Source organism: Streptomyces sp. NPDC101776 (genome assembly GCF_044766845.1).
Taxonomy (GTDB): domain Bacteria; phylum Actinomycetota; class Actinomycetes; order Streptomycetales; family Streptomycetaceae; genus Streptomyces.
Map to the genome: position 1 here is coordinate 1 of NZ_JBIWMV010000007.1, position 57,156 is coordinate 57,156.

Sequence of the window (57,156 nt, forward strand, 5' to 3'; positions counted from 1 at the left end):
TGCTGTCGCGAGGGTGTCCAGGTCTGTCTTCACACACTGACATTGGACGCCCTCGTCCTATGTCCGCAGGCCATCCCTTGGACTCATTCATCTAGCCGTACTGGCTCACCTGTGTCAGGCCCGCAGGTAGGCGAGGACGGCCAGCACCCTGCGGTGGGTCTGCTCCGTCGGGGGCAGGTCCAGCTTGGTGAGGATGTTGCCGATGTGCTTGCCGATCGCCGCTTCGGACACCACCAGCTCCTTGGCGATCGCGCCGTTGGACCTGCCCTCGGCGATCAGTGCCAGCACCTCGCGCTCGCGCGGGGTGAGCCGCTCCAGCGGATCGCGGCGCCGACGCAGCAACTGCCGTACCACCTCGGGGTCGACGACCGTCCCGCCGTCCGCCACCTTGTGCAGCGCCTCCACGAACTCCTCGACCTGGCCGACCCGGTCCTTGAGCAGATAGCCGACGCCCGATCCGTCGCCGGAGTCCAGGAGTTCGGCGGCGTACGTCCGTTGCACGTACTGACTGAGGACCAGGACCGGCAGCGCGGGGTGCTTCTCGCGCAGCCGCACGGCCGCGTGCAGGCCCTCGTCCTGGAAACCGGGCGGCATGCGGACGTCCGTCACCACGATGTCGGGGGCGTGCTCCTCGACCGCGGCGACCAGAGCCGGCGCGTCCCCGACGGCCGCCACCACCTCGTGGCCGCAGCGGGTGAGCAGGCCGACGAGCCCGTCGCGCAGCAGCACGCTGTCTTCGGCCAGCACTACGCGGAGCGATCGGCCACCTCGGTCAACTGGCAAGGAAACTCCACACGCAACAGAGTCGGTCCACCCGGCGGACTGGTCAGGGCGAGTCTGCCATCCAGCACCGACACCCGGTCCGCGAGACCGGTGAGGCCACTGCCCACCGAGGGGTCCGCGCCGCCGCGGCCGTCGTCGCGCACCTCCAGGAACAGGCGTCCGTCGCGATGACCGCCGCTCACCCGCGCGCCGTCGGCCCCGCTGTGCCGGGCGACGTTGGCCAGCGCCTCGCAGACCACGAAGTACGCCGCGGACTCGACCGCCCGCGTGGGCCGCCCCGGCAGTTCGAGGTCGACGTCGACGGGGACCACGCAGCGGTCGGCGGCGTCGCTGACGGCGGCCTGAAGACCGTAGTCCGTAAGGACTTTGGGGTGGATGCCGTGGATGAGCTCGCGCAGCTCCGCGAGTGCCTGGCCCGCCTCCTCGTGGGCCTTGGCGAGTTGGTCGGAGAGCGGGCCGGGCGGGGCGTCGAGGCGGGCCAGTCCGAGGGTCAACGTCAGTGCCACCAGGCGCTGTTGGGCGCCGTCGTGCAGATCGCGTTCGATACGACGCCGCTCGGCCTCGAAGGCGTCCACCAACCGGACACGGGAGCGGGCCAGTTCGACAACCTCGGCGCCCAACTCGCCCTCGCGGGAGGCGATCAGCAGCCGGGTCAGCGCGGCGCGGGCGCCCGCCGTGACGCCGAGCACGTAAGCGCACAGGCCCATCAGGAGGAGACCCAGCACGGCGACGCCGAAGGCGGTCGGCCAGGTGGTCACCGTCCACTGCTTGAGCACCTTCGCCTCGTGGCCGTCGCCGACCGTGGCCATCAGCAGCGGGGCGGCGACCATGGACAGGGGGACGAACAAGGCGACCGTGACGGCCAGGGCGTCGACCGGCCACAGCAGCCCGGCGAACAGCAGCGCGTACCCGAGTTCCCGCCAGGTCGTCTGTTCCCGCAGCCGGGTGGTCAGCCAGGCCCACGGTCCCGGCGCGGTCGGTACCTGGTGCCGGCCTGACACCGGGTCGCGGTCGATCAGACGCACCCTGTACCGCTCCACCCGGGCCATCGGGATCCCGCTGAGGGCGACCAGGACGAGCAGAGGCAGCCCCACCAGGACGAGGGCGAGCGCACCGCAGACCGCGGTCACCGTCACGATCCCCACCAGGGCGGCGACGCCGGTCACCGCGCCGGTGAGCAGATACGCGGCCGAGCGCCAGGGCCAGGCCGACAGCAGGAAGCCCGGCCGGGACATGGCCTGCCACACATTCCGAGGGTGCATGTGCATGACCGTAGGCGGGTCCACGGGTCCGGTGCCATCGGCCCAGTGGGCGTATCGGGGGTATGCCTGGCCCTACCCCAAGTCTCGGTCGGGGCCTACTGCGTTGCGCGGGGCTTCGGCGGTTTCGTTGTGGCACCGACGAGCCGAGGAGAAGTTACAGGTGGGGGAACACATGAGCAACGACGCGATCCGATTGCGCTCGGTGACCCGGCGCTACGGCTCCGGCGGCACATCCGTCACCGCCCTTGACCGGGTGTCGCTCGCCTTCCCCAGGGGGACGTTCACCGCCGTGATGGGCCCCTCCGGGTCCGGCAAGTCGACCCTGTTGCAGTGCGCCGCGGGCCTGGACCGGCCCACGTCGGGCTCCGTCATGGTGGGCGACACGGAGCTGACCACACTGAGCGAGACCGGGCTGACCCTGCTGCGCCGCGAACGCATCGGCTTCGTGTTCCAGGCGTTCAACCTGCTGCCCTCGCTGACCGCCGAGCAGAACGTGGCCCTGCCGCTCCGGCTGGCCGGCCGCCGCCCGAAGAAGGCCCAGGTGCGCGAGGTCCTCGAACAGGTCGGACTCGGCTACCGCGCGCGGCACCGCCCGACGGAGCTGTCCGGCGGCCAACAGCAGCGGGTCGCCCTGGCCCGCGCCCTGATCACCCGCCCCGACGTGCTGTTCGGCGACGAGCCGACCGGCGCGCTCGACACGAAGACCGGCCGCGAGGTACTGACCCTGCTGCGCGGCATGGTCGACCAGGACGGCCGGACGATCGTCATGGTCACCCACGACCCGGTCGCCGCCGCCCACGCCGACCGCGTCGTCCTCCTCGTCGACGGCCGTCTCGACGGCGAGCTGCTCGGAGCCTCTGCCGAGGACATCGCGGCGCGCATGACCAAGCTGGAGGCGGCCCCGTGCTGACCACCACCCTGCACACCCTGCGCGCCCGCTGGGTCACCTTCGTCGGCAGCTTCGTCGCGCTCTCCCTGGGCGTGGCGCTCATCGCCGTGATGGGGCTGGCCCTGGCGTCCTCGGCGGACGCACCCGACCGCGCGCCGGAGCGATTCGCCGCCGCGCCGGTCGTCGTCAAGGGCCAGGACACCCTTGAGGTGTCCACCTCGAACGGCGACCGCACCCGGAAGCTCCCGCAGCCGCGTGCCGTGCCCGACGAGGTGATCGCGAAACTGCGCGACCTCGCGACCGTCGTCGAGGACCGGTCGTTCGCCGTGCGGGCCGAGGGCGGCCCCGCCGGGCTTGTGGGCCACCCCTGGTCCACCGCGGCCTTCGCGCCGTACGAACTCGCAGCGGGACGCGCCCCCGAGGCCGCGGACGAGGTCGTCGTCAGCGGTGACTGGGGCGGTCCGGGCACCCGGGTGCGGACCGACACCGGCACGGTGCGCGTCGTCGGCACCGTGACCGGACTGGGCTTCGAGAACGCCGTGTTCTACACCGACGCCCGCGCCGCCCAACTGTCGCCGCACAGCGTCCAGTTGGTGGTCGGCGCCGACGCGGCGGCCGTACGGGAGGCGGTGCGCGGCAGTGCGGGCGTACAGGTCCTCACCGGGAGCGCGCGCCGGTATGCCGACGCCGACCCCGACCGGGACAGCGAGGCCCTCACCGCGATGAACGCCATGTTCGGCACGGCCGGCGGGGTCACCGGGTTCGTGTCGGTGTTCGTGGTGGCCTCGACCTTCGCGTTCACGGTGGCGCAGCGGCGCCGTGAGTTCGGGCTGCTGCGCACCGCCGGGGCGACCCCGGGGCAGATCCGCCGCATGGTCCTCTGCGAGGCGCTCGTGGTCGGTGTGCTCGCCTCGGCCACCGGCTGTGTGTTCGGTTCCTACGGGGCTCCGAAGCTCGCCGAGTGGGCGGTCGACGAGGGTCTCGCGCCCCGCTGGTTCACCATCGGCGGCTACACCTGGCCCTACCAACTGGCTTTCTGGACAGGCCTGTTCGTGGCCCTGTGCGGGGTGCTGGCCGCGTCCTGGCGGGCGGGGCGCACCGGTCCCACCGAGGCGCTGCGCGAGGCGTCCGTGGACACCCGGCCGATGACACGGGGCCGTCGGCTGTTCGGCGTGGCTCTGCTGATCACCGCCGGAGTGACGCTGGCCCTGGCCCTCGTGACGAACCCGGGCGAACTGCTCCAGCGCAAGACCTACGTGAGCCGGCCCATGCTGCTGATCACCTCGGTCGCGCTGCTCGCGCCGGTGCTGGCGCGGCCGCTGGTCCGGCTGGTCGGCTGGCTACCGGCCCAACTACCGGGCGCCGGTGGGATCTTGGTCCGGGAGAACTCCGCCGCCGGGGTGCGCCGTACCGCCGCCGTCACTGCGCCCGTGCTGGTCACGGTCGCGCTGGCGGGCTCGCTGCTCGGCGCCACCGCGACCCTCGACCAGGCGAAGACCACCGAGTTGCGTGAGCGGACCGTCGCCGACTTCGTGGTCACTCCGGCGGGCGACGCCGGCTTCGACGAGCCGACGCTGAAGCGGCTTCGGGCCGTGAACGGCGCCGAGGTCTCGGCGAGTTCGTCGAGCGCCGTGTACGTCCTGGAGGACGGCGTGGCGCTCATCAGGTCCGACGCCAGGGCCGTCGAGCCGGAACCGTTCGCGGCAACGGCCCGACTCCCGCTCGCCGCAGGGAGGTTGAGCGATCTGGACGACGACTCGATCATCGTCAACGAGGAGTGGCAGCGGCACACCGTGGGCGAGCGGGTCGACGTGTGGCTCGGCGACGGCACGAGGAAGTCCCTGAAGATCGCCGCGGTCATGACGATCGGCGCCGGCGACAACGGCGTCTACGTCACCCCGCGCAACGCCCCTGCCGCCCCCGTCGACCGGGTCGACGTACGCCTCGCGGGCGGTGCCGACGCGGGCACCGTGGCCGCCGGTCTGCGCCGGGCGGTGCGGGCGTCGGGCGGGGACGTCCTCACCAGGGACGCATGGTTGCGTGCGATGCGCCCCGAGACGAACCGGACGACCCGGGCGGGCTTCTTCCTGGTGCTCGGGATCGCCCTCCTCTACACCGGCATCTCCCTGGCCAACACGATGGTCATGGCGACCTCCGACCGGGCCCGCGAACTGGCTGTGCTGCGGCTGGCCGGCGCCACCAGGTGGCAGGTGCTGCGGCTGGTGGGGGCCGAGGCGCTGATGGTGGTCATGGTCGGCGGGTTGCTGGGAGCGCTGGTCGCAGGGCTCAACCTGGCAGGCATGTGGGGCGCGTTGGGCCTGCTCTCGGTGTGGACGTCGATCGAGATCCCGTGGGCGACCCTCGCGGCGGTGGGCGCCTGCGCGGTGCTCGCGGTTGTCTCGGCGGTCGCTTCGGCGGGCCTCTCCCTGCGCCGCAGGGCGGTGGAGTGGGCGGGCGCACCGGAGTGACCGTTCGGGGTCCACGGGTGAGGGCGTCGGCCGGTGCTAGCCGAACAGCCGGTCCAGGAAGGCGTTCCCGAACACCCCGTGCGGGTCCAGCCGGTCGAAGGTCCCCGCCGCCTGCCCCCACACCGACTCCCCGAACGAGCCCGGGATCGCGGTGCCGAGCACCTCCTCGTCGCTCCACGCGGCCTGCTCGGTGTAGGCCCAGCCCTTCGACCACTCGACCCGGGTCAGGGCGTCCGCGCCGTCGTACGAGCGCAGCAGGAACTGCTCCAACTCCCGCAGGAACTCCTCCGCGTACGGCGTGCCGGGCAGCGTCAGGACGTCCAGCCAGACCGCCGTGTCCCACCCGGGGTGCTCGCCGCCGGGCCGTAGCGCGGACAGCAACGGGGCGCGGGCTCCGGTGAGTTCGGTGTCGGCGGGGTGGTCGAGGCCGGTCACCCGGATCTCGACGGTGCCGTTGACGGGGAACCGGCCGAGCGCGGCGTACGCGGCGAGCCGTTCCCGGTAGAACTCGGTGAACTCGTGCACCACGCGCTGCACTTGGGCCCGTGAGGTGAGCACCGCATAGCCGTTGGCGGCCTCCCGCAGTGTCGTCGGCTTGATGTAGAGCAGCGTGTTCTTGGACGGTCCCCAGATGTCCGCCGACAGAGTCGTCGTCAACCCCAGCGCGGCGACGTCGAGTTGGGCGTTGCCGAGCACCGGCGCCAGATACCACGCGGCATCGGACAGGATCCGCCCGGCGAGATCCGCGACCAGGGTCGGCACGTTGTCGGAGAACGGATAGTTGTACGGAGACGAGACGCGCCGCGAGGTCAACGGCTTGGTCGGGGCGACACTCCACACCTTCAGCCAGGGGAACTCGGTGAACGCGAACCAGATCGCCTCGGCCCGCCCCGACGCGTCCAGGAAGCTCGCGAAGGTCCGCCCGCCCGACCCGGGCGCCGCGAACAGCTCGGTGGCCGTGATGTCCGTACGGCTGACGCAGCGCAGATTCGCGTTCGCACCGACCCGCAGTACGACCTCGGTGACCAGCGCACGCCCCAGATGGGTGAGCAGCGCCGCGCAGTCCGCCTGGTCGCGGGTGTAGGTCCGCAGGACGTACGCGCCGGTGTCCGCGTCCCACACCACCGCCGTCAGCGACAGCACGAGATTGCTGAGCGACCCGAACGTGTGCCCGGCCGTCCGCGTCTCGCCGTGTGCCGGTACGGCCGTGCCGTGCGCGTCGATGGCCAGAGCGCCGCCGAGCGTCAGATCGCCGGGCGCGGGCGAGGCGGTGAGACCGAGACCGTGGCCCTCCAGGAAGGTGAGCAGCGCCTCCAGGGTGACACCCGTACCGGCCCGTACGGCCGAGCCCGAGTCCAGGGCCAGGCCGGTGAGGTGCGGGCCGGTGTCGACCAGCAGCACCGGCGCGTCGGCCGCCGTACCCGGCTCGATCGTCAGCGGCGACCAGCCGTGCGAGGAGCCACGGGCGCGGACCCGCCACCCTTGCTGCCAGGCCCAGTTGACGACGGACACCACCTGGCCGGCGTCGGTCGGCGCGCACGCCCACAGCCCGTCGGCGGTGATCTCGCCGGCCCAGTTCCGGTACGCCGAGCGGTACAGGTCGACCTCGGCCGGGAAGTCGGGCAGCTCGGCCGCGGCGAGGGCCGGATCGGCCGTCAGGAGCACGGGTACGGCGGCCAGGGCCGCCGCGGAGAGAAGGAAGCCCCGACGGGTCCAGGGAGCGGAACTGCCGTTCCCCGGCTGGAGGTTGTTCGCCACATGATCGGTCACGCGCACACGCTAGGGGCCCGTTGACACGAGTAGGCATCCTGTCGAATGGGTTCACTCGTGTGAGTGAAGGTTCACAGGTCACGGCCCGGAGGAGCCCGTTCCGCGCAGGTCGGTGGCGGATGGCAGACTGACGGCATGGACGAACGTGTAATCGGCAGGTCGCGGCAGCAGGCATCCGTCGTCGGTCTCGGCACCTGGCAGCTCGGCGCCGACTGGGGAGACGTCGACGACAAGGAAGCCCTCGCCGTACTGGAGGCGGCGGCGGAGTCGGGGGTGACCTTCTTCGACACGGCCGACGTGTACGGCGACGGACGCAGCGAGCAGACCATCGCCACGTTCCTGAGCGGCCGGCCCGATCTGCATGTCCTGGTCGCGACGAAGATGGGCCGCCGCGTCGACCAGATCCCGGAGAACTACGTCCTCGACAACTTCCGCGCGTGGAACGACCGTTCGCGCCGCAACCTCGGCGTCGACCGCGTCGACCTCGTGCAGCTGCACTGCCCGCCGACGGCGGTCTACTCCTCGGACGAGGTGTTCGACGCCCTCGACACCCTGGTCGCCGAGGAGCGCATCGCCCGCTACGGCGTCAGCGTCGAGACCTGCGAGGAAGCCCTCACGGCGATCGCCCGGCCGAACGTGACCAGCGTGCAGATCATCCTGAACGCGTTCCGTATGAAGCCCCTGCTCCAGGTGCTCCCGGCCGCGCAGGAGGCGGGCGTCGGCATCATCGCGCGCGTGCCCCTCGCCTCCGGCCTGCTGTCCGGCAAGTACACCAAGGACACGGTCTTCCCGGAGAACGACCACCGCACGTACAACCGGCACGGCGAGGCCTTCGACCAGGGCGAGACCTTCTCCGGCGTGGACTACACGACCGGCGTCGAGGCCGCCGCCGAGTTCTCCGCGCTGGCGCCCGAGGGGTACACCCCGGCTCAGCTCGCCCTGCGCTGGATCATCGACCAGCCCGGTGTCACCACGGTCATCCCCGGCGCCCGCTCACCCGAACAGGCCCGCGCCAACGCCGCCGCCGCGAAGCTGCCCGCCCTGTCCGAGGACACGCTCACCGCGATCCGCGACCTCTACGACCGCCGGATCAAGGACCAGGTGGAGGGCCGCTGGTAGGCACCGGCCCCGTGTGACGGGTCCTCTTGAGGGGCCCTTGTTTGAAGGGCGTGCGGTCCGGTTACACGGACCGCATGACCCAGGAAGACCGGCGGACGGGACGCGACGAGTCCGAGGACGAGCGCGCGGACCGCATGTGGGGCGAACTCATCCAGGAGGTCCGGGTCGCGCAGACCGGAGTGCAGATCCTGTTCGGGTTCCTGCTCACCGTCGTCTTCACCCCGAAGTACGAGCAGTTGGAGCACGCGAACCAGGTGCTCTACCTCGTGACCGTCGTCCTCGGCGCCACCGCCACCGGAGCGCTGATCGGCCCGGTGTCCCTGCACCGTCTGGTCTCCGGCCGGAGCGTGAAACCCCAGGCGGTGCGCTGGGCGTCCCGGCTGACCTTCGTCGGCCTCGTCCTGCTGCTCGCCACCATGACCGCCGCGCTGCTGCTGGTGCTCCGGGTCGCGACCCACGACGCGTACGTGCCCTGGCTGGTCGCGGGCGTGGTCACCTGGTACCTGCTGTGCTGGTTCGTACTGCCGCTGTGGGCGCGGCGGCGCGATACGACCCGATGACCCCGAGCCGCGCCATCTGCCGGTCGTGGACCCGGCTGAGCACCAGCACCGAGACCGTGGCCCCGATCAGCGCGCAGAACATGTCCCACTGCGTGTCCCACACATCCCCCTGCGTGGCCAGGAAGGCGTCCGCGCCGTGCCCGCCGATCACGGCCGCCGCCCACTCGAACAGCTCGAAGAGCGCGCTGAAGGCGAGGCACGCGCACACCGTGAGCGGCGCCAGCCAGCGGCTGCCGCGCAGGGGTGAGGTGCGGGTGAGCAACTCCCTTACCAGGACGGCCGGTACGAAGCCCTGCATGAGGTGGCCGAGACGGTCGTAGGGATTACGGCTGAGGCCGAAGGTGTCCCGGACCCAGTCGCCCGCCGGTACCTGTGCGTACGTGTAGTGGCCGCCGACGGCGAGGACCAGCGCGTGCGCGGCGAGCAGACAGCACAGCAGGCCGGTCATGGGGAAGCGCCGCCAGGTCAGGACGATCACCGGCAGTCCGACGAAGACCCACACGGTCTCCAGGAACCACGTCGTGCGGTCGTGCGGACGCCAGGCGGAGAGGGTCATGCCGACGACCACCAGCGCGACCATGGCGGCGGGCAGACGGCCTCGCGGTGCGGAAGGAACGACGGACACGATGGGGCTCCCTTGTCGTGGGGAGCCCCATCGTGTCCGAAGGCCGAAGTCGCTACATGAGTACGGCTACTCAGCCGGCGTGGTGGTCCTGCGCAGCGCGGTGAGGCAGCTGTCGATGGCCTGCTGGAGCTCCTCCAGACGCTGGACCATGTCGTCCTCGTAGAAGTCCTGGGCGTCGTCGAAGGTCAGCTCCTCGAAGGCCTTCGTGGCCTTCTGGAGGCTGCTGTAGAACTTCGTCCGCTTCTCCTGGACACGCAGTTCGGGGTCGGCCTCCACCGCCTCGACGACCAGGTTCTTCATCGTGTCGTAGGCCTCGGTGGCCCAGCCGCCGGTGTCCTCGCCGTCCTCCAGCTCGTCGAGCAGCGACAGGTGCCGCTCGGCCTCCTGGCGCAGGTCGACGGGCGCGTCGACGGTCTGTCCCGCGGGGGTCTTGATCTGGCCCGACTCGGCGATCTGGCGGACGTATCCGATCCGGTCCGCCGAGCGGCTCTCCGTCGCCACCGCCTTCTTCAGGTCGTCGGTGCGCACGACGTCCCGGGCCAGCTCCGACTGGAGTTCCGGGTCCTCGCGGACGCGGTCCAGCAGAGCCTGCCGGGCCGCACGCGCGGTCGACGGGTCGGCGAGGATCGCGGCGCGCAGCGCGGTCGGGTTCTCCGCGACCTCCAGCGCCTTGGTGGGCCGGATGCCCTCGGCCTCGGCGGCCTCGGAGATCGCGGTGCCGCGCTCGGAGGTCGCGCTGGAACGGGAGACGTAGTAGTTCAACCACACGTCGGCGTCCGGGAGTTCGACCTCCTGGCCGGGGGACAGCTCCTCGAAGTGCGGGACGAGACCGTCGTCCGCGGCCCGGTCCCAGGCCTTGTAGTAGCGCATGACACGCTCGGGGGAGCAGTCGGCGAGCTCGGCGAACTCCTTCGCGGACACCTTCGGCGTCTCGTCCGCGCTCTGCCCGCCGGGCCGTACGCTGCGCGCCACCTTGAGGCCGAATGCCCAGCCGCCGGTGCGGGCGTAGGCTCCGAACTCGTGCGCGTCCCGGGCGACGAGGCCGGCGTCGTCGAGAGCGGTGAAGGACGTCTCGGCCTGGTCGATCACTACGGTCAAGGCGGACTCTCCTGGCTGGTGATGAGGCACGGTACGAACAGGCAGCCTATATCCACCCATTGCCGCTGGTTTGACCGCCCGCCTCTCGCGTCGCCGTCAGTTCAGTTCGACTCTCGCCGGAAGGTCTTGAAGAAGGTCTGCAGGGCCTGGCGGTTGGCCGCGTCGTTCCATTCGTCGGCGGGCGTCGTCCACCGTAGCGAGAAACTGCGCCCGCCGCCGATCAGGAAACCCCGCCCGAGCGTACGCACCTGGTCGTCGCCGGTTCCGGAGAGCCATTCCAGGTCGGCCGCCTTGTCGCCCTGGAACGTCGTGGCCCTGATGTCGCCGATCTGCTGGAACCCCTCGGTCTGCTTCAGCCCCGGAAGAACGTCGTCCCGCCATACGGCGACGGGGTCCGGGCCCGCCTTGGTGCTGTACGTCACGGCCAGTGTGCGCGGGTCGCCCGAGGCGCCGAAGGTGATCCGGTAGGCGTCGGTCGCCTGCTGGGTCTCCAGCACCTTCCAGCCCTTGGGGAGCGCGACGGAGAAACCCTGCGAGGCCTTGAACACGCGGAAGCCGGCCGGCAGCGCCGAGGCGGTGGGGGAGGGGGACGCGGTGACCGAGGGCGAGGCGGAGGCGGCGGGCGAGGTCGGGGCCGTCGGCGAAGGCGTGGCGGACGGGCTGTAGGCATGCCCGTCGACGTTCTCGCCGGGGGTGGTGGCCGAGGCGGCGGCCGAAGCGGTCGGGGGCTGCGAGGGGGCGGTCGCGGCCGAGGACTCGGTGCCGGGCAACTGGTGGGTGGCGGCGAGGACGGCGACCGTGACGGTGCCGACGGCGAGCGCGGTCCCGGCGGCCATGCCCCGCCCGCTCCAGGTGGTGCCCGCCCCGCGCACGGCGTCGTAGGCCCGTCGCAGCCGTGGCAGCGGGACCGGATTCCGGTCGGCGTACGGGTCGTCGTTGAGGATGCGGGTGAGCAACTCGCGGACCACCGGGCGGGTCAGCCGTTCCCGGGAGTCCTTGCGCAGCAGCCCCTGTACTACCTGTGCCAGCGGCCCGGCGCGCGAAGGGCCGCGCATCGGGAGCCGGTCCACGCCCTTCATCGTCGCCTCGGGGCGGCCCCGGTCGCGGAACGGCGGGTGTCCCTCGACGAGCGTGTAGAGGATCGCGCCCAGCGCCCACAGGTCGGCGGCGGGACCGATGCGCTCGTCCCGTGCCTGTTCGGGGGAGGCGTACGAGGGTGCGGTGATCCGCGGGACGAGGGTGGCGCCCGCGAGGCCGAAGCCGGTGAGGACGACCCCGCCCCGGTCCCGCACGAACACCTGGCCGGGGCTGAGTTCGCCGTGGGTGATGCCCTCGCTGTGCGCCGCCTCCAGGATGTCGAGCAGTTCGAGTCCGATGCGGGCGGCCCGTACGTAGTGGAACGTGCCCTGCTGGGCGAGGAGTTGGCCCAGCGGTGTGCCGTCGATCCAGTCGGTGACCGTCCACAGCGTGCCGGACTCCTCGACGGCGTCGACGACCGGGGCGACCCGGGTGGGGCACTGCAGCACCATGACGTCGGTGGTGCGCCGGATGCCGTCGGTGATCCGGCCGGAGCTCTCCCCGTCCGGGACGGCGGGGAGGGTCACCTCCGTGAGGAGGCAGGGGCGTTCGGCGATCGTGTCCTCGCCGTACCAGGAGACCCGGTGGGTCTCGCGATGGGCGACCTCCATGGGCCGGTATCTGCCGGCGACCGACTCGTGTACGGAGACGTGCGTGTCGACCATGGCCATCCCTCGCTGAACCCCGGGCTTCTCACCTTTCCCAGAAGTACGGTGGGTGTGATGGGCTGCGTTCAATGGAAGCCCAATTCCCCGGTGTTTCTTGCCTTTTATTCAACGGGGGCGAGCGGGTGTGCGAGAAAAACGAGTCGCGGGGGAGGCTCCCAGGTCGCCGCGCGTGTCCCGGGTCGGCCGAATTCGCCCGGGAGGCTTCCGAGAAGGAATACGACTGCCCCGAGCTGGAGGTAACCATCGGTAACGTCGACTTTCCCGCCGCCGTAGCTCTGACCAGGCACTGGTGCGGGGCCGGAACCGATCCGTGTGAGCGTCAACTCCCCGCGTCTACCTGGCAGTTCCCGGGAGTTCTTTCGGGAGTCCGCGGGGGGACTGCCCTGCCTTGGAGCAGCCCCACCCTTCGCGGAGTCCGTCGTACGTCAGTCCCGGCCCGCCTTGGGGGTGCCGCGTTCCGCGACCGGGTCGAGGAGGGTGTCGATGGCCCGCATGAGGTCGGCGTCCAGTTTGACCCCGGCGGCCTTGACGTTCTCGGTGACCTGTTCGGGGCGCGAGGCGCCGATGATGGCGGCGGAGACGTTGGAGTTCTGCAGCACCCAGGCCACGGCGAGTTGGGCGAGGGAGAGTCCGGCCTGCTCGGCGAGGGGCTTGAGCTGCTGGACCCGCTCCAGGACGTCGTCCCGCAGGAACCGGCCCACCATGTCCGCGCCGCCCTTCTCGTCGGTGGCGCGGCTCCCGGCCGGCAACGGGGCGCCCGGCGCGTACTTGCCGGTCAGCACACCCTGGGCGATGGGTGACCAGACGATCTGCCCGAGCCCGAGTTCCTCGCAGGTCGGCACGATCTCGTCCTCGATCACCCGCCACAGCATCGAGTACTGCGGCTGGCTGGACACCAGCGGGAAGCGCAACTCCCGGGCGAGCGCGTGCGCGTCGCGGATCTGGTCGGCGGTCCACTCGGAGATGCCGATGTAGTGCGCCTTGCCGGAGTGGACCACGTCGGCGAACGCCTCCATGGTCTCCTCCAGCGGCACCGTGGGGTCGTAGCGGTGTGCCTGGTAGAGGTCGACGTACTCGGTCCCCAGCCTGCGCAGCGAGTTGTCGATGGACTCCCTGATGTGCTTGCGGCCCAGGCCGCGGTCGTTGGGTCCGGGGCCGGTCGGGAAGTAGACCTTGGTGAAGATCTCCAGACCCTCCCGCCGCTCGTCCTTCAACGCCCGGCCGAGCACGGATTCGGCCCGGGTCTGCGCGTAGACGTCGGCGGTGTCGAACGTGGTGATCCCCGCGTCGAGGGCGGTCCGTACGCAGGCGAGCGCCGCGTCCTCCTCGACCTGGGAGCCGTGGGTGAGCCAGTTGCCGTACGCGATCTCACTGATCGTCAGACCGCTGCGGCCGAGTTTGCGGAATTCCATGGGGCGACTCTACGCAAGGCGCTGGGGCGGCAGTCGGATCAGTGGCGAGGGGGTGTGCGCAGGTGCGGGGTGGGGCGGGCGGTCGACGTGTGGGGGCGGTGTAGTGGGTGGTTGCGCCTCCTGCGGCAACCTGATGGGAGCGCGGCACTCAACTCCCGGACGGCTTCGTGCCATTGGCCTGTGGCCGTATCTGTCGGAGGTGACGCGGGAAGCACCGGTCATGATCGTGCTACGGGCTGTTCAGGTGTTGTTGTCGGGCGGCGGACGCGCCGTGCCGGGGGAAGTGGGTGCGGTTGTGGGGATGTTGGGGCGTGGGGACGATCTCGATGAGCGTGAGGGTCGTGCGGCGCAAGGGCTCCCCGGGAGAGGTGCTCGGGTGGCTCGGTCGGCGGATCGGGGCCGAGGTCGCGTGGCTCGGGTGCGGGGGTGTGGTCGACGCGGCGACGGCCGGATTCTCCGGAGAGCTGTTAGGCACGCTGGGCGGGGAGTTGGACCGGGTGGTCGGCGGGCGGCTGGCCGCTGCCGCGACGCGGGTGGGCGGTGTGGAGGTACGCCTTGAGGCATTCGGCGGGCGCGAGCCGCGATCTGTGCTGGTGACGGTCAGCGCGTCCGCGCTGTCGCGGGAGGCGGCGGCGCTGGCCTCGCAGGCAGGCGGTCTCATCGAGTTGCTGGGACGGGCGCTGGCGGCCGACGACAGTGCGCGCGGGTACGAGGAGAAGGCGCGGCAACTGCGCTTCGCCGTACTGACGGTGCTCATGACCGGGGACGTCATGCCGGCCAGGCGGGTCAGCACCGGTGAGGTCCCGGGGCTGCTGAGCGCCGAGCGTGTGCGGGTCCAAGTGCTGCACTGCCCGCCGGCCGACCGCGATCGGCCGGCCCGGACCTATCGGGATCCCTCGGGTTACCACGGCAAGGGCCTGATGGTGCACTGCCCCGCCTTCAAGGAGCACTTGATCTGCCCGATCGCCGAGGACACGGACGGGGACGGGGACGCCGATGCGGACGTGGACGCCGGTGACGGTTCCCTGCGGGGAGAGGTGCTGCGCCGCCTGGTGCGGGAAAATCCCGGGTACGCGTTGGGTATCAGCAGGTCCCATCCGCTCGCGGCCACGGGCGCGGCCTACGGCGAGGCCCTGCACGCCCTGGTCGTCGCCCGCAACTCCCCGGAGCGGCTGGCCGCCTACCCCGGCGAGCCCGCGCTGATGCAGTTGCTGCCCCGCGGTGAAGCCGTCGCCTGGGCCCGCGCCTTCGTGGAACCGCTGAGCGTCCTCCCCCGGCACACCGTGGACGTCGTACGCCTGGCAGTGACCTTTCCCCGGACCGCCGTGGCCCGGCTGCTGCAGATCAGCCGCAACACCGTCGCGGCCTACTGCCGCCGGGCGGAGGAGGCACTCGGACTGGACTTCGATGACGTCCGCGCCCGTGCCGCGCTGGATCTGGCGCTGTCGCTCGCCACCCTCCCGCCCGATCCGGCCGTGCACGTCCCGCGGATCGTGCCGTCTCTTGGGGAGTTGCTCCGTTCCGCACCCGCCACCACCTGGGCGGAGTCCTTCCTCCACCCACTCGGTGATGCCCGGCACCACAGGCTGTTGGCCACCGTGGGCGCCTGGATCGACGCCGACATCGATGCCCAGCGGACGGCCGAGCGTCTGGGCATGAGCCGGAACACCGTCCGTGTCCACCTGCGTACCGCCGAACGCCTGCTCAACCGCGATCTGCTGACGGCCGGTTCGGGCATCCACGACCTCGTCCACGCCCTGCGCGTGACGGGTGAGCACCACGCGCCTTGGGCAGCGTGCACACCCGGCGGTCGAACCTGAACACCGTGCACCGTAGCCCCAGTTGGACATCGCCTCCTAGCGTGATCATGGCAGGACGAGCCGGCCGTCGTCGAAGAGCCCGTGTCCAGTGCACCCGAAATCGGCTGGACCAGAGCCGCGTTCCGACGCATATTTGCCCGACGGCGACGGCGACGGCGACGGACGGGTCGGCACGCGACAGCGCATTGATCGGATTGCCGTCCATCCGCTGCACGGCCCCCGACGAAGGAGGATGCGTTGAGGAACAATCCCGAAGAGATGCAGCCGGGATCGGACAGCGATGGCACGGAACCCGCGAATATCGATTCATGGGGCGACGAGGAGGATTTAAACCTCGGGGAGGACTACGTGGACGAACGCAGACCCGCTCCGAATGTGCCGGAATCGGCCGGAGGCTCCCCGGGCGGTGAATCCTTAGATACCGCGCGGGACGTCCAGGACATCGAGGTCTACCTCGACAATTTATTCGGCACCGACGCCTCGTGCGCCTACTCGGACGATTTCGACGAATAGCGGGGAACTCCCGCCCCGCACTGTACGTCCCTCCCGGGTGTGACCTACCCTCCTGACCGCACCGCTCAGTTCTCCACGACCGCGCCGCCCTGGCCGTACTGCGGACACGGTGCCGATCCGGCCGGCTCCCCGATCGGCTGTCGAGGCCGGCGTGTAGCGCCCCACGGCGAATGCCTGGCTCACCTCGGCGACAGCCATGGCGCCGACTACCTGGCGAGCCTGGGGCCCGGCAGCGATCTCGATCACCGTGGCACCTCTCTCACCGAAGACCTCCTGAACCGGCTCCTCGATGCCGTCCGGGATCCCGCCACCCAGCGGCCGTACCTGGGCGCGGCTCGGTTCGATACAGCATCGTTCCTCGGCGACGCCGAATTCGGTGGAACTCACTTCAGGGACGAAGCCGGGTTCGAGCAGGCCGTGTTCCTTGGCGTCGCCCGCTTTGCGGCTACGGAATTCGGCGGCGACGCCCAGTTCGAGCGGGCACGGTTCCGCGGTGCACAGTTCCGCGAAGCACGGTTTGACGGCCGAGCGTGGTTCGGTGAGGCCCGGTTTTCCGAGGAGGCGCGTTTCGACCGGGCGCGGTTTGCCGGTTACGCCAGGTTCGGTCTGGCCCGTTTCCTGAACAATGCCGCGTTCGGCGGTGCCCAGTTCCTGGAGAACATCGGATTTCAGGGAACAAGGTTCGGTGGCCATGCCTGGTTCCACGGAGCCAGGTTCGAGCGGGAATCACGGCTCGGCCCCCTGGCGTGTGCGGGCTCCCTGGACCTGTCGGCGGTCGTCTTCGCGGCGCCCGCCGTCATCGAGGCAGCCGCGGAGAAGGTGTGGTGCATACGGACGCGTTGGGAGGCGACGGCGGTCCTGCGCCTGCGGTACGCCACCGTCGACCTCGGCGAAACCGTTCTGGCGCATCCCTTGAGCATCACTGCCCAGCCCGCTCCCTTCACGGACCGCACCGGCACCGACTGGAGCCAAGGCGCCCTGGATGAAGGCGACTTGGGCGGCCGTGACGCACGGGTGCACATGGCATCGCTGCGCGGGGTGGACGCCGCCCACCTGACGCTGCACGACGTCGACCTCACCCACTGCCTGCTCTCCGGCGCCGTACACCTCGACCAGTTGCGCCTTGAGGGCGAGTGCACCCTGGGGCTGCCGCCTGCGGGGGTGCTCCGGCACGGGCGGATACCGATGCGCTGGACGGCACGACAGACCCTGGCAGAGGAGCATCACTGGCGCGCCGCGCAGGGCTACGACGGGTGGACGGCGGCGTCCGCCGGAGCACCCGTACCGGGGCCGTCGGCGCTGGCTCCGTTGTACCGGCATCTCCGCAAATCCTTCGAGGACGGCAAGAACGAGCCGGATTCCGCTGATTTCTACTACGGCGAGATGGAGATGCGTCGTCACGACCTGAAGCGGCCCCGCGCCGAGTGTGCGCTGCTCGCTCTCTACTGGGCAGTGTCGGGGTACGGGTTGCGCGCTTCCCGGGCCCTGGCCTGGCTGCTGGGTGCCATGGCCGTCACCGTGCTCGTGATGATGTTGTGGGGTCTGCCGAGGGCGGATGCGTAGCCCAGGTCCACCAACAGCTCGACCAGTTCAGGGATTTCGGGGGTCGACAGTACGACCGATCCGGTCGACCCCGGCGGGCCGCTCACCCGGCGCATGACGTCCGAGCGGTTCGAGAAATCAGCCCGGGTGGTGATCAACTCGGTGGTGTTCCGCTCGTCGACCCAATCGTTGACCACCGCCGGGACCTACACCGAGATGCTCTCCCGTCTCGTTGAACCCGCCCTGCTCGGCCTCGGTGCCCTCGCGATCCGCGGGCGCGTCAGACGCTGAGCGCCCGCTTCAAGGCCCACCGGTACTCGCGCATCAGAGCGTGAGGACGAGCTTCCCCCGGAGGTGGCCGTCGTCGAGCAACCGGTGTGCGTCGGCGACGCGTTCGAACGGGAACGTCTCCTGCACATGGACCCGGAGCCTGCCCTGTTCGACGAGGTCGACGAGACCTCGTAGGGCGACGGGATCGGGGTCGACCGCGATGCCGCTGAAGCGCATGCCGGCCGCTTCGTACCTGGCGATGAGTTCCGCGTCCGCCTCGGCCACCGCCGTCACCAAGTGGCCGCCCGGACGCAGCACTTGGAGGGAACGCTCGACGGTGTCGCCGCCGATCGTGTCGAGCACGACGTCGATGTCACGGACCGACTCGGCGAAGTCGACCGCCGTGTAGTCGATCACCTCGTCCGCGCCGAACCCCTCGACGAACGCCCGCTTGCTCCCGCTCGCGGTCGCGATCACATGCGCGCCGAGCGCTTTCGCGATCTGGACCGCGACATGGCCGACCCCGCCACCGCCGCCGTGGACCAGGACGCGATCGCCCTCGCTCACACCGCCGAGGTCGACGAGGCCCTGCCACGCCGTCAGCCCGACGACCGGCAGCGCCGCCGCCTCGACATGCGAGAGCGACGCCGGCTTGCGGGCCAGGTGCAACGCCGGCGCCGCCACGAACTCGGCGTACGCGCTCGCCGCCCGCGGGAACAGCGGCATCCCGAACACCTCGTCGCCGGGCCTGAACCGCCATGTCCCCGGCGCCTGTTCGACCACACCGCTGATGTCCCAGCCGAGAACGAACGGCGGCCGACCGATCAGCGGGAACTCACCGGCGCGCAGCCGCGCCTCCAGCGGGTTCAGCCCGATCGCCTCGACACGGACGAGAACCTCGGTCGGGAGGGGCCGGGGCACGGGCGCCTCGACGACGGTGAGCACCTCGGGCCCGCCGGGCGTCTGCTGGGTGATGACTCGCATGACCGGCATGTCCGGAGTGACTGGCATGGCTCTCCTGGCTTGGGAAAGTGGGACAGGGGGAGAGCACCCAGGCTAGGCATCCCATAGGAACCGCCAGGTACCTTAGGCGCCATGAGCGGTTTCGGTCCCGGTGATCCCTTTCTCGCCGACTGCCCGGCGCGTCTCGCGGTCGAGCTCATCGCCGACAAGTGGACGGCGGTCGTGCTCTACGGCCTCAGCAGGGGCCCGGTGCGCCATGGCGAGCTGATCGGACTGATCGGCGGCATCTCCCGCAAGATGCTCACCCAGACGCTCCGACGGCTTGAGGCGCACGGACTCGTCCGCCGCCACGCCTACGCCGAGGTGCCGCCCCGCGTCGAGTACGAACTCACCCCGCTCGGGGCGACGTTGATCGACCCGATCCACACACTGACCGAGTGGGCGAGGGCGAACGGAGACGCCGTGCTCGACGCGCTCGACGCCGATCCCGAGCCGATCGCCCAAAGCGACTCAGGCTCCCGCTAGTTGGACAGCGCCGCAGGGCTGTCGACGTTCCGCGGACCGAGCGAATTCCCCGACCGGCCACTGGATCCGCCGCCAGTTCCACTACGCCCGCCGGGGCCCCCGCCATACTCACCGAGAGCCGAGGAAGGACTCGGGGGTTCGTCAACAAGCACATGAGCGAAGTGTGTTGACGAGGTGTCAGCTCAAGCCGAAACCCTCCGACCAGGCCGCGATGTCGCCCACCGTCGCGTTGCCCCCGCAGACCACCAGACCGAGCCGCGCGACGCCGCCGACCCGCTCCAGCACCTGCCGGGCGGCGGGCAGCAGGCAGCCCGCGGCGGGCTCGGTCCACACCTTGGCGTGCTCGGCGAGGTCGAGACAGCCTCGGACGGCCTCCCGGTCGGGGACGGTCAGCACCTCGGTGACGAGGGCCGACACATGGTCGTACGTCAGCTGCGACACGGTCGGCGCGCTGAGCGTGGTCACGATCGACGACGGTACGACCGGCACCGGGCCGCCCGCCGCGAGCGCCGCGGACATCGCCTCGGCGCCCTCGGTCTCCACACCCCAGACCCGGATTCCGGGCCGGCGGGCGTGCAGGGCGGCGGCGATCCCGGCGATCAGGCCACCGCCGCCGATGCTGACCAGGACGTCGGTGAGGTCACCGGCGTCCTCCGCGAACTCAAGGCCCACGGTGCCCTGTCCGGCGATCACCACCGGGTCGTCGAACGGGTGGACCAGGGTCAGCCCCTCGTCCCGCAACCGGCCCACCAGCCCGAACGCGCTCGGCATGTCGTCGGTCAGCCGCAGCGACGCGCCCGCCGCCTCCACCAGCGCGACGGACCGCGCCGGCGCCGAACGAGGCATCACCACCGTCGCCTTCACGTCGAGCGCCGCCGCCATCACCGCGAGCGCGATCCCGTGATTGCCGCCGCTGACCGCGACCACCCCGGCCGCCGACTCGGCCTCGCCGAGCGACAGCAGCTTCGCCGTCGCCCCGCGCGCCTTGAAGGAACCCGTGCGCTGCAACAGCTCCAGCTTCGTGGTGACCGGGACACCGAGCAGCTCGGAGAGCCCGAAGCTGTCCACGGTCGGGGTGCGTACGACGTGTCCGGCGATCCGCTCGGCGGCGGCTTCGATGTCCGAGATGCCGATCAAGGCAGTCATCCTTCCGGCACGGGGACAGGTGACCCGTGCCGAATCGACCCTGACCCGGAAGGGACGCGCAGGTCAACACGATTCGGAGATCGCGGCGCACCGGGAACTCCGGGACGGGGCGTCGCGCTGCCCCGACCCCCGGGGACCTCAGTGCTGCTGCGCCTTCTGCGGCGTCTCCTCGCTGGGCCGTACGACGACGAACCCCTCGCCCTGGAGCATGAGTTGGACGGCCTCGCCGGAGCCGCCGCGCAGCATCGAGCCGATGGACTGCGAACGGTGCAGCGAGGTCTGGAGGTGGGCCGACCAGCCGACCACCGCGTCCGTGTCGACGAACACCGGGTACTGCGGCGAGACGGGTATGACCAGCGGGTTGCCCTCGCAGACCAGGCCCAGTTTGCCCTGCCCGGTGAAGACGCTGTTGAAGAGACCGCCGCCCGCGATGCCGGAACCCTTCACCGTCTTGATCGCGTACGACAGCGAGGCGTCGAAACACAGGACGTTGCGGCCGTTGACGGTGAACTCGTCGCCGGGGTCGATCTCGACCACGAAACAGTTCTGCGCCTCGTGCGCGAACCACGCCTCGCCCTGGCCGCGCACCACCATCAGCGGCAGCCCCTCACCGGTGACCGCGCGCTTGAGCATGCCGCCCACGCCCTGGCCCTTGCGCTCGAACTGGAGGTTGCCGCGGTAGGCGATCATCGCCCCCTGGCGGGCGAACATCTCGCCGTTGACCGCGTACCGGATGCACTTGGCATTCTCGACGGTCATGCCCGGCGCGGTGGCCGGCTGCACCATGTGCTCACTGGAAAACAGATCACCCTTCATGCGGGCATCCTGACCCGGAAGATCTCATTCCGCCAAGATCGTGGACGGGTCGACCGTGCCGGGCGGTCAGGCACCGAAGAGTTGGGTCCAGTACGTCCCCATCTGGCCGCCGCCCGCGAATCCGATGCCTATGTGGGTGAAGTCCGGCTTGAGGATGTTCGCGCGGTGGCCGGGGCTGTTCATCCAGCCCTCCACGACCTGGGCGGGCGAGCGCTGACCGCAGGCGATGTTTTCGCCGATCGTGCGCCTGCGCGAGCCCGCGGCGGCGGCCCGGTCCCAGGGCTGGGAGCCGTCGGGCGAGGTGTGCGAGTAGAAGGCGCGGGCGACCATGTCGGTGCTGTGCGCCTGCGCGGCGGCGGCGAGCAAAGGGTCTACGGCCAGTGCGCGCAGCCCGGCCCTGGCACGCTCCGCGTTGGTCGACTCGACCACTTCCTCCGCCGTGCGGGCCAGGTTGCCGGCGGTCAGGGGCCTTGCCCACAGTGCCGTCCAGTAGATGTCACCGGAGCGGGGGTCGACGGCCTGGGCGAGCCCCGCGTGCGTGAAGGCTCGCTCCAGCAGCGTCCGGCGGGGCTGTTCGGTGCGCAGGCAGTACTCGACGAATCCGGCGGGGGAGCGGGGACCGGAGACCAGGTGTTCTCCGATGGTGAGGTAGCTGTATCCGGCCTGGACGACGCGCTGGTACACGGAGACGCCGTCGCGGCTCTCGGCGCCGAGCTGTCCGGCGGCGGCCATGCCGGCGACGTGGGCCTGCGCGGCGGAGGTGAGCCGGGGATCGAGGGAGACGGGTGGGCGACCGGCGTCGGTGCGGGCCGAGTTGGCGAGGGCCAGGAAGCCGGTGGGGTCGGGTGCGGATCGGGGGCCCGGCGCTCGTGCCGCCGTGGCGGGATTCCCAACTCCTGTGACAGCGCCCGGGGTTCGCGGCGTCATGGTGGAGCCTGCCGCGCCGGGGGAGCGAGGCGTACCCGGCTTGGCCGCGCCCGCTCCTCGCGCGGGAGCCGAGGCGGTGCCGGGTGTCGAGTCCTCGGCGAGGTCCACGCCGAAGTCCCGGGCCACGCCCGCGAGTCCGTCGGCGTACCCCTGCCCCAGTGCGCGCAGTTTCCAGCCGGTGCCGCGTCGGTAGAGCTCGGCGAGGAGCAGGACGGTCTCGCGCTGAGGGCGTGGTGGGGTGAAGCGGGTGAGGGGTCGGCCGCCGGGGTCGGTCACCTGGAGGGTGGGTGCGGGGAGGCGGCCCAGGGGAGTGCCGGGGGCCGCGGGGCTGACGGCGATCGTGACCCGCGCGGCGCCGGCGCGCAGACGGCCCGGGTCGACGGTCAGGGTGTCTCCCCGCAGACGGGCTCCGGGTGCCGTCGGCTGGTTGTAGAACACGAAGTCCGCGTCGCCGCCGACCTTGCCGCTCTCGTCCGTGATCAGCGCCGACACGTCGAAGGGACCGGCCACCCGCAGGGTGAGGGTGCCGCCCGGCAGGGGCAGATTGCCGCCCTGCGTCAGCTCGTTCATGGCACCGCCCTCGCTGTGCGCGCCCGATGGGCCCCGGTATCGCTTGGTGCTGCCCTGGTGGGCAGTTCGTTGTCCACTCAACGTCCCACCGGGGCACGCGGGTTCCCGCGCGGCGAGCGACCGGGGCGGGCCGGTTCCGGCGCGGCGTCCTGCCGGGGCGAGCGGGTTCTGGCACGGCGTCCCGTCCGGGCAGTGGGTTCCCGCACGGCGTTCCGCCGGAGCGAGCCGATTCGGCATGGTGTCCCGCCGGGTCAGGCCGGTTGCGGCACGGCGTCCCGTCGGGTCAGGCCGGTTCCCGCACGGCGTTTCGCCGGAGCGAGCCGGTTCGGCTCGGTGTCCCGTCGGGTCAGGCCGGTTGCGGCACGGTGTTCCGCCCGGGCAGGACGGTTCCCGCACGACGAACCGCCCGAGCAAGCCGGTTCGGCACGGCGTCCCACCGGGAGTAAGTCGGTCCCGATACGACGCGACGCGGGGCCGGAGAGCGATGCCCGCCGACCCCGCGCCCCGCGTGCAACGCCCTCAGTCCCGGGCGACCCCCGGCGCGATGTCCTCGTAGGCCACGCGCCGTTCGGTGACGTACGAACCCCGCCCGGTGAGCGGCGATCCAGGGATCGCCCTGGTGCGCTTGCCGCAGAACGCCGCCTCCAGAGTGCCCGCCATCGTGTTCAGCACCGTGCCGTTGTTGGAGGTGTTGGCCAGTGCGGTGAGGCTGCGGCGGCCGTCCTTCGAGGTGAAGGAGTAGGTGTAGAAACCCTGGACCGCGCCCGTGTGGCCGTACACGGAGACCCCGCAGGACAGATCCCGGCGCCGCAGTCCGAGGCCGTACCGGGTCGTGCTGTTGACCGGGGTCCACCGCTCCATCTGCGCGAGCTGAGCGGCGGAGGTGAGCCTGCCGCCGAGCAGTGCGGAGAAGAAGGTGTTCAGGTCGCGGGTGGTGGAGATGACCGCGCCGGCGCTCTGCGCCCAGGAGACCGTCTGCTCGGTGGCGTCGACCAGCGGCGCGCCCGCGCGGTCCGGGGTGAGGTAGCCGTGGGCGTAGCGGCCCGGGATCTTCGTGGACGGATGGACGTAGAAGGTGTCGCGCAGCTTGAGCGGCTTGATGATGCGGTCGCGGTACGCGGTCGCCACGGAGTGCCCCGTCACCTTCTCGATGAGCATCCCGGCGACCACGAAGTTGGTGTTCGAGTACGAGTAGGCGGCGCCCGGCGCGTTGGTGCGCGCGTGCCGGAGCGACAGCCCCACCAACTGCCGGTAGGTGAAGACCTTGTCGCGTACGGCCTCGAAACCGGAGACCGAACTGGCGAACATGGAGTTCGTGTAGTCGTACAGACCGCTGCGGTGACTCAGCACGTGGCGCACGGTGATCCGCCTGTCGGGCAGGAGCCCGGGCAGGTAGCGGTCGACCGAGGCGTCCAGGTCGAGCTTGTGGGCGTCGGCCAGTTGGAGCAGGACGACGGCGGAGAAGGACTTGGTGACGCTGCCGATGCGGAAGCGGTCGGCGTTGCCGATGGCCCGGCGGGTCGTGCGGTCGTCGATGCCCGCGGCGGCCGTGCGGACGGTTCCACGGTCGTCGATGCGGGCGATCGCGCCGGGTGCGCCCTGCGCCGTCAGCGCGCGCAGCACGGCACGGAGGCCCGCCAGGTCGGGGGCCGGAAGCGCGGCCCTACCGCTGGTTCTCGTGGTGTCCGGTTCGTGAGTCGCGGCATGTGCCGGTACCGCCGTGAGCGCCAGCAGTGCCGCCGCCGACGCCGTGGCCCTGCGCACCGTTCGTGTGACCATCCGGTTCTCTCCCGTTTTTTCTCTGTATGCGAGATCGATCACAGTCGCGCGAGGCAACCTTCTCGCGAGCCGTCACATCTCCACAGGTGTCGCACAGTTGGTCACTCGTTGATCACTGAGCGGTGTGGATTCGCAAAGTATTGCCATAAAGCGATCGAAAATCGTTTATTTCGGCTTTACATGCACATGGCGTATCCGTCAGGGTTTCGGCTCGGGGCCCGACCAGCCCCCGGGTGCGGTGCGTTCAACCGCGCCCTGTCTCAAGGCGGTTGGTGATCCCGACCGTCTCGTACGGAGGAGCCCTCATCCATGCGTGGACCCCACATACGCAGCCTGGCGGTCGCCGTCGCGGTGACGACGGCCGCCACGGGGCTGGCCGGAACGGCCTTCGCGGGACCGGCCACGGGGACGGATCACGCGGCGGCGTCGACCGATACCGGCACCAGCGCCGCGTCCGTCGTAGCGGCCGCGCGTGCCGCCGCGTTCGCGCACGCTACGGCGACCGGTGTCACACGGGGCGATGAACTCCGGGCCCAGGACGTGCTGATCGACCCCGAGGGCGCACGGCATGTGCGGTTCATCCGCACGCACCAGGGCATGCCGGTCCTCGGCGGCGACCTCGTCATCCATCTGTCCCACCGGCTGGCCTACACCGGCGTCACCCGCGCGGCCGACCACAGCGTCGCGCCCGCCACCACGCAGGCCGAGCTGACGGCCGATCAGGCCGAGGCGAAGGCTGCCGCCGTCGGCAAGGGCGACGCGGGCACCGCCGAACTCGTGGTGGACGCCCGGAGCGGGGCAGCCGCCCTCGCCTACCAGGTGCCCGTCAGCGACAGCGCCACCGCCGAGGCCGCCGGCACCCGCACGGTCGTCATCGACGCCGTCACCGGCAAGGTCCGCAGCAACACCCCCGACAGCGACGAGTTCCTCTCGCCCAAGCTCCTCGACACCCTGCGCGAGCGCGGCGAGACCCTGGACCCCGCCACCGGCACCGTCGCCGCACAGCCGAAGTCCCTCACGGCGGCGGCAGCCGCCGCGCGCGCGGTCCACTACCCGGTCACCGCCTCCGGCACCGGCACGTCGCTCTTCGTCGGCAAGGTGCCGCTGACCACCACCCGCACGGCACGCACCAGTTACCTCCTCAAGGACCCGACCCGCTGGGGCACCGAGACCCGCGACGCCAAGGGGCAGGAGCTGGAGAACTTCGCGCAGGGCAAGAAGTTCACCACCACCACGAACAAGTGGGGCAACGGCGCCGTCTCGCACCGCGACAGCGCCGCCGTCGACGCCCAGTACGGCATCACCAAGACGCTGGACTTCTACAAGAAGACCTTCGGCCGCAAGGGCATAGAGAACAACGGCAAGGCCGCCCGCGGCATGGTCCACTTCGGCAGGAAGGTCGCCAACGCGTTCTGGGACTCGACCTGCGACTGCATGCTCTACGGCGACGGCGACGGGGACATGTTCAAGAAGCCGCTCGTCGTCCTCGACGTGACGGGGCACGAGCTGACCCACGGTGTCGTGGACGCCACCGCGAAACTGGAGCCCACCCGCGTCGACGCGGACGGCAACCAGTACGGCGAGGCGGGCTCACTGAACGAGTCCCTCGCGGACATCTTCGGCTCCAACGTCGAGTTCAGCGCCAACAACGCCAAGAACCCGCCGAACTACCTCATCGGCGAGAAGCTCGGCCTCGCCCAGAAGTTCCTGCGCCGCCTCGACCACCCCTCCCTCGACAAGCTCGAAGGCACCATCGACTACTGGTCGCCGCAGACGTACGACGCCGAGGTGCACGCCGGCTCCGGTGTCTCCTCGCACGCGTACTACCTCCTCGCGGAGGGCAGCGGGCGCAAGACGATCGGCGGCTTCGCCTACGACTCGCCCACCTACGACGGGTCGACCGTCACCGGCATCGGCCGCGCCAAGGCCACGGCGATCTTCTACCGCGCGCTCACCCGCTACATGGTGTCCACCACCGACTTCCACGACGCGCGCCTCGCGACGCTGAAGGCCGCGGCGGACCTCTACGGCGCGAACAGCACGGCGTATCAGACCGTCGACCAGGCCTGGGCCGCCGTGAACGTCACGGTCGCCAACACCCCTGCCGCCAGGCACTGACCACCGTCCGGGTGCCCTGCCACGAGCGGGGCACCCGGACGCCCGGTCTCCTCAGCTCCACTGCTCTTCGACCTCCTCAGACCCGCTGCTTCTCGACCTCCTCGGACACCGTGAACACGGACTCGCAGGAAGGGCAACTGGCCTTCCCGAACACATACGTCAAGGCCTTCGCGACCTCCGCCTGCCCGCACTCGACCGCCTCGCCGTGCAGTCGAGCACCGATGCCGTCGAGTGCGTCGGGCGTGGCCGGTATCAACTCCGTCCGCCCCTCCGTGTCCGGCTCCTCGCCCGTGCCGGTCACGTAGTCACCGGCCGAGGTGAAGACGCCGTACGAACCGAACGCGACGTACAGGCCCTCCTCGCACTCGGGGCACTCCACGTCGTACTCCTCGCTGTTCACCCCTTCCAGCGCCTCGGCCCATATCCCGCCGTCCTCGAAGGCGAGCGCGGCCATCTGGAGGTAGACGAAGGTGTGCGCGTCCTGCGCCGGGTCGGCGCGCAACACCCGTGCCACATCGAGCAGTTCGGCTATCTCGCGCGCGTACCGCGCCCGGCACTCCTCGTCCGGGTCCGTGGTGATCAGCCCGGCCATGGTGACCGCCTGGATCGGCCCGCCCGGCGCCCGGCCCAGCGCGATGTCGGTGAGCACGGGCAGCGCCGCCCAGCTCGCGTCGTACACCGAGCCCTGGTGGCACAGCGACCCCCACAGCTCCTGCCACACGGCCTCGTCCTCGGTGCCGCCGAGGCGCGCGAACAGCCCCGGGACGTTCTCCGCGCTGCCGTAGGCGTGGGTCAGTCCGGACCAATCGATCGTCGTCATACGGCGATTGTGCCGCCCGGCACTGACAACGCCCCGTCGGCCTCCGGCGCCCCCTCCGCCCCGGCCGTCGACAACTCGTCTTCGACGAATCCTGTTTCTTTTATTGACGGCGGAAAAGAAGGGATCTAGGTTCCGGCCATGCGCTCGATCCCCCGTACCGAGTCGTTCCCGGCCCACACGCCGGCCGTCTCGCAGGTCTTCACGACCGTCCTGTCCCACGGCCCGCTCACCCGTCTTGAGGTGGCCCGCCGGGCGGGGCTGTCGGCGGCCGCCGTGACCAAGGCGGTCCGGCCGCTGATGGAGGCCGGGTACCTGGCGGAGGGCGCCGACCAGGACGCGCCCCCGGCACTCGGACGGCCCGCGAACCTCGTCCGGGTCGACGGCGGACGGGCGTTGTTCATCGGGGTCAAGGTGACCGGCGACGAGATCATCGGCGTCCTCGCCGACCTGTGCTGCCGTATCCGGGTCGCCCGGCACGTCCCGCTGACCGACCACGACCCCAGGGCGGTGCTGGCGTCCATCGCGGACCTGGCCCAGGAACTCCGCACCGAGGCCGACGACTTGGGCATCCAGGTGCTCGGCCTCGGACTCGCGGTCTCCGGTGACGTGGACCGCGGCGAAGGGGTCGTCCGCTACTCGCCGTTCCTGGAATGGCGTGACGTACCCCTGGCCGAACTGGCCGCCATGACAACGGGGTTGCCGGTCACCGTCGACAACGACGTACGGGCGCTGACCGTCGCCGAGCAGTGGTTCGGCGCCGGCGCGGGTCTCACGGACTTCGCCGTGGTGACCGTCGGCGCGGGCATCGGCTGCGGACTCGTCGTGCACGGCCGGGTCGTCGCGGGTGCCCACGGGGTGGCCGGGGAGATTGGGCACGTGGTCGTCGACCCCGCCGGACCGCTGTGCCACTGCGGCAACCGCGGCTGCGTCGAGGCGATCGCCGGGGACGCCGCGATCGTCGCCCGCGTCCGCGAGGTCACCGGTGTCCAAGTCGCCGACACCGCCGAGGCGTTGGCCCTCGCCCACCGGGGCGACGCCGGAGCGCGCGAGGTGTACGCGCGGGCCGGCGAGGCCATCGGCCGGGGCATCGCGACCGTGGCCAACCTGCTCGGCCCCGAACGCGTGATCATCTCCGGCGAGGGCCTGGCCGCCTACGACCTGTTCGCCGAGCAGATCCGTGACTCCTTCACCGCCGCCGCCTTCGGCTCCGCCGCCCGGTGCGACGTACAGACCCGCCCCCTGCCCTTCGACGAATGGGCGCGCGGCGCCGCCGCCACCGCGATCCAGTCCTTCATCCGAGCCGCCGACTAGCCCGCACGACCACCCGCCCGCACGACCACACTCCCGACCGCCCCACTCCTACCCCGCACGAGGAGCCCGACGATGTACTCCCTCACGCCTGTCCGCGCCCTGAGAGCCATGGTGGTCCTGGCCCTCACCGCCGGCTTCGCCACCTCCTTCCCCGCCGCACAGGCGGCCACCCCCACGGCGGACCCGGCCCCGGCCGTCGCCGCCAAGCCCTTCATGGGCTGGTCGAGTTGGAGCATGCAGTCGTCCAAGTACCCCGGCCTCAACCCGGACGGCGACTACAGCTACCTCACCGAGGCGAACGTCACCAAGCAGACCGACGCGCTCGCGAGCAAGCTGAAGAAGTACGGCTACGACTACCTGAACATCGACGCCGGTTGGTGGATGGACAAGACCTGGAAGTCCGGATACGACCAGTACGGACGCCAGAAGGCCGACCCGGTCCGCTTCCCCAGCGGTATGAAGGCCGTCGCGGACCGCATCCACTCCAAGGGCCTCAAGGCCGGCATCTACCTGCCGGCCGGCCTGGAGAAGGGGGCCTACGGCGACGGCAAGACGCCCATCTGGAACGCCGAAGGCTGCACCACCGCCGACATCGTCTACAGCGACCTGCGCACCACCAACGGCTGGGACAGCGCGTACAAGATCGACTTCTCGCGGCCCTGCGCCCAGAAGTACATAGACTCCCAGGCCCAGTTGATCGCCGGCTGGGGTTACGACTTCCTCAAGCTGGACGGCGTCGGTCCCGGCTCCGGAAAGAGCGGCGACCAATACGACAACGTTGCCGACGTGGCCGCCTGGAACAAGGCCATCACCGCCACCGGTCGCCCCATCCACCTGGAAGTCTCCTGGTCCCTGGACTACGGACACGCGGCCGACTGGAAGAAGTACTCCAACGGCTGGCGCATCGACACCGACGTCGAGTGCTACTGCAACACCCTTGTCACCTGGGGGAATTCGGTCGACGACCGGTGGGACGACACCCCCGCCTGGACCGGCCAGGCAGGCCCCGGCGGCTGGAACGACCTCGACTCCCTCGACGTCGGCAACGGCGCGATGGACGGCCTGACCAAGGCGGAGCGCCAGAGTTACGCGACCCTCTGGGCCGTGGCCAAGTCCCCGCTCTTCACCGGTGACGACCTCACCCGCCTCGACGACTACGGCCTCTCGCTGCTCACCAACCGCGAGGTCATCGGCGTGGACCAGAGCGACGCGCCGCCCGCCCGCCCGGTCACCCCGTCCGACCCCCAGCAGGTGTGGGCCGCGAAGAACCCCAACGGCACTTACACGGTCGCCCTGTTCAACCTCGCGGACTCGCCCGCCGCCGTCTCCGCGAACTGGACGACCCTCGGCTTCACCGGCAAGGCCGCCGTCCGTGACCTCTGGAACCACGAGGACCTCGGCACCTACACCAACAAGGTGACCCAGGCCCTGCCCGCCCACGGCTCGCGCCTGTTCACCGTCACCCCGCGCGGCAGCGCCGTCACCCTGACCGGCTACGAGGCCGAGGCCGCCGCCAACACCCTCTCCGGCAACGCCAACATCGCCGACTGTTCTGCCTGCTCCGGCGCGCACAAGGTCGGCAACCTCTATGTCGGCGGCAAGCTCACCGTCAACAACGTCGTCGCCGCCAAGGCCGGCACCTACCAGGTGAAGATCGCCTACGTCAGCGGTGACTCCCGCTCGGTGAGCATCTCCTCGAACGGCAACGGCGCCACCAGCCACAAGTTCCCGTCCACCGGCGACTGGGGGACCGTCGGGACGGTCAGCGTGCCGGTGTTCCTGAAGGCGGGCGCCAACACGATCACCTTCGACAGCGGTTCGGGCTACGCGCCGGACATCGACCGGATCGACGTACCCAACTCCTCCTCCTGAGCCGACCTTTTCGGAGACCGCCATGTCCAGTGCACTGCCAGACCTGCCCAGACGCAACCTGCTCGCCCTCGCCGCGGCCACCGGCGCCCTCGCCGGCCTGCCCGCCTTCACCGCCTCCGCCGCACCGGAGCGGCCGGCCACCACCTCGTACGGCAGCGGTACTTCGCTCAACACCCTGTGGTGGCAGGCCCCGGCCGGCGACACCTCGATGATCGAACAGGGCCTCCCCATCGGCAACGGCCGGCTCGGCGCCCTCGCGAGCAACGACTCCGGCCACGAGGTCCTCCTCGTCACCGACGCCACCCTGTGGACCGGTGGCCTCAACGACACGCTCGACTCGGACGGCCAATTCCCCTACGGCCGCGCCGACTTCGGCTCCCTCACGCTGCTCGCCAAGCTCACCGTGGACATCCCCGACCACGACCTGGGCGCGGTCTCCGGCTACCGCCGCACCCTTGACCTCGAACAGGGCGTGGTCAGCACCTCGTACGTCCGCTCCGGAGTGACCTACAAGCGGCAGCTCTTCGCCAGCCGCCCGGACGACGTGATCGTCCTGCACTTCACCCAGAGCGGCGGCGGACGCTACGCCGGCACCGTCGACCTGGCGGGCACCCACGGCGAACCGGCCGGTGACGCCCGCTCGTTCGGCGCCACCCTCGGCAACGGCCTGCGCTACGGCGCCGCCGTCACCGCGTACGGCAGCGGCGGCAGCGTCACGGTGAACGGCACGCGCATCGCCTTCTCCAACTGCAAGGACGTCACCGTCGTACTCAGCGGGGGCACCAACTACGCGCCCAACGCGGCGGCCAAGTACCGCGACCCGTCCCTCGATCCGCAGAAGCTGGCCCGCACCAAGGTGAGCGCCGCCGCCAAGCACTCCGCGGACACCCTGCTGCGCACCCATGTCGCCGACCACAGCGCCCTGTTCGGGCAGTTGGACATCTCGCTCGGCACCTCGTCCGCCGACCAGCGGGCCCTCGACACCTGGGAGCGCATCCAGGCCCGCGCCCAGGACGGCGAGCCCGACCCCGAACTCGAGGCCTCCTACCTCCAGTTCGGCCGGTATCTGATGATCGCCGGCTCCCGGGGAAGTCTGCCGATGGGCCTCCAGGGGAACTGGCTCGACGGCAACGACCCCGACTGGATGGGGGACTACCACACCGACATCAACATCCAGATGAACTACTGGATGGCCGACCGCGCCGGACTCTCCCAGTGCTTCGACGCGTTCACCGACTACTGCGTCGCCCAGCTCCCGGACTGGACCGACCTCACCCGCAGACTCTTCGACGACTCCCGCAACCGCTACCGCAACTCCAGCGGGAAGAACGCCGGTTGGACCGTCGCCATCTCCACCAACCCGTACGGCGGCGGGGGTTGGTGGTGGCACCCGGCGGGCAGCGCCTGGCTGAGTAACACCCTCTGGGAGCACTACGAGTTCACGGGCTCGCGCGCCCACCTCGCGAAGATCTACCCGCTCCTCAAGGGCGCCGTCGAGTTCTGGGAGGCGCGGCTGCTCACCACGACCCTGCCCGGCAGCTCGAAGGAGGTGCTCATCGCCGACAGCGACTGGTCGCCCGAACAGGGCCCGCTCGACGCGAAGGGCATCACCTACGCGCAGGAACTGGTGTGGGCGCTGTTCGGCAACTACTGCGTCGCGGCAGCCGAGTTGAAGAAGGACACCGGCTACGCGGGCACCATCGCCGGACTCCGCAAGAAGCTGTACCTCCCGGTGGTCAGCCCCAAGACGGGCTGGCTGGAGGAGTGGATGTCCCCGGAGAACCTGGGCGAGGTCACCCACCGGCACCTCTCCCCGCTCATCGGACTCTTCCCCGGTGACCGCATCCGCCCCGACGGCTCCACCCCCAAGGACATCGTCGACGGCGCCACCGCCCTGCTCACCGCCCGCGGCATGGACAGCTTCGGCTGGGCCAACGCCTGGCGCAGCCTGTGTTGGTCCCGGCTCAAGAACGCCGAGAAGGCCTACCAGTTGGTGGTCACCAACCTCCGCCCGTCCATCGACGGCAGCAACGGCACCGCCTCGAACCTCTTCGACATCTACGAGGTCGAGAAGGGCCGCGGCATCTTCCAGATCGAGGCCAACTTCGGCACCCCCGCCGCGATCATCGAGATGGTGCTCTACTCCCGCCCGGGACACATCGAACTCCTCCCCGCCCTCCCCGACGCCTGGGCCGCCTCCGGCTCCGTCACCGGTGTCGGCGCACGCGGTGGCTTCGTCGTGGACCTCAAGTGGCGGAACGGGAAGCCGACCGAGGTGAAGATCCGCAGCGTCAACGGCCGGACCACGACGGTTGCCTTCGGCTCCAGCACCCGGACGGTGCGCCTGACACCGGGCGCGTCCGTCACGCTGCGGGACTTCGCCCGGTGACGGCCCCACGGGCACGACTGCGCCGTACGGCCGCTCTGCTCCTGCTCGCCGCCGCCTTCCAGGCCGGACCCGCACACGCACAGCCCCAGGCACCGACACAGGTGAAGGCAGTGGACAACCCGACCTCCGTCATCACCTGGGGGGCGAGCGCCGACCACCTGGGCGACGGCGTCGCGGACCGCGGCTACCGCTTGATCGTGCACACCAGTGTCGCGGGCAGCGGGCTGCGGATCCGGCTCTCCAACGCCTTCGGCGACCGGCCGCTGACCTTCGACAGCGTCTACGCCGGGGTCCAGAAGACGGGCGCCGCACTGGTGCCCGGCTCCAACCGGCGGCTGACCTTCGGCGGTGAGCGGTCGGTCACGATCCCGGCGGGCGCGGTCGCCTACAGCGACCCGCTGTCCGGCCGGCTGCCCGCCGCGACCAACCTCGTGGTCAGCATCCACTCCCCGGACGCGGCGGGCCCGGCGACCGGCCACGGAATGGCCATGCAGACGTCGTACGCGACCCAGGGCGACCACACCGGCGAGGAGGGCGCCACCGCGTGGACCGACACCACCGGCTCCTGGTACTACCTCGACGCCGTCTCCGTACGGCCGACCGCGGGCATCGGCGCGGTGGTCACGCTCGGCGACTCCATCACGGACGGCTGGGCCTCCACCACGGACCAGAACCGGCGCTGGCCGGACTATCTGGCCCGACGGCTCCAGAGCGCCGACACGTCCGTCAAGGGCGTGGCCAACGAAGGGATATCCGGCAACAAGGTCCTCGCCGACGGCGCCGGGCAGAGCGCCCTCAACCGGCTGCAACGTGACGTCCTGTCCCAGCCCGGTGTCCGCACGGTGTTCCTCTTCGAGGGTGTCAACGACATCAAGTCCCACTCCGGCGTCACCGCCCAGGACCTGATCGCCGGCTACCGCGAGATCATCGACCGGGCGCACGCGGCCGGGAAGTGTGTGGTCGGCTCCACCGTCGGCCCGTTCAAGGGCTGGCCCGAATGGGACGCGGCGGGCGAGGCGGTACGCCAGGAGGTCAACCAATTCATCAGGAGCAGCGGGGAGTTGGACGCCGTCACGGACTTCGACCACATCCTGCGCAGCCCCTACGACCAAGAGAGGATGCTCCCCTTCTTCGACGGCGGTGACCATATCCACCCCAACGACAAGGGAATGGCGGCCATGGCCGACGCCGTCGACCTCAAGAGCCTCGACTGCGGGAAGTGAACCTCAGCGAAGCTCAGCCGGACGCCGTGGCCTCCGGGGTGATCAGGCCCTGTCGGTAGGCGATCGCCACCGCCTCCGTACGGCTCGCGGCGCCCAGCTTCGCGAGGATGTTGGAGACGTGGACGCTCGCCGTCTTGCCGGTGATGAACAGTTCCTCGCCGATCTGGCGGTTGCTGCGGCCCAGCGCGAGCAGCCGCAGCACGTCCTGCTCGCGGGCCGTCAGCGGCGAGGGGCGGTCCCCAGTGTCCGGCGCCGGGTCGCCCAGGCGGCCACGGCGGATCAGCGCGTCCAGCCGTGCGAGCAGGGGAGTGGCGGCGAGCCGGGCGGCCGTCTCCCGGGCGGCACGGGCCTGGGCGGCCGCCTCCTCACGGCGGTCGGCCGCCAACAGAGCCTCGGCGAAACGGAATTGGCAGCGCGCCCGTTCGTAGACATCGCCGTAGTCGAACGCGGCCAGCGTCTTCTCCCAGGCCGCCGCGTCCGGTCCCGTGACCGCCCGAGCCCACTCGGCCTCGGCACGCGCCAGCCATGCCATGCCCTCCGGCCCCTGCGGCCGGCGGCCGTCTCCCTCCCGCGCCACGGCCCGTGCCACCTCGACGAGTTCCGTCGCGGTGTCCGTCCAGCGGCGCACCCCCGCCTCGTCGCCGGTCAGCCGCAGGGCGGCGGCCCGGTCGGCGACCGGGGCGAGCGCGAGGGCGGCGAGCCGGACCGCGAGGTCGGGACGCCGGCCGGAGTCGTCGGTGAGCGACGTGACCGTCGCTCGCATCGTCTCCACGGCCGACTCCGGATCGTCCCGCAGGCCGTCGGCGTCGATCAGGACGATGCCCGCCACCATGGCGGCCATCCAGTCGAACGGCCCCTCCAGCAGGGCCCGGGCCCGGTCGGCGGCTCTCAAGTCGCCGCGCGCCAGCGCCACATACAGCGCGGGTCCCATGGTGAAGGCGCCGCCCCGGGGCAGCACTTCCGCGTCGCTCGTGGCGGCCTTCTCGCACTCGTCCCAGCGGCCCAGCGTGTACAGCACCAGCAGCCGGAGATACCGCATCTCCAGCGGATACGGCGAGGACAGCAGCCCGGCGCGACGGGCCCGGTCAAGCCCCTCGGTGAGCCAGGGCAGGGACTCCTCCAGGTGCCCGGACTCGAAGCTGCCGATGGCGAGATGGAACAGGGCGCGCATCTCCACGGGCGCGTGCCCCGCCCGCCGGGCCAGTTCGCGTGCCTGGGCGAGCCGCTCGCGGCCCTCCCGGGTGCGCCGGCCGCCCCCTTCGAGCGTGGCCAGCGAGATCAGCAGATCGGCGCGGGCGTCGACCAGTTGAAGCTCCTCGGCGATGAGCAGGGCCTGACGGGCGACCCGCAGAGCGATCTCGTCCTCACCGACCTGACGGGCCGTCAGCACATGCGTGGCCGCCGCCCACACCCAGGTCCGCGAGGGCGGTTCGGCGGGGATCATCGCCAGGGCCTCGCTGCTGTAGGCGAACGCGGCCGTGAGGCTGTCGACGCCCATGAGATTGCCGGCCAGCGTGTACCGCACCCGGGCGGCCAGCTCGGAGTCCGTGTCCTGGCCGATCCCGGCGAGCGCGGACCGGGTGAGGGAGACCGCGCGGTGCGCGTCCCCGGCATGGGCCGCCGCCGCCGAGGCGCGCAGCGTGAGGGCCACGCTGTCGGTGCCCTCGCCGGTGGGCCGGGCGGCCGGGTCGACCGACGACCACAGATCGAGGACGGTCTCCAGATGCCGTAGCTCCTCGGCGGGCGCGCCGACGCGCTGGGCGTGGTCGGCGGCCTCCAGGGAGGCGGCCAGCGCCTCGGCGAGGTCGTGGCTCTCGCGGTAGTGGTGGGCGCGCTCCGCCGCGCTCTCGGCCGGGTGCCCGCGCCCGGCGAGGAGACGGGCGAACGAGCCGTGCAGCCGGGAGCGCTCGCCGGGCAGCAGGTCGGCGTACACCGCCTCGCGGGCGAGGGCGTGCCGGAAGGAGTACGTGTCGCCGTGCCAGGGGACCAGGAGCTGGCGCTCGACGGCCTCGCGCAGTGCCGACTCCAGCTCGTCCTCGGGGAGTCGGACCGCGTCCCGCAGCAGGTCGTACTCGACCCGGCGGCCCGCGACGGCGGCGGTGCGCAGCACCTGCTGGGCGGTGTCGGAGAGTTGCTCGAAACGGATCAGCAGGACGTCGGCGAGACCGCTCGGCACCCCGCCCGCCTCCAGATCGGTCGCCGCGAGCAACTCCTCGGCGTAGAAGGCGTTTCCCTCGGCGCGCTCGACGATCCGGCGGACCGTGCCGTCCGGCACCGGAGCCGTGCGCAGCGCGCGCACCAGCCGGGCGACCTCCGCGTCCTCCATGGGCCGCAGCTCCAGGCGCTCCACGGCGGGCAGCCGCACCAGCTCGGCCAGCAGGGGCCGTAGGGGATGGCGGCGGTGGAGGTCGTCCGCGCGGTACGACGCGAACACCGCGAGGCGGTGGGTGGGGGCGCCGCCCGCCGGGCGCTGGAGGATGCCGCGGCTGAGCAGGAAGCGGAGCAGGTCGCGGGAGGACTGGTCGGCCCAGTGCAGGTCCTCCAGGACCAGGAGCAGGGGCGCGATGTCGGAGAGGTCGGCGAGCAGTCCGGCGATGCCCTCGAAGAGCCGCAGCCGGCCACCCGCGTCCCGGGCCGCGTCCGCACCGGCGCCGAGCAGCCGGTCGACCGCCGGATGCGCGGCCAGCGCGGCGGCGAAGCGCTCGTCGGCGGCGAGGACCCCGAGGATCTCGGTGAACGGGAGATACGGCAGACCGACGTCACCGAGGTCCACACAGTGCCCGGCGAGGACGGTCGTCCCGGCGCTCGCGGCCCGGCCCGCGATCTCGTCCAGGAGCCGGGTCTTGCCGACGCCCGCGTCCCCGGCGATCAGCACGGCTCCCGCCGTACCCGCGCGGGCACGCTCCAGCACACCGGCGAGGCGGGCGAGTTCCTCGTCCCGGCCGATGAGCGGCGCTGTTGCTACGGAGTGCGACACGTCCCCATCCTGGCACGCGCCACTGACAACGCACCTGGCCACCGGGCGGGAGACGACCCCCGCCCGGCGGGGAGGCTCAGCGCAGGGTCTCGGCCCAGTTCTTCGGTACGCGGCCCGCCGGACCCGGCACCGGCTGGTCCTTCGGGTGGCTCACCGGGGCGGTCAGCTCGGGACCGGAGTCGTAGAGCTCGGAGGTGGTGAAGTTCCAGAACCAGTCCTCGCCCGGCTCGTAGCTCTGGATGAACGGGTGTCCCGTGGACTGGTGGTGGGCCGTGGCGTGCTTGGCGGGGGAGTCGTCGCAACACCCGATGTGACCGCACTGCGCGCACCGCCGGAGATGGAACCACCAGCCCTGGGCCGCGTCGCACTCCACGCATCCGGCGCCGCTCGGCGGGACCTCGGGGTCGATTCCGGTGATGTCGCTCATGCGGACTCCTCGGGCGTCTCGTTGTCGGCGGCGGTGAGCGGGAGCAGGACCTGGAAGCGGGTGTCGCCCGGCACCGACTCCACCTGGAGCGTGCCGTGGTGCTTGTTGACGACGATCCGCCAGGAGATGTCCAGACCGAGCCCCGTGCCCTCGCCCACCGGCTTGGTGGTGAAGAACGGATCGAAGATACGGCTCCGGATCTCCTGCGGCACACCGGGCCCCGTGTCACGGAACTCCACCATGAGCTGATCGCGCACCAGCGCCGTCCGCACCGTCAACGTGCCTTCCCCGCCAGCGCTGTTCATGGCGGACACCGCGTTGTCGATCAGGTTCGTCCACACCTGGTTGAGCTCCGCCGGGTAGGCCGGGATCTTCGGGAGCGTACGGTCGTACTCCTTGACGACCTTGATGCGGTCGCCGACCTTCCCGCCGAGCATCAGCAGGGTGCTGTCGAGGAGTTCGTGCACGTCGGCGACCTGGTAGGGCGCGCGGTCCAGCTGCGAGTACTGCTTCGCGGCGCCGACCAGGTTCGAGATCCTGGTCGTGGAGTCCTCGATCTCCGTCATCAACAGCTCTGTCTCGACCGTGTAGTTGAGCCAGCCGATCGCTCCCGGCAGGGTCGCCTCGTCCACGGCCGCGGCGACCTGGTCCAGCCAGTCGACGTCCAGACCGGCCTGCACGAACGTCGGCGCGATCTGCCAGGACTCCGTGACACCGTGGTCGTCGAGCCAGTCCGTGAGTTCGTCCTCGCGGTCCGAGGCCTCCAGCGGGCTCAACGACTGTGCCTTGGCGACCCGTTCGGCCGTGCGCTCCTGGATGTCGATGAGGTTGGCGAGGTCCTCGCGCGAGTACGGGCCGGAGGAGATGACGCGCAGTTTGTGCCGCATCTTCGCCACCCGCTCCCGCAGCGTGGAGGTGGCCCGGACGGCGGCTGCGGCCGGATTGTTGAGTTCGTGCGTCAGCCCGGCCGACAACGAGCCCAGCGCCAGCAGCCGTTCACGCTGGCTGATCGCCAACTGGCTGCTCTTCTGGCCGAAGAAGAGTCCCTCCAGCAGATGGACCGCCATCGGGAACCACTCGCTCATGATGGCCGCGAACGTCTCGGCGGGCAGCACGAAGAACCGCGTAGTCTCCGTCACCCGCATCGAGTTGAGGTACACCTGCTGCACCCGGTCCCCGATGTAGGCCTGCATCGCGCCTGTGTAGACGCCGCGTTGCGAGGTGCGGGCGACCTCCACGTCGTCCTCGCCGACGCGGCGCGAGAGCACCACGGTGCCCTCGATCATCACGTAGAAGCAGGTCGCCGGGTCACCCTCGGTGTAGACGGGCCCGGCCTCGAACTGCTCCACCTGCCCGTCGCAGCACAGCCGGCCGAGCTGCTCCGGCGTCAGCTTCTCGAACAGGAACAGCGTGCCGATCTCCTGCGGGCTGCAGGGCAGCACCTTTCCGCTCATGACTGCTCCAGGTAGCGGTGGACGAGCATCACGGCCATGGCTCCCTCTCCGACGGCGGACGCGACGCGTTTCGCGGACTCGGCGCGCGCGTCGCCCGCCACGAACACGCCGGGAATGTTGGTCTCCAGGTGGTACGGCGACCGGTCCAACTCCCAGCCCGCGGGCGGCTTTCCGTCCGGAGCGAGGTCGGGCCCGGCCAGGATGAATCCGCGCTCGTCCCGCAGCACCGCGCCGTCCAGCCAGTCGGTCAGCGGGGCCGCGCCGATGAACACGAACATCCACTGCGCGTCGACGAGTTCGGTAGTCCCGCTCTCCGTGTCGCGCAGGGTGAGCTGTTCCAGATGGTCGGAGCCGTGTGCCGCGTCGACGACGGTGCCGGTGCGCACGGAGATGTTCTCCGCGTCGTTGATCTGCTGGATCAGGTAGTACGACATCGACGCGGCCAGCGAAGACCCGCGCACCAGCAGGGTCACCGACTTGGCGCCCTTGGCCAGGTACATCGCCGCCTGGCCCGCCGAGTTGGCGCCGCCGACGATGTACACGTCGTGCCCCTGGCAGGACGCGGCCTCGGTCAGCGCCGAGCCGTAGTAGACCCCGCAGCCGGTCAGGTCGGGTGTGCCGGGCGCCTGGAGCTGCCGGTAGGACACACCGGTCGCCAGGATCACGGCGTGCGCGGCGACCGCCGAGCCGTCCGCGAACCGTACGACCCGCGCCGAGCCGCTGGCCTCCAGCCCCGTCACCTCACGCGCGGTGAGGATCTCGGCGCCGAACTTCGAGGCCTGCCGCCGCGCCCGGTCGGTGAGCTGTGCCCCGGACACACCGTCCGGGAAGCCGAGATAGTTCTCGATCCGCGAACTCTGCCCGGCCTGCCCACCGGTCGCCGACCGCTCCACGAGGACGGTCCGCAGCCCTTCGGAGGCCCCGTACACGGCCGCGCCGAGCCCGGCGGGCCCACCGCCGATGACGACGAGGTCGTAGAAGTCGGCCGTGGGGGTGGTCGCGAGCCCCACCTCCGCGGCCAGTTCGGGCGCCTCCGGCTCGACCAGGACCGTCCCGTCGGCGGTGATGACGAGCGGCAGCCGCTGCCCGTCCTGCCCGGCGGCGGACAGCAGGCGCAGCCCCTCCGGGGTGTCCGCCGAGTACCAGCGGTACGGCACCTGGTTGCGGGCCAGGAACTCCCGTACGTCCGAGGAGCGCGACGACCAGCGGTGCCCGACCACCTTCGTGGCGGGCACGGGCCGGTAGTCGCTGTTCCGCCAGGCCTCCAGGAGGTCGTCCAGGACCGGGTAGAGCTTCTCCTCCGGCGGGTCCCACGGCTTCAGCAGATAGTGGTCGAGGTCCACGACGTTGATCGCGTCGATCGCCGCGTCCGTGTCCGCGTACGCGGTCAGCAGCACTCGGCGAGCGCCCGGATAGACGTCGAGGGCCTGCTCCAAAAACTCGATGCCGTTCATCTGCGGCATGCGGTAGTCCGCCAGGATCACGGCGACGAGATCCCCGCGCAGCTTCAGCTCGCGCAAGGCGTCCAGCGCGGACTCACCGGACTCCGCCCGCACGATCCGGTACGACTCGCCGTAGCGCCGCCGCAGGTCACGGGCGACGGCACGGGAAACTCCCGGATCGTCGTCCACGGTCAAAATGACACTTACGGTGGAGGAGGAAGCGGACCTCGAAGGCGACATACGAAAACCCTAACGGCGTAGGGAGGGGCAGGCCATGGCAACAGTGGTGGGGACCCGGACAGCACGTGAATACCTGCGGGTCAGCAAGGGCAAGGGCCGTACAGCCCGCAGCATCACTGACCAGCACCGCGAGAACCTGGCCTCCGAGGCTGGCCACGGGCCGTGGACGTGGGGTGAGCCCTACACGGACACCGGGTCAGCCTCCAAGTTCGCTACGAAGATCCGTGACGACTTTGAGAAGCTGCTGTCCGATTTGAAGTCCGGCGCGTTCGGCGTGCCGGGCGATGTGCTCACCTTGTGGGAGGTGTCCAGGCTCGCCCGCGAGACCGGCCGGGGCGTGGAGCTGATCGACGCGTGCGAAGCAGGTGGGTACCTGATCCACATCACCTCGCATGAGCGCACCTACAATCCGGCGAACTACCAGGACCGGCACGATCTGATCTCCGGGATCAACGATGCGGAGAAGGAGTCACGGCTCTTGAGTAAGCGGACGAAGCGCGGTGTGGATTCCGCCGTGGCTGACGGCGGAGTCCACGGGAAGATCACGTTCGGATTCGCTCGCCGGTACGCGGTGGTAGACGGCCGGTCCCGGCCGGTTGAGCAGTACGCGGACCCGGTTGAGGGTCCCCTAGTGGTGGAACTGTTCGAGCGAGTGGCGGGCTGGAACGGCCGCAACCGCGAGTCCACCCGCGCTGTTGAGCAGGACTGGCTGAAACGGGGCATCGTCAGCCGAGAGAGCAAGAAGCCGTTCACGCGGCAGAATCTCGGTCAGATGCTGCGCCGCAAGGCGTACGTCGGCATCCGAGTCCACAAGGGCACAGAGCGCCCCGGCAACTGGCCCGCCCTGGTTGATCCCGCTCTTTTCAACGCAGTGCAGATGATCTTGGCTGACCCGAGCCGCAGGAGCACCACAACCACAGCTGTCAAGCACGTCCTGACCGGGGTCCTCCGGTGTGACACCTGCGGCGGCAAGGTTTCCCTGCGCCCCGGCGGCCGGGCGTACGACGGGCGGCTCGTGTACCGCTGCTACGCCCGCGACTGCTTCACCGTGGACAAGGTCGAGGTAGACGCCTTCCTGATCGGCGACGCGGTGCACCCTGGCGTGATCCTGGCCTACCTGTCCCGGGAGGACACGGCCGCAGGCCTGGCCGACACAGGCAATGACAGCGAACTGAGCGACGTACGCAGCCAACTGACCGACAAGCGGGGGCAGTTGGAGGCATTCGAAGATGAGGACCCTGAGACTCCGGCAGAGGCTCGCCTGATCGGCCGGAAGATCGGGAAGTTGGAGACGGAGATCAAAGAGTTGGAGGGGCGCGAGCGCTCCCTCACCGCGCCAAACCCACTCACGGCGATTTTCGAGACAGGACCGGGGGCGGCTGAGCGCTGGCAGCGCACGGAGGTAACAGCCCAAAGGGCCATCGCTGCTCTGCTGCTGGCCCCGGAGGCGATTGGGCAGCCGTGCATCCGGCGCGTGGCCGACAGCGAGTCAGGGGCAGCAATTGACCGAATCAGGTGGGCAAGCAAAAGATGAGTGAGTCATAAAGGTAAAGAGACAATTGAATGCGTAAGTGAGCTATCCGCAGGGCGCTTCTCGATTTGGATTTCCGGGACAGCGCCCTGTACTTTCTTTCTTACCCGAAGGAGAGCGGGCCGTACAGGCGTTGTGCCGGTACGTGGGCACCCCCTTCGGAGAGGAAACGTGGCAACTGAGCCCCGCCCCACATGGATGCAGATCCGGGCAGGCATGGGCGGCAAGAAGGCCGCCAACCCTGATGTAGATCTCAGTGAAGACATTCGCGACATGCGCGTAGCGCAGCTCGAAGAGCGGATAGCGCGCATTGTTTCAGCTGCTCCGCCGCTCACCTCCGAACAGCTCGAAAGGCTGCGCGCCTTGCTCGCACCGCCCACGGCTGCCTGACGACTAAGGCCCCACGGGAACCAGGGGGCTTCACTCATTTCCTCGCACCCATCCCACGGGAGGGACACACAACACACAACACAGCGGCCCCGTTTTTCAGGTCCGGGGCCGCTGTTGAAAGGAAATCGTGTCCATGGTGACACAGGTCCCTACAAGCGGGCCCAAGAAGAATCCGCTCCCCCCTGATGTCGTACAGGCATTGGACATTGCACGTGACATGGCCCGTTCGGGCATCCCCGTGTTTGTGGCATATCCCGCCCTACGAGAAGACGGAACATGGGATCCCGCAGGCGGGGCGAACGGGTGTGGATACACCCTCCCGTCCGGCTGGCACACAACGAGTGCGGACCCCGCCTATGTGGACGCGTGGCGCCCTGGGAGGGCCCTGTGCGCCGTCATGGGACAGGGGGTGGACCTTGTCGACGTCGACCCTCGCAACGGGGGTGACAGCGCCGCTCTGGACGGTTCTATGCCGACGGCGTACGGCACTGCGTCCACCCCGTCAGACGGCACGCATACGTTCATCAAGTCCATCGGGGAGCGATCGAAGGACAAGGTCCTACCCGGCATCGATGTGAAGGCCGGAGACGCGGACGGCAGGGGGCGCGGCTTTGCCTTCATCGCGCCCACGGTCAAGCTCTCGAAGACCACGGGCGAACTCAGGCCTTATCGCTGGGTCATGCCGTTCGATGCTGTCGCAATGCAAGAGGCCGAGGACGACGACAGCGGCACAGAACTTGCCGCGCTCATCCGTAAGTCCAGGGGTGACAAGGCACCGGCCACGCCGGGTGTTGACAACAGCGCGGACGAACACACCGGTCCCATTTCCGGGGGAGGTCGGCATGCCGCGCTCGTGTCCTACGCGGGCCGACTGCGTCACCGCAATCTCAGCTATCCCGAGGCGGAGAAACTGTTCCGCGCTCGCTGGGAAGAGTGCGAACAGCCCCCAAAGGCACAACACCCGTATGCCTGGGAGGAAGCGCAGGCGACGCTGCGGGACATCTTCGGTCGGTACGCATCCGGCGAGCGATACGCGAACACGCCGGGGCACGAGAGCGAAACTGCCGAGGAATCACCCGTCTTGCTGCGCAGGCTCAAGCTGACGCCCGCCTCGGCAATCGAGCCGGAGCCTGTCATCTGGGCATGGGAACCGGAGCTGAGACAGGGTCGCATTCCTGCGGGTGCTCTGACTCTGGCCGCTGGCCGAGAAGGCACCGGTAAGTCGTCGTTCGGTATCTGGCTGGCCGCTCAACTCTCCCAGGGCACGCTGCCCGGCATGTTCTACGGGCAGCCGAAGAACGTGTTGTACGCGGCCGTGGAGGACTCCTGGTCCCGCACTCTCGTTCCACGCTTGATGGCCGCCAGGGCGGACCTTGACCGCATCTTCCGCGTGGATGTCGAGAACGTGTTGTCCGGCGAGGAAACGATGGTGTCCTTGCCGCTGGACGTGGATCTCATCGAGCAGGCCATCAGGGAGCGCGACGTGGCCGCGCTCATCGTGGACCCGCTTATGTCCACGCTCGGCCGGACCACGGACGCCCACCGGACACAGGATGTCCGACAGGCACTTGAGCCTCTGGTCCGCATGGCCGAGCGCACAAAGGCACTCACCCTCGGGATAGCCCACTTCAACAAGACGTCCGGCACCGATGCCGCACAACTCATCTCCGGGTCCGGGGCCTTCAAGGATCTCGCCCGTGCCGTTCTCGTGTTCGCCCGCGACCGAGAGAGCGAGGACCAGGTGATGACTCAGGTGAAAAACAGCCTTGGTCGGCTGGACCTTCCGCACATCGGATATGTCATTGACGGCATGGACGTGGAGACGCCCACGGGCACCGCGAACGTGGGCTGTCTCATGTTCACCGGACCCGTTGAGATGGGCGTGGAGGACATGTTGTCCAGCGCCACGGGCGTGGATACGGGCGAGCGGGATGAGGCCGCGCAGTGGCTTGTCACGTTCCTGTCCGACCCGAAGAACGGCGGGGAGTGCGCAGCCACGGAACTCCTCAAGGCGGGTGACCGGGACGGCTTCTCCAAAGACGTCCTCAAGCGGGCCAAGAAGAGGGCCGGAGTCGCATCCCAAAAAGCGGGCGGGACCGGCGTCGGATGGGTCTGGGCACTTAAGAGGCCTGACACCGAGAGTGACGAAGATTCGTCTAAGGAGGCGAAGGGAGCGAAGGGAGCCCCGTTCCACGATCGTGCTCCCTTCCCTCCCTTTGAAGGAAACGCGCTCCCTTCGCCCCCTCAACCCGAACGCCAGTCACTCAATGCGACTACCTCTCAGGGCATCGAAACCGGCCCCTGTACTGGATGCCGCACCCCCACCCGCCGATATGGAGCTGGTGGACACCCCCTCTGCGAGAACTGCCGCAATGCGACCGAGGAGAACGAATCATGACCGCCCCCGACGCAGACGGCGCCTTTCTGTTGGCGCTGATGCGCGGCTACCGCGCGGGCGTTGACCAACGCGTCCGTCCCCTGCCCGAGCTGGTCGAGCGGCTCGAAAAGTCCGTCCGCCGACTGATCCGCGTCCGCACGGACATGGAGGCGGGCACGGGTGTCTACGACGACGCGTCGGTCATCTACGACGCCGTGGGTCTCGTCGAGGCCGTTAAGCGCGAGTCGTTGATGGCGGGGAGCGTCGCCGAGCACATCTTCGAGGAGGCGGTCATGGCCATCTACAGCGGCACGCCCGACGTCTACCGGACGGTGCGCACGCTGCTCGATCTCGGCCGCGCGTTCATCCGCAGCGAGACCCCCGCCGCATGAATGTGGCCCCCGAGCGCCATCACCGCCAGGGGGCCACGAATCCTCTCCGACACGAGAAGGAACACGATCCTATGACCCCCACTCCCGAGATGACCGCGTGCGGTGTCACGCGGCCCTACTACCGGGATGAACCCTGCCGACTGAGAACGGGACATCGAGGACCGCACCGAAACCGGATCGGCCGTAGGTGGCGCAACTTCCAGGACTCCCCGGCGCTGACGCGGTATGCCCGTCCGGGAGCTGAGTCCACTGCTTCGCCTTCCGGCCGGTACCTGCCACCCCATCGCAGGCAATCGGCGAACTGACACCGGAGCACTTCAACACCGTCGCCCAGAAGCTGGGTATGGAGGCCTCCATACCGATGGAGCCGGCTCAGGGGTCCAGGTATCCCGCTGGACGCACACCCGGAGATGTCAGTGGAGGTCGCTAGATTCGGCGACGGAACCTCGCCCGCCGCTCCCCCGGTGGGCGAGCGGCCAGAAAGGGAGGGGACACCATGAGCGACTACAGCATGAGCTACTACAGCACCGGCGGCGTCTTTGATGATGACGAGCCGTACGGGTACGAGGAAGAGCCCCAGCCACAGCAGAACGCGCCTCGGTCGCCGGGATTGCGAGCACACGTCAAAGCGATCACGGCGGAGAACCGGCAGTTGAAGAAAGAGCTGGAGGAGCAAAAGGCTGCCTTGATGGAGCTAATGGAGGGCGACAGCCCACAGGCTTCCAATGCCTATCCGAACTCCCGGCTTACACAGGCTGAGATCCTCCAGTTGACACGAATGCAGGAGGCCGGAGCCGTTGGCGTCGCGGCCCCAATGAATACTCAACTGGAGTTGATCTCTCGCATCCAGAACGCAACGAGTCCGCAGGAACTCATGGATTTCTTGCATTCGCAGGGGAATACGAACTCCACCCAGAGTTACCAGGGAATGGGGTACCAGTGACGGACACCGCCACTCGCGCAGTACCCGGTACGGATCTCTCCGGCGACCCGGGTCGCGAGGCGGGCTCACAGCCCATGCAGGGCCTGAAGGGGGGCTCGGCTGCCCCGTACTTCGCACAACCCCTCTCGGCTCCTAATACTGGCGCTCCGGCGCGAGACCTTGCCAATGCAACCGATGCCACGAGTCCGACCTCCGGGTACCTCTCGGGAGCGACGTGGACCTACACCGGCGGAGCCTGAGACTGTGCATCAGACTGTGCACGTCTGACCTGTCAGAAATTCACCCTCCGTACTAAGCCATGGCTCAGGCGTGAAGGTCTAACAGGGCAGAAGAAAAGCCCCTGGAGTCCCCAGGGGCTTTTTCGTTCCAGAAATACACCCGCAAATTATCGAGGCAAATTCGGAATTGAATTCTCGGGTGTTTCGGGACCGGGAATTGTCGACTTTGATCCATGCTGTCGCAAATGTGGGTGCATTTAGGGCCGTGTGCGCAATTGAGAGACGACTATCTGCGCACCCTCTGCGTACGCCCTATCAATGACCCTCATTCGGAGGCTGCTCGGCACGCCAGTCGATCCCCTCCCGATCGAGACGCGCCATTGCGCGAGTGATGGCCTCGGGGTTGCCGCGATTGCCTCGGTTCGGCACCGAAGTTTTCTTCTTTCCCTGCTCAGAGCGCTCGACGGACCTGCCGGTCCGCCTTTTCTTGTTGAAGAGGTCTGGCCGCTTCTTGCGAACCTGCTCGAAGTTGTATGCCGTATCCGCGCCTAGTTCGCGGATACGGGCGTTAGTGCGACGGATAGAAGCACTGGCCTGCCAGATCAGCAGGGTTAGCAACACTCCGGCCGTGAATCCTTGCCACCACTCAGGCATGATCGATTCCCTGACTTCTCCCGCGCGCAGTCCAGATGCGCGTCATGATCCGGAGCAGGTCCGGGTCGATCATTTCTACCTTGTCGGCATGGTCGCGGTGGGCGTACACATCCCACCCGGGACCGGAGTTGCTGAGTTCGTGGGCAACCACCACTGCGTCAGCAGGGTTAGTGATCACCTCGTCGCATGCGCGGCACACTCGTACGCTCGCGGTCATGAGACGTCGGCCTTCCGTCGGTGGCAGGCGCACGCGCACCGCCGCTGAAGCAAGATCCCGCCGCCGCCCGGGAGCGGGATGTCCGCCTGGTCGCACTGACCGTGAAGATCGCGGTATTCCGGCCTCTGGGCGACCGCACACTCTGCGCTCATGGTCTCCGTGTCAACGGTCGGCGCGCTCATGACGTCGCCGCCTGGTGGGATCGCATCTCGATGTTGAAATCCGTGACCTTGCTCAGGTCGCCGTTCTGACGCGCTTCTTCCCGTGCACGGACGAGCGCTCCGCAGACGTCGCACCCGGCAACCGGGGGCGGTTCGATCAGCGGCAGAGGGAGATCAATGGGGCCGGTCATCGTGGTCTTGACGTCCATGCCAACACCCTTGGCCACACCCTGTGTCCACCCCCATTCCCCGGCTGTAATCTCACCGTGGGATGGGTTCCCATCGGTTCAGCGATACGGGGTGCCATGACGACCGCGACGACTCCGATCGAACTGCCCGACTGGGCATGGGAGAAGGCCGAGATGCGCGAGGCTCTGCGCGCCCGGGACATCGGTCGTGTCTTCCGCTGCGTCCAGCAGTACGCGGGCGCCAGTCAAGGGCGAATCGGAACGGCCGTCGGCATGTCGCAGGCCCGAGTGTCCGAGATCTTGCATGGGCGGCGGGAGGTGGGGCGCCTGGACGTGATCGAGCGCATCGCCGATGGCCTGCGGATGCCGGATGACGCGCGCCACCTGATGGGGTTGGCGGCAAGCCGAGAGAAGCGCTCCGGCGGACCGGCGTTCGACCTCGCTGCGTTCCCCGAAGTCGTCCGGGTCTACGCCTCCCAGCACTCGGCTGCCGAGGAGATCCAGGAGCATGCCCGCAGCGCAAAGGAGATTGATGTACTCGCCGTGCGCGGTCTCGGTCTGATCGGACTCAACGACTCACTGCTGAGGGCGCATCTGACGCATGACCTGGGCGCCGGGGACGTGCGAGTGCGCGTCCTGCTTTTGGACCCGGACGGCCCCGCCCTTGTCCGTCGTGCGGCCGAAATCGGGGAGTCCGCCGAGTCGTTGGCGTCCGGCGTCCGGCTCGCTGAAGCGCGGCTGAGGGAACTGGTCGGCGCGTGCGACATCGGCGTCTGGCGGTACGCCATGTTGCCGACCTGGCGACTGATCCGGACCGACTCCACTCTGTTCGTCAGCGCTTTCGACGCAGGATGGGAAGGCCACGAGTCGGCTACGTACAAGATCATGGAAACACCCCATGGGCCCTTGTACCGGGGGTTCCGCAGGATGTTCGATGCGATCACCGACGGCGCGCAGCGCACGGTCTGACAAGAGAGGAACGCCCTGTGATCGAGGCCGAGTTGAAGGCCCGTGTGCACGCGCCAGAAGCAGTCATGCGGCGGCTCGACGAACGTGCCACGGCACGTGTCGAGGTCTATCAGGACAGCTACTACGACCGGCCGGACGGTTCACTGACGAAGGCCGACCAAGAGCTACGCGTGCGGACGGTCCATGGACCCGACGGCTTGCGGTCGCTCGTGACGTTCAAGGGCGCGACGGTCGACGAAGAGTCCGGCTCGAAACCTGAGTACGAGACCCGCGTCGCGGACTCCGAAGCGGCGCACGCGATCCTTCGGGGGCTCGGATACGCCCCAGTGATCGCCTTCTCGAAGCGGTGCCGAAATTACGACTTCGAGGCCCGGGGACGCCAGATGCTCGCGACCCTGGTTCGGGTTCCGGAGATCGATGGGACGTTCCTGGAGTTGGAGACCTTGACCAGCGAGGACGACGTTACGGCCGCACTGGACGATGTCCGTGCGGTGCTGGCCGAACTGGGCATCGAGGCAGACGATTTGACCCGGGAGCTATACACGAACGCGGTGGCCACGCAGCGCCAAGGGTGATCTCTGGGATTGAGCCTGAGGGGTCTGGGACGTATGCGCGGGGAGGGTTCATCCCTCCCTGTGGCGCCCCGGTTTAACACCCCTGGGTCATACCGGGTTAATTCTGCCTATTTCCCCCTCGTGTGGCTGACTCGCCAGTGCTGACCCCCGTGCGCCGCGCTGCGGTTCCGGCAGCGCGGCGGCACACGCCCGCCACGCAGGGCAGGGCAGTGCTCCGCGAGGGCAGGGATGCGCTCCTGCCTACCAACAACGAGAGGGCACGGAGAGTGCCAGCATCCCCGTGTTCATCAACGCCGAGCCGTTCATGCCCGACGTGGTGACCATGGACTAGGAGCGCGCCTTGAAGGCGTTGATGGTCGGCATGCCCACCTTCACGCCGAACGGCGTGGAGCCCTCCACGCGGGGTGCCAACGTGGTCGTCGGCACGCTCCGCCCGCATGCCTGCACGCCTCCGAGCGGGGCAGACTCCAGCTACGGGGCGTAGCGAAACAGCCTTTGCGTAACCCCTGTCGCGATCATGGCTCGATTCGCTTCAGTGAATCGCCCTGACCTGCGGGTTCCTTGATCACGCACTGCTCACTCTTGGTAACCCGTAGGTGGGCACTTGTCCACGGTCATGATGACGGTCCGCGCGGCTTCGGCGGCCTGTGCCATACGTCTCCCACCCCGAGTGGTCGGCTTCACGGCACGGCGGCGCCGTTGTCACCGCGCCGGCTCCCCACCATCGTATGGTCGATCGCCCCGGTGCGCTCCGCTACGCCCGAGACGGGGGCCTCAGGGGCGCGCGGAGCGCAACACGCAGAACTCGTTCCCCTCCGGATCCGCGAGCACCACCCACGACTGCTCGCCCTGCCCGATGTCCACGGTCCGCGCCCCCAGGGCCAGCAGCCGGATCACCTCGGCCTCCTGGTCGTCGGGCCGGAAGTCCAGGTGGAGCCGGTTCTTGACCGTCCGGCTCTCGGGCACCGGCACGAACAGCAGCCCGGGCAGGCGTTCCGGCGTCGGCCGGATCTCGAACTCGTCCGGTGCCTCGCCCACCACCACCCACCCGAGCGCCTCGGCCCACCAGCGCCCCAGTGCGACGGGGTCGGCCGAGTCCACCACTACCTGCTCCCACTCCAAGGTCATGCGGGCACCGTAGTGAAGACTGGGCCCGACGCACGTGACCGCACCACCGGGAGGCCACCGCATGACACGACCGATCACCGCCGGGGTCGACGGATCGGCGGAGAGTCTCGCCGCACTCGCCTGGGCGGGCCGGGAGGCCGTACGGCGGGGGCTGGCGCTGCGGGTGGCGCATGTCTGGCAGTACGAGGAGCACCGGGCGCTCGACACGGGGGACCGGGACACCCAGGACCGCTGGGTGCGGGACGCGGCGGCCGAGGCCGCCCGGACGCTCGCCGAACGCCACCCCGGCCTGGACGTCACCACCGACGTCATGGAGGGCGACCCCGTCGACACCCTGACCGCCGTCGCCGCCGACGCGGAACTGCTGGTGCTCGGCTCACGCGGCCACGGGCCCGTCGTCGGCTTCCTGCTCGGTTCCGTCGGCCAGCAGGTGATCGCGGACGCCGTACGGCCCGTCGTGCTCGTGCGCGCCGGAGACGAGCCGGCGGGGGAGGCCGCCGGGCACGAGATCGTCGTGGGCCAGCACGGAGACCCCGAGGACAGCGCCCCGGCGCTCGGCTTCGCCTTCGAGACGGCGGCTGCGCGTGGCGCCACCGTGCGGGCCGTACGGGCATGGACGCTGCCACCCGTGTTCGCCTACAGCCCCGGCTCCATGAAGCTGCTCGACGAGGCTGGCGGTCTGGAACCGTACGAGAAGAAGGGCCTGGCCGAGGCGCTTCAGCCGTGGCGGGAGCGCTTCCCCGACGTGCCCGTGGTCGAGCACGTGGAGATGGGCAGCGCGGGGCAGGTGCTGCTGTCGGTCGCAGGCCGGGCCCAGTTGATGGTCGTCGGGCGGCGCGCCCGCCGTACGGCGGTGGGCGCGCGGATCGGCTCGGTCGCGCACGGGGTGCTGCACCACGCGGAGTGCCCGGTGGCCGTGGTGCCCGCCCTCTGACCTCAGACGTCCTCGATGCGCACGGGGACACCCTTCTCCACCGAACTGATGGCCGCCACCGCGATCCTCAGCGCGGCGCGGGCGTCCTCACCGGTCGCGGACGGGGTACGCCCCGTGCGGACGCTGTCGGCGAAGTCGGCGAGCTCGGCGACGTACGCCTCGTGGAACAGGTCCTGGTCGTACGTGACGGTCTCGGCCGCGATGCCGTCCGCGCCGTAGGACGTCAGATGGGTGCGCCGGATGTCGCCCATCGTCAGCATGCCCGCCGAGCCGAAGACCTCGCCGCGCACGTCATAGCCGTACACCGCCTGGAAGTTGGCCTCGGCGGTGGCGAGGGCGCCGTTGTCGAAGCGGATCGTGACCACGGCCGTGTCGAGGAGGCCGCGGTCCTTGAAGTCGGGGCGGACCAGGGCGTCGGCCATGGCGAAGACCTCGACCGGTTCGGAGCCGGGGTTGAGGTAGCGCAGGGTGTCGAAGTCGTGGATGAGGGTTTCCAGGAAGATCGTCCACGGCGGGACGGTGGAGGGGTCCGCCAGCTTCGGGTCGCGGGTGAGCGAGCGCAGCAGTTGTGGGGTGCCGATCTCGCCCGCGGCCACCTTGTCGTGCGCGGCCCGGAACCCGGCGTCGTAGCGGCGGTTGAAGCCGACCTGGAGCGGTACGCCCGCCTCGGCGGCGGCCGCGATGGCGCGGTCGGCGTCCGTGAGGGTCGTCGCCATCGGCTTCTCGCAGTAGACGGCCTTGCCCGCGCGTGCCGCGGTCTCGACCAGGTCGGCGTGGGTGCGGGCCGGAGTCGAGATCACCACCGCGTCGATCCCCGGATCCGCGAACAGGTCGGCGATCTCCGTATACGCGGTGGGGCGGTCGAGCCGGTCGGACAGGCGCTGTGCGGCGCCCGGGGCAGGGTCGGCGACGGCGGCGAGGCGGACGCCGGGCAGTCGGCGGGCGAGGGTCTCGGCATGGAAGGAGCCCATGCGGCCCGCGCCCACCAGTCCTACGGCGAGGGGGAGTCGGTTGCTCATGGAGGTTCTCCGGTCAGAGGGTGAACGCGGTGCGGAAGCGGTCCAGGGCGCGTTCGCCGTCGCCGTCCGAGGCCCAGGCCTCCATCGCGACCGTGCCGTCGTAGCCGATGTCGGCGAGAGCGCGGGCGATCGCCGGGTAGTTGATCTCGCCGGTGCCGGGCTCCTGGCGGCCGGGGACGTCGGCCACCTGGATCTCGCCGATCAGGTCCAACTCGTGGGCGCGGCGGACCAGTTCGATGAGGTTCCCCTCGCCGATCTGGGCGTGGTAGAGGTCCAGGTTCATGCGCAGGCCCGGCCGGTCCACCGCCTTGACCAGGGCCAGGGTGTCGGCGGCCGTCGCGAACGGCACACCGGGGTGGTCGACCGCCGCGTTCAGGTTCTCCAGCGTGAAGGTGACGCCGGCGCTCTCGCCCAGCTCGGCGAGGCGGGTCAGGGTGCGGTGGGCGGCGATCCACATCGGGCCGGTGGGCTCGCCGGTCACCGGAACCACCGGCAGCCCCTCGGAGTCCAGGCCGGTGCCGTGCAAGTTGAGCCGGGGGCAGCCCAGTTGGTCGGCGGCCTTCACCGACTCCTCGGCGGTGCGCAGGAGTTCGGCGGCGCCCGCCTCGTCGGTGAGGCTGCCCCGGATGTAGCCCGTCATCGACGAGAACTCGGCCGGGGTCCGCGTGAGCGCGTCCAGGTCGTGCCGGGTCCAGTCCCAGATCTCGACCTGGAATCCGGCTTCGTGGATGCGCCGCGCCCGCTCGTGGATCGGCAGGTCCCGGAAGACCATCTCGGCACAGACCGCCAACGTGTACATGACTGCTCGCCCTCTTCTAGAACGTTCTAGATGGCAGTAGTACGCCACCGCCGGAACCGTGTGTCAAGAGTTCGCACGACATGTTTCTAGAACGTTGCAGGAACCCCCGGAGCAGCTACGATGCGCGGAACGAACAGCCCGTCCCGTTCCTCCGGAAGGACATCCGTGCCGGCCCCTCCCGCGCTCCCCGGCGGCAAGCGGCCCACCCTGGCCCATGTGGCGGCCCGGGCGGGCGTGTCCGTCGCGCTGGTCTCCATCGTGATGCGCGGGGCCTACGGCGCGAGCGCCACTACTCGTGAGCGCGTCCTCAAGGCCGCCGAGGAGATCGGCTACCGGCCCGACACCCGGGCCAGGGTGCTGCGCAGCAACCGCTCACGCCTGCTCGGCGTGCAGTTCGGGCTGCGCCACCCCTTCCACACCGACCTGGTGGAGGGCATCTACGCCGCCGCCGAACTCGCCGGCTACCAAATCGCGCTGAGCGCGGTCGCGCCCACACGCGGTGAGCGGCAGGCCGTGGAGGCGCTGCTCGCCGACCGGTGCGAGGCGCTCGTCCTGCTCGGCCCCGAGGTCCCGGCGGCCCGCCTCGCACAGCTCGCGACCCAGGTGCCGGTGGTCTCCGTGGCGCGGCGGCTGCGGCCCGCCCCGCCGGGCGTGGACGTCGTCCGCACCGACGACGAGGAGGGCGCCCGGCAGGCCGTGGACCACCTCGTCGCGCTCGGCCACCGCGTCATCGCCCACATCGACGGCGGCCGGGCACCCGGCGCCGCCGACCGCCGCCGCGGCTACCGCACCGCGATGCACCGGCACGGCCTCGACGACCACGTCCGTGTCCTGCCCGGCGGGCTCACCGAGGACGACGGCGCGCGGGCCGCCAGGACCCTGGTCGCGGAGCCCCCCCGGCCCGGCGCGGTCCTCGCCTTCAACGACCGCTGTGCCACCGGCGTCCTCGACACCTTCCTGCGGGCGGGCGTCACCGTCCCCGGCGAGATCTCCGTGGTCGGCTTCGACGACACCAGCCTGTCCCGGCTCGCCCACATCGACCTCACCACCGTCGCGCAGGACGTTCCGCGCCTCGCGGAACTCGCCGTCGGCCGCGCCATCGCCCGGCTGGACGGGGAGGAGGTCCCGGACCGCGAGCAGGTCGTCCGGCCCCGCCTGGTCGTCCGCGGCACCACGGCCGCCCCCGCCGCGGACTGAGCCGGGTCACTCCGGCGCGGCCGGCTCCAGGGTCTCGCGCACCTTCGGCAGGATGTTCTTGAGGTAGTCCTCGACCACCGTGTCCAGATCGATGTCGTGCTGGGCCCGCTCGGCCAGGTACCAGCGGTGTTCGAGCAGCTCGTGGTAGATCTCGGCCGAGTCCATCGACCCGCGCAGCTCCAGCGGTACGGCCCGCACGGTCGGCCGGAACACGTCCCGCACCCACCGGTGCGCGAGCACCTCGGGCCGGGCGGCGAGGGGATCGCCAGGGACGTAGTCGTCCTGGGTGGCCATCCAGCTCTCCAGGTCGTTGAGGAGCCGCCGGGCCTGGTTCTCCTCGGCGTCCAGGCCGGTCAGGCGCAGCAGTTGGCGCTGGTGGTGACCCGCGTCGACGACCTTGGGCACGAACGTGACCGTGTCGCCGTTGGAGGAGTGCTCGATCTGCATCTCGGCGACGTCGAAGCCGAGTTCGTTCAGGCGCCGGATCCGGCGTTCGATGAAGTGGTGCTTGCCCGCCGGGTACACCGAGACACGGGTCAGCTCCTCCCACAGCCCCTGGTAGCGGGCGCAGATCTCCCTGCCGAACTCGATCGGGTCGACGGACGGGTGCAGCGCCCCGGACGCCTCCAGATCGAGCAGCTCCCCGCTGATGTTCACCCGGGCGAGGTCGAGGTCGTAGTCCCGCTGTCCGTCGCTCAGCCTCGGGTGCAGATCGCCGGTCTCCGCGTCCACCAGATACGCGGCGTACGCGCCCGCGTCCCGCCGGAACAGTGTGTTGGACAGCGAGCAGTCGCCCCACGCGAACCCGGCGAGGTGCAGCCGCACCAGCAGCACGGCCAGCGCGTCCATCAGCCGGTGCATGGTGGCCGGGCGCAGCGTCGTCTCGAACATCGAGCGGTACGGCATCGAGCCGCCCAGGTGCCGGGTGATCAGCACCGGCTCCAGCGGTTCGCCGTCGGCGTCGGCCCGGCCGGTGACCACGGCGAGCGGATCGACGGCCGGGATGCCGAGCCGGTCCAGGTCGCGCAGCAGCTCGTACTCGCGCAGCGCGGGCCGCTCGGCCAGCTCCTTGACGGCTATGACCTCGCTGCCGGCGCGGGCGTAGCGCACGACGTGGCGGGAGATGCCGCGCGGCAGCGGGACCAGGTACTCGTCGGGCCACTCCTCCAGGGGAACGTCCCAGGGCAGCTCCAGCAGGAGGACCGGATGCTCCGGGTTGGTCGCGTTGATCTGCAGTGCCATGGGGTGACCTTAGATCGCGTGTTCGCGGGCGCGCCGTGCCGCCTCACGGACCGGACCGGTGTGCAGCGGGCCGTGACCGGGCAGCAGGGTGTCGGCGTCCAGTCCTTCGAGTATGTCCAGCGAGGCCACGGCACGGTCGCGCTCGTGATGGAACATGTCGGGCAGCAGCTGCGGTCCCTTGATCCGCGAGGTGGGGTGGCCGCTCACCAGGGCGTCCCCGGAGATCACGATCCCGCGGTCCGGGAGATGGAAGACGCAGTGCCCGCTCGTGTGGCCGGGGGTGTGCACGGGGACGGGCCGGCCGGGCAGGTCGAGCGGGCCCGCACCCGCGAATGCCTGGGGAACGGCGACGGGATGCTGCTCGGTGCCTCCGACACGGATCGTGTGCACCATCCACGGTAGGACTCCCGGACGCCAGACGTTCCTCAAGACGTCCCCGACGGTCACCTGTTGGAGGAACTCCCGCCGCGCGTGCGGCACTTCGGCCTCGTGCAGGTATACCGGGGTGCCGTAGGTGTCGCGCAGATACTCCGCCGAACCGAGGTGGTCGTTGTGGGCGTGGGTGATCAGCACCGCCGCGACCGACTTCGGTGAACTCCCCACCTGCTCGAGGGAGTCGAGCAGGAGCTGACGGTCCCCCGGGTATCCGGTGTCCACCAGGGTGGCGCTGTCGCCGTCGGTGAGGATCACCCAGTTGGTGTTGTTGCCGTGCACCAGATAGGTGTTGTCGGCGACTTGGCGTACTTCTGCCCGCATGATCGTCCCTTGCCCGGTGGTGCAGTTCGGGGTCCAGCCAACCAGACGCCTACGGTCCCGGCGCGGGCGGGGGAAGCCGCCCCCGGCGCCGTCCGCCGGGGGCGGCCCCCGCGTGCGTTCCGAAGCGGCCGCCCTTCCGCCTCAGTGCACGCCGTGCGGGCGGAACTGCACGCTGATGCGCGGTCCCGCGGCGCGGGTGGTCTTGGGGACGCTGTGCTCCCAGGTCCGCTGACAGGAGCCGCCCATCACGATCAGGTCGCCGTGCCCGAGCGGGCGCCGCAGCGACTCGCCGCCGCGCAGCGGACGCAGCAGCAGATCGCGGGGCGCGCCCACGGAGAGGATCGCCACCATCGTGTCCTCGCGGGCACCCCGCCCGATCCGGTCGCCGTGCCAGGCGACACTGTCCCGGCCGTCCCGGTAGTAGCAGAGCCCGGACGTGCTGAACGGCTCGCCCAACTCCCGTGCGTAGTACGCCGAGAGAGCGTCCCGGGCCTCGGCCAGCACCGGGTGCGGCAGCGCGTCGTCCGCGCCGTAGTAGGCGAGCAGTCGCGGTACGGCCACCACCTGGTCGTACATCTGACGGCGCTCGGC

The 57,156-nt window shown here is 70.2% G+C and carries 48 protein-coding genes (1 of these 48 only partly in view); 23 read left to right on the forward strand and 25 right to left on the reverse strand.

The features are described from left to right. Positions 1 to 114: 114 nt before the first annotated feature. Together ACIRRY_RS22795 and ACIRRY_RS22800 are read right to left on the reverse strand one after the other, a co-directional pair. Positions 115 to 747 (reverse strand): response regulator, encoded by a 633-nt coding sequence (locus ACIRRY_RS22795; protein WP_403975597.1) that lies wholly within the window; start codon positions 745 to 747, stop codon positions 115 to 117. Continuing rightward, the gene (locus ACIRRY_RS22800; RefSeq protein WP_403976376.1) at positions 747 to 2,018 is read right to left on the reverse strand and encodes a sensor histidine kinase; all 1,272 of its coding nucleotides are present in this window, start codon (positions 2,016 to 2,018) and stop codon (positions 747 to 749) included. Before ACIRRY_RS22800 ends, ACIRRY_RS22795 begins: the two co-directional genes overlap by 1 nt. Before the next feature lie 199 nt (positions 2,019 to 2,217). Here ACIRRY_RS22800 and ACIRRY_RS22805 point away from each other — a divergent pair, with 199 nt between their 5' ends. Together ACIRRY_RS22805 and ACIRRY_RS22810 are read left to right on the forward strand one after the other, a co-directional pair. Next, positions 2,218 to 2,955 (forward strand): ABC transporter ATP-binding protein, encoded by a 738-nt coding sequence (locus tag ACIRRY_RS22805; protein ID WP_403975600.1) that lies wholly within the window; start codon positions 2,218 to 2,220, stop codon positions 2,953 to 2,955. Continuing rightward, a complete protein-coding gene (locus ACIRRY_RS22810) occupies positions 2,949 to 5,402 on the forward strand; it encodes an ABC transporter permease (RefSeq protein ID WP_403975602.1) in 2,454 nt (817 codons plus the stop codon). The genes ACIRRY_RS22805 and ACIRRY_RS22810 overlap by 7 nt, the downstream gene beginning before the upstream one ends. A 36-nt stretch (positions 5,403 to 5,438) precedes the next feature. Here the strand turns inward: ACIRRY_RS22810 and ACIRRY_RS22815 are convergent, their stop codons facing one another. Then, positions 5,439 to 7,172 carry a cholesterol oxidase substrate-binding domain-containing protein gene (locus ACIRRY_RS22815; protein ID WP_403975604.1) on the reverse strand — a complete coding sequence of 578 codons (1,734 nt, stop codon included), beginning with the start codon at positions 7,170 to 7,172 and terminating at the stop codon, positions 5,439 to 5,441. A 135-nt stretch (positions 7,173 to 7,307) separates the two neighbouring features. On the opposite strand from ACIRRY_RS22815, the gene ACIRRY_RS22820 reads away from it, so the two are divergent. Beyond that, on the forward strand, positions 7,308 to 8,291 hold the full coding sequence (locus ACIRRY_RS22820; protein WP_403975607.1) for an aldo/keto reductase: 984 nt from the start codon (positions 7,308 to 7,310) through the stop codon (positions 8,289 to 8,291). A 74-nt stretch (positions 8,292 to 8,365) separates the two neighbouring features. After that, complete coding sequence (locus ACIRRY_RS22825; protein ID WP_403975610.1) at positions 8,366 to 8,851, forward strand: DUF6328 family protein; 486 nt, start codon at positions 8,366 to 8,368, stop codon at positions 8,849 to 8,851. Here ACIRRY_RS22825 and ACIRRY_RS22830 read toward each other — a convergent pair. The 4 genes from ACIRRY_RS22830 to ACIRRY_RS22845 form a co-directional block, all read right to left on the reverse strand. Continuing rightward, positions 8,784 to 9,431 (reverse strand): DUF2238 domain-containing protein, encoded by a 648-nt coding sequence (locus tag ACIRRY_RS22830; RefSeq protein WP_403976378.1) that lies wholly within the window; start codon positions 9,429 to 9,431, stop codon positions 8,784 to 8,786. The genes ACIRRY_RS22825 and ACIRRY_RS22830 overlap by 68 nt on opposite strands. Before the next feature lie 111 nt (positions 9,432 to 9,542). Further along, positions 9,543 to 10,565: a hypothetical protein gene (locus tag ACIRRY_RS22835; RefSeq protein ID WP_403976380.1), complete on the reverse strand. Its 1,023-nt coding sequence runs from the start codon at positions 10,563 to 10,565 to the stop codon at positions 9,543 to 9,545. 110 nt (positions 10,566 to 10,675) lie between these two features. Further along, the gene (locus tag ACIRRY_RS22840) at positions 10,676 to 12,322 is read right to left on the reverse strand and encodes a serine/threonine protein kinase (protein WP_403975613.1); all 1,647 of its coding nucleotides are present in this window, start codon (positions 12,320 to 12,322) and stop codon (positions 10,676 to 10,678) included. Positions 12,323 to 12,744: 422 nt separating this feature from the next. Beyond that, entirely contained in the window at positions 12,745 to 13,731 is a 987-nt protein-coding gene (locus ACIRRY_RS22845) for an aldo/keto reductase family protein (protein WP_403975616.1), read from the reverse strand. 326 nt (positions 13,732 to 14,057) lie between these two features. Between ACIRRY_RS22845 and ACIRRY_RS22850 the strand changes: the two genes are divergently transcribed. The 4 genes from ACIRRY_RS22850 (at position 14,058) to ACIRRY_RS22865 (ending at position 17,897) form a co-directional block, all read left to right on the forward strand. Continuing rightward, complete coding sequence (locus ACIRRY_RS22850; RefSeq protein ID WP_403975618.1) at positions 14,058 to 15,551, forward strand: helix-turn-helix domain-containing protein; 1,494 nt, start codon at positions 14,058 to 14,060, stop codon at positions 15,549 to 15,551. 237 nt (positions 15,552 to 15,788) lie between these two features. After that, the gene (locus tag ACIRRY_RS22855; RefSeq protein ID WP_403975621.1) at positions 15,789 to 16,064 is read left to right on the forward strand and encodes a hypothetical protein; all 276 of its coding nucleotides are present in this window, start codon (positions 15,789 to 15,791) and stop codon (positions 16,062 to 16,064) included. A gap of 39 nt (positions 16,065 to 16,103) precedes the next feature. Continuing rightward, a complete protein-coding gene (locus ACIRRY_RS22860; protein WP_403975624.1) occupies positions 16,104 to 17,627 on the forward strand; it encodes a pentapeptide repeat-containing protein in 1,524 nt (507 codons plus the stop codon). A 93-nt stretch (positions 17,628 to 17,720) separates the two neighbouring features. After that, entirely contained in the window at positions 17,721 to 17,897 is a 177-nt protein-coding gene (locus tag ACIRRY_RS22865; RefSeq protein ID WP_403975626.1) for a hypothetical protein, read from the forward strand. A gap of 33 nt (positions 17,898 to 17,930) precedes the next feature. On the opposite strand, the gene ACIRRY_RS22870 is transcribed toward ACIRRY_RS22865, so the two are convergent. Further along, a complete protein-coding gene (locus ACIRRY_RS22870) occupies positions 17,931 to 18,860 on the reverse strand; it encodes an NADP-dependent oxidoreductase (protein WP_403976382.1) in 930 nt (309 codons plus the stop codon). A gap of 111 nt (positions 18,861 to 18,971) precedes the next feature. On the opposite strand from ACIRRY_RS22870, the gene ACIRRY_RS22875 reads away from it, so the two are divergent. Continuing rightward, complete coding sequence (locus ACIRRY_RS22875; RefSeq protein WP_403975628.1) at positions 18,972 to 19,364, forward strand: winged helix-turn-helix transcriptional regulator; 393 nt, start codon at positions 18,972 to 18,974, stop codon at positions 19,362 to 19,364. A gap of 177 nt (positions 19,365 to 19,541) precedes the next feature. On the opposite strand, the gene ACIRRY_RS22880 is transcribed toward ACIRRY_RS22875, so the two are convergent. From ACIRRY_RS22880 to ACIRRY_RS22895, 4 genes are all read right to left on the reverse strand, one after another. Further along, positions 19,542 to 20,501 carry a pyridoxal-phosphate dependent enzyme gene (locus ACIRRY_RS22880; RefSeq protein WP_403975631.1) on the reverse strand — a complete coding sequence of 320 codons (960 nt, stop codon included), beginning with the start codon at positions 20,499 to 20,501 and terminating at the stop codon, positions 19,542 to 19,544. A gap of 147 nt (positions 20,502 to 20,648) precedes the next feature. Beyond that, positions 20,649 to 21,326, reverse strand: a complete 678-nt coding sequence (locus ACIRRY_RS22885; protein ID WP_403975633.1) for an AIM24 family protein — start codon at positions 21,324 to 21,326, stop codon at positions 20,649 to 20,651. Positions 21,327 to 21,392: 66 nt separating this feature from the next. Then, on the reverse strand, positions 21,393 to 22,823 hold the full coding sequence (locus tag ACIRRY_RS22890) for a CAP domain-containing protein (RefSeq protein WP_403975635.1): 1,431 nt from the start codon (positions 22,821 to 22,823) through the stop codon (positions 21,393 to 21,395). Between the two features lie 519 nt (positions 22,824 to 23,342). Beyond that, entirely contained in the window at positions 23,343 to 24,602 is a 1,260-nt protein-coding gene (locus tag ACIRRY_RS22895; protein WP_403975638.1) for a serine hydrolase domain-containing protein, read from the reverse strand. 309 nt (positions 24,603 to 24,911) lie between these two features. Here ACIRRY_RS22895 and ACIRRY_RS22900 point away from each other — a divergent pair, with 309 nt between their 5' ends. Then, the gene (locus ACIRRY_RS22900; RefSeq protein ID WP_403975640.1) at positions 24,912 to 26,720 is read left to right on the forward strand and encodes a M4 family metallopeptidase; all 1,809 of its coding nucleotides are present in this window, start codon (positions 24,912 to 24,914) and stop codon (positions 26,718 to 26,720) included. 76 nt (positions 26,721 to 26,796) lie between these two features. Here the strand turns inward: ACIRRY_RS22900 and ACIRRY_RS22905 are convergent, their stop codons facing one another. Then, positions 26,797 to 27,540 (reverse strand): hypothetical protein, encoded by a 744-nt coding sequence (locus ACIRRY_RS22905; protein ID WP_403975642.1) that lies wholly within the window; start codon positions 27,538 to 27,540, stop codon positions 26,797 to 26,799. A gap of 138 nt (positions 27,541 to 27,678) precedes the next feature. Between ACIRRY_RS22905 and ACIRRY_RS22910 the strand changes: the two genes are divergently transcribed. From ACIRRY_RS22910 to ACIRRY_RS22925, 4 genes are all read left to right on the forward strand, one after another. Then, complete coding sequence (locus ACIRRY_RS22910) at positions 27,679 to 28,851, forward strand: ROK family protein (RefSeq protein ID WP_403975644.1); 1,173 nt, start codon at positions 27,679 to 27,681, stop codon at positions 28,849 to 28,851. A gap of 72 nt (positions 28,852 to 28,923) precedes the next feature. Next, a complete protein-coding gene (locus ACIRRY_RS22915) occupies positions 28,924 to 30,723 on the forward strand; it encodes an alpha-galactosidase D (RefSeq protein WP_403975647.1) in 1,800 nt (599 codons plus the stop codon). Positions 30,724 to 30,745: 22 nt separating this feature from the next. Then, complete coding sequence (locus ACIRRY_RS22920; RefSeq protein WP_403975650.1) at positions 30,746 to 33,112, forward strand: glycosyl hydrolase family 95 catalytic domain-containing protein; 2,367 nt, start codon at positions 30,746 to 30,748, stop codon at positions 33,110 to 33,112. Then, positions 33,109 to 34,335 (forward strand): SGNH/GDSL hydrolase family protein, encoded by a 1,227-nt coding sequence (locus ACIRRY_RS22925; RefSeq protein WP_403975653.1) that lies wholly within the window; start codon positions 33,109 to 33,111, stop codon positions 34,333 to 34,335. Before ACIRRY_RS22920 ends, ACIRRY_RS22925 begins: the two co-directional genes overlap by 4 nt. Before the next feature lie 13 nt (positions 34,336 to 34,348). On the opposite strand, the gene ACIRRY_RS22930 is transcribed toward ACIRRY_RS22925, so the two are convergent. The 4 genes from ACIRRY_RS22930 to ACIRRY_RS22945 all read right to left on the reverse strand — a co-directional run bounded on the left by ACIRRY_RS22930 (position 34,349) and on the right by ACIRRY_RS22945 (position 40,875). Beyond that, entirely contained in the window at positions 34,349 to 37,312 is a 2,964-nt protein-coding gene (locus ACIRRY_RS22930) for an AAA family ATPase (protein ID WP_403975655.1), read from the reverse strand. 76 nt (positions 37,313 to 37,388) lie between these two features. Further along, entirely contained in the window at positions 37,389 to 37,739 is a 351-nt protein-coding gene (locus ACIRRY_RS22935; protein ID WP_403975657.1) for a UBP-type zinc finger domain-containing protein, read from the reverse strand. Next, positions 37,736 to 39,193, reverse strand: a complete 1,458-nt coding sequence (locus ACIRRY_RS22940; RefSeq protein WP_403975659.1) for an ATP-binding protein — start codon at positions 39,191 to 39,193, stop codon at positions 37,736 to 37,738. The genes ACIRRY_RS22935 and ACIRRY_RS22940 overlap by 4 nt, the downstream gene beginning before the upstream one ends. Further along, on the reverse strand, positions 39,190 to 40,875 hold the full coding sequence (locus tag ACIRRY_RS22945; RefSeq protein ID WP_403975661.1) for an FAD-dependent oxidoreductase: 1,686 nt from the start codon (positions 40,873 to 40,875) through the stop codon (positions 39,190 to 39,192). The genes ACIRRY_RS22940 and ACIRRY_RS22945 overlap by 4 nt, the downstream gene beginning before the upstream one ends. A gap of 34 nt (positions 40,876 to 40,909) precedes the next feature. Between ACIRRY_RS22945 and ACIRRY_RS22950 the strand changes: the two genes are divergently transcribed. The 5 genes from ACIRRY_RS22950 to ACIRRY_RS22970 all read left to right on the forward strand — a co-directional run bounded on the left by ACIRRY_RS22950 (position 40,910) and on the right by ACIRRY_RS22970 (position 46,508). Next, the gene (locus tag ACIRRY_RS22950; protein ID WP_403975664.1) at positions 40,910 to 42,409 is read left to right on the forward strand and encodes a recombinase family protein; all 1,500 of its coding nucleotides are present in this window, start codon (positions 40,910 to 40,912) and stop codon (positions 42,407 to 42,409) included. 168 nt (positions 42,410 to 42,577) lie between these two features. Then, a complete protein-coding gene (locus ACIRRY_RS22955; RefSeq protein ID WP_403975666.1) occupies positions 42,578 to 42,796 on the forward strand; it encodes a hypothetical protein in 219 nt (72 codons plus the stop codon). Positions 42,797 to 43,205: 409 nt separating this feature from the next. Continuing rightward, entirely contained in the window at positions 43,206 to 45,194 is a 1,989-nt protein-coding gene (locus tag ACIRRY_RS22960; protein ID WP_403975668.1) for an AAA family ATPase, read from the forward strand. Next, positions 45,191 to 45,565 (forward strand): hypothetical protein, encoded by a 375-nt coding sequence (locus ACIRRY_RS22965; RefSeq protein WP_403975670.1) that lies wholly within the window; start codon positions 45,191 to 45,193, stop codon positions 45,563 to 45,565. Before ACIRRY_RS22960 ends, ACIRRY_RS22965 begins: the two co-directional genes overlap by 4 nt. A 496-nt stretch (positions 45,566 to 46,061) precedes the next feature. Further along, a complete protein-coding gene (locus ACIRRY_RS22970; protein WP_403975672.1) occupies positions 46,062 to 46,508 on the forward strand; it encodes a hypothetical protein in 447 nt (148 codons plus the stop codon). A 533-nt stretch (positions 46,509 to 47,041) separates the two neighbouring features. Here the strand turns inward: ACIRRY_RS22970 and ACIRRY_RS22975 are convergent. Together ACIRRY_RS22975 and ACIRRY_RS22980 are read right to left on the reverse strand one after the other, a co-directional pair. Next, positions 47,042 to 47,380: a hypothetical protein gene (locus ACIRRY_RS22975; RefSeq protein WP_403975674.1), complete on the reverse strand. Its 339-nt coding sequence runs from the start codon at positions 47,378 to 47,380 to the stop codon at positions 47,042 to 47,044. Between the two features lie 395 nt (positions 47,381 to 47,775). Then, entirely contained in the window at positions 47,776 to 47,967 is a 192-nt protein-coding gene (locus ACIRRY_RS22980) for a hypothetical protein (protein ID WP_403975676.1), read from the reverse strand. 96 nt (positions 47,968 to 48,063) lie between these two features. On the opposite strand from ACIRRY_RS22980, the gene ACIRRY_RS22985 reads away from it, so the two are divergent. Next, positions 48,064 to 48,915, forward strand: coding sequence for a helix-turn-helix domain-containing protein (locus ACIRRY_RS22985; protein ID WP_403975679.1), 852 nt, complete (start codon positions 48,064 to 48,066; stop codon positions 48,913 to 48,915). Between the two features lie 17 nt (positions 48,916 to 48,932). Next, positions 48,933 to 49,490 carry a class IV adenylate cyclase gene (gene cyaB, locus ACIRRY_RS22990; protein WP_403975680.1) on the forward strand — a complete coding sequence of 186 codons (558 nt, stop codon included), beginning with the start codon at positions 48,933 to 48,935 and terminating at the stop codon, positions 49,488 to 49,490. Positions 49,491 to 50,264: 774 nt separating this feature from the next. Here cyaB and ACIRRY_RS22995 read toward each other — a convergent pair. After that, positions 50,265 to 50,618 (reverse strand): VOC family protein, encoded by a 354-nt coding sequence (locus tag ACIRRY_RS22995; RefSeq protein ID WP_403975682.1) that lies wholly within the window; start codon positions 50,616 to 50,618, stop codon positions 50,265 to 50,267. A 61-nt stretch (positions 50,619 to 50,679) separates the two neighbouring features. Between ACIRRY_RS22995 and ACIRRY_RS23000 the strand changes: the two genes are divergently transcribed. Next, a complete protein-coding gene (locus ACIRRY_RS23000; protein ID WP_403975683.1) occupies positions 50,680 to 51,552 on the forward strand; it encodes a universal stress protein in 873 nt (290 codons plus the stop codon). A 2-nt stretch (positions 51,553 to 51,554) separates the two neighbouring features. Here the strand turns inward: ACIRRY_RS23000 and ACIRRY_RS23005 are convergent, their stop codons facing one another. Together ACIRRY_RS23005 and ACIRRY_RS23010 are read right to left on the reverse strand one after the other, a co-directional pair. Further along, entirely contained in the window at positions 51,555 to 52,571 is a 1,017-nt protein-coding gene (locus ACIRRY_RS23005; RefSeq protein WP_403975686.1) for a Gfo/Idh/MocA family oxidoreductase, read from the reverse strand. Positions 52,572 to 52,584: 13 nt separating this feature from the next. Beyond that, positions 52,585 to 53,370, reverse strand: coding sequence for a TIM barrel protein (locus ACIRRY_RS23010; RefSeq protein ID WP_403975688.1), 786 nt, complete (start codon positions 53,368 to 53,370; stop codon positions 52,585 to 52,587). Positions 53,371 to 53,535: 165 nt separating this feature from the next. On the opposite strand from ACIRRY_RS23010, the gene ACIRRY_RS23015 reads away from it, so the two are divergent. Further along, positions 53,536 to 54,567 (forward strand): LacI family DNA-binding transcriptional regulator, encoded by a 1,032-nt coding sequence (locus tag ACIRRY_RS23015; protein ID WP_403975691.1) that lies wholly within the window; start codon positions 53,536 to 53,538, stop codon positions 54,565 to 54,567. 6 nt (positions 54,568 to 54,573) lie between these two features. Here ACIRRY_RS23015 and ACIRRY_RS23020 read toward each other — a convergent pair whose 3' ends face one another. From ACIRRY_RS23020 to ACIRRY_RS23030, 3 genes are all read right to left on the reverse strand, one after another. Further along, positions 54,574 to 55,809, reverse strand: coding sequence for a DUF4032 domain-containing protein (locus tag ACIRRY_RS23020; protein ID WP_403975693.1), 1,236 nt, complete (start codon positions 55,807 to 55,809; stop codon positions 54,574 to 54,576). A 9-nt stretch (positions 55,810 to 55,818) separates the two neighbouring features. Continuing rightward, the gene (locus ACIRRY_RS23025) at positions 55,819 to 56,565 is read right to left on the reverse strand and encodes an MBL fold metallo-hydrolase (protein ID WP_403975696.1); all 747 of its coding nucleotides are present in this window, start codon (positions 56,563 to 56,565) and stop codon (positions 55,819 to 55,821) included. 141 nt (positions 56,566 to 56,706) lie between these two features. Next, positions 56,707 to 57,156: the 3' portion of an alpha-ketoglutarate-dependent dioxygenase AlkB gene (locus ACIRRY_RS23030; protein WP_403975698.1), read on the reverse strand. The gene runs 180 nt beyond the window's last position; only the last 450 of its 630 coding nucleotides appear in the window; its start codon lies beyond the right edge, outside the window — the gene reads right to left on this strand; it ends in the stop codon at positions 56,707 to 56,709.

What these genes read in the sequence shown, in the direction of transcription:
- ACIRRY_RS22800 (WP_403976376.1), bottom strand. Translation starts at nt 2,018, where the DNA reads ATGTCCCGGCCGGGCTTCCTGCTGTCGGCCTGGCCCTGGCGCTCGGCC.
- ACIRRY_RS22805 (WP_403975600.1), top strand. Translation starts at nt 2,218, where the DNA reads ATGAGCAACGACGCGATCCGATTGCGCTCGGTGACCCGGCGCTACGGC.
- ACIRRY_RS22820 (WP_403975607.1), top strand. Translation starts at nt 7,308, where the DNA reads ATGGACGAACGTGTAATCGGCAGGTCGCGGCAGCAGGCATCCGTCGTC.
- ACIRRY_RS22825 (WP_403975610.1), top strand. Translation starts at nt 8,366, where the DNA reads ATGACCCAGGAAGACCGGCGGACGGGACGCGACGAGTCCGAGGACGAG.
- ACIRRY_RS22830 (WP_403976378.1), bottom strand. Translation starts at nt 9,431, where the DNA reads ATGGTCGCGCTGGTGGTCGTCGGCATGACCCTCTCCGCCTGGCGTCCG.
- ACIRRY_RS22840 (WP_403975613.1), bottom strand. Translation starts at nt 12,322, where the DNA reads ATGGCCATGGTCGACACGCACGTCTCCGTACACGAGTCGGTCGCCGGC.
- ACIRRY_RS22845 (WP_403975616.1), bottom strand. Translation starts at nt 13,731, where the DNA reads ATGGAATTCCGCAAACTCGGCCGCAGCGGTCTGACGATCAGTGAGATC.
- ACIRRY_RS22850 (WP_403975618.1), top strand. Translation starts at nt 14,058, where the DNA reads ATGAGCGTGAGGGTCGTGCGGCGCAAGGGCTCCCCGGGAGAGGTGCTC.
- ACIRRY_RS22865 (WP_403975626.1), top strand. Translation starts at nt 17,721, where the DNA reads ATGACGTCCGAGCGGTTCGAGAAATCAGCCCGGGTGGTGATCAACTCG.
- ACIRRY_RS22870 (WP_403976382.1), bottom strand. Translation starts at nt 18,860, where the DNA reads ATGCGAGTCATCACCCAGCAGACGCCCGGCGGGCCCGAGGTGCTCACC.
- ACIRRY_RS22875 (WP_403975628.1), top strand. Translation starts at nt 18,972, where the DNA reads ATGAGCGGTTTCGGTCCCGGTGATCCCTTTCTCGCCGACTGCCCGGCG.
- ACIRRY_RS22885 (WP_403975633.1), bottom strand. Translation starts at nt 21,326, where the DNA reads ATGAAGGGTGATCTGTTTTCCAGTGAGCACATGGTGCAGCCGGCCACC.
- ACIRRY_RS22890 (WP_403975635.1), bottom strand. Translation starts at nt 22,823, where the DNA reads ATGAACGAGCTGACGCAGGGCGGCAATCTGCCCCTGCCGGGCGGCACC.
- ACIRRY_RS22895 (WP_403975638.1), bottom strand. Translation starts at nt 24,602, where the DNA reads ATGGTCACACGAACGGTGCGCAGGGCCACGGCGTCGGCGGCGGCACTG.
- ACIRRY_RS22900 (WP_403975640.1), top strand. Translation starts at nt 24,912, where the DNA reads ATGCGTGGACCCCACATACGCAGCCTGGCGGTCGCCGTCGCGGTGACG.
- ACIRRY_RS22905 (WP_403975642.1), bottom strand. Translation starts at nt 27,540, where the DNA reads ATGACGACGATCGATTGGTCCGGACTGACCCACGCCTACGGCAGCGCG.
- ACIRRY_RS22910 (WP_403975644.1), top strand. Translation starts at nt 27,679, where the DNA reads ATGCGCTCGATCCCCCGTACCGAGTCGTTCCCGGCCCACACGCCGGCC.
- ACIRRY_RS22915 (WP_403975647.1), top strand. Translation starts at nt 28,924, where the DNA reads ATGTACTCCCTCACGCCTGTCCGCGCCCTGAGAGCCATGGTGGTCCTG.
- ACIRRY_RS22920 (WP_403975650.1), top strand. Translation starts at nt 30,746, where the DNA reads ATGTCCAGTGCACTGCCAGACCTGCCCAGACGCAACCTGCTCGCCCTC.
- ACIRRY_RS22935 (WP_403975657.1), bottom strand. Translation starts at nt 37,739, where the DNA reads ATGAGCGACATCACCGGAATCGACCCCGAGGTCCCGCCGAGCGGCGCC.
- ACIRRY_RS22940 (WP_403975659.1), bottom strand. Translation starts at nt 39,193, where the DNA reads ATGAGCGGAAAGGTGCTGCCCTGCAGCCCGCAGGAGATCGGCACGCTG.
- ACIRRY_RS22945 (WP_403975661.1), bottom strand. Translation starts at nt 40,875, where the DNA reads ATGTCGCCTTCGAGGTCCGCTTCCTCCTCCACCGTAAGTGTCATTTTG.
- ACIRRY_RS22950 (WP_403975664.1), top strand. Translation starts at nt 40,910, where the DNA reads ATGGCAACAGTGGTGGGGACCCGGACAGCACGTGAATACCTGCGGGTC.
- ACIRRY_RS22965 (WP_403975670.1), top strand. Translation starts at nt 45,191, where the DNA reads ATGACCGCCCCCGACGCAGACGGCGCCTTTCTGTTGGCGCTGATGCGC.
- ACIRRY_RS22970 (WP_403975672.1), top strand. Translation starts at nt 46,062, where the DNA reads ATGAGCGACTACAGCATGAGCTACTACAGCACCGGCGGCGTCTTTGAT.
- ACIRRY_RS22975 (WP_403975674.1), bottom strand. Translation starts at nt 47,380, where the DNA reads ATGCCTGAGTGGTGGCAAGGATTCACGGCCGGAGTGTTGCTAACCCTG.
- ACIRRY_RS22980 (WP_403975676.1), bottom strand. Translation starts at nt 47,967, where the DNA reads ATGGACGTCAAGACCACGATGACCGGCCCCATTGATCTCCCTCTGCCG.
- ACIRRY_RS22985 (WP_403975679.1), top strand. Translation starts at nt 48,064, where the DNA reads ATGACGACCGCGACGACTCCGATCGAACTGCCCGACTGGGCATGGGAG.
- ACIRRY_RS22995 (WP_403975682.1), bottom strand. Translation starts at nt 50,618, where the DNA reads ATGACCTTGGAGTGGGAGCAGGTAGTGGTGGACTCGGCCGACCCCGTC.
- ACIRRY_RS23000 (WP_403975683.1), top strand. Translation starts at nt 50,680, where the DNA reads ATGACACGACCGATCACCGCCGGGGTCGACGGATCGGCGGAGAGTCTC.
- ACIRRY_RS23005 (WP_403975686.1), bottom strand. Translation starts at nt 52,571, where the DNA reads ATGAGCAACCGACTCCCCCTCGCCGTAGGACTGGTGGGCGCGGGCCGC.
- ACIRRY_RS23010 (WP_403975688.1), bottom strand. Translation starts at nt 53,370, where the DNA reads ATGTACACGTTGGCGGTCTGTGCCGAGATGGTCTTCCGGGACCTGCCG.
- ACIRRY_RS23020 (WP_403975693.1), bottom strand. Translation starts at nt 55,809, where the DNA reads ATGGCACTGCAGATCAACGCGACCAACCCGGAGCATCCGGTCCTCCTG.
- ACIRRY_RS23025 (WP_403975696.1), bottom strand. Translation starts at nt 56,565, where the DNA reads ATGCGGGCAGAAGTACGCCAAGTCGCCGACAACACCTATCTGGTGCAC.